Origin of the sequence: Pseudomonas botevensis, from assembly GCF_019145475.1 — a bacterium.
GTDB lineage: Bacteria > Pseudomonadota > Gammaproteobacteria > Pseudomonadales > Pseudomonadaceae > Aquipseudomonas > Aquipseudomonas botevensis.
This window is the reverse complement of record NZ_JAHTKI010000018.1, coordinates 1-57,052: the sequence shown is the minus strand read 5'-3', so window position 1 is coordinate 57,052 and position 57,052 is coordinate 1. Positions and strand designations below refer to the sequence as shown.

Below are 57,052 nucleotides of genomic sequence, written 5' to 3'. Positions count from 1 at the left end.
GCACATTTGTGCTAATCGACCACCCCGCCACGCGGCGCTATATTCCTTCGCAACCCCCGACGTTTCCCAACATTGCCGCTGTGCAATGCGCGGGATCGTTGCGTCTGGAAAAAGAACAACACCAAGGAAGAAACACCATGAAACTGCAAAGCCTCAGCACACTCACGGTCATCGGCGCCTTGCTCATCGGCGTCACCGGTTGCCAGACCGCCAAACCCACCGAAGCCAGCATGAAAGAACGCGCCCAGACCGTCATCGGCAAACCGGTCAGCAAAATCGACAACATCCGCAGCGACAGCACCCTCACCTATTACACCGCCTATACCCCTGCCGGCGAATACAACTGCGAGCTGCCCAGCGGCGCGATCATCGCGGTCGCCAGCATGGGCATCATGACGCCGCCGCTGTCCTGTCTGCCCAAAGGCGCCTCGCCCATTCCGGTTCAGTGATCCGGCGTGACGCCACACGAACTCATTTTGCTTACCCGTCAATGGACTCCGTCTGATCATGAAAACACTTATCGCCACCCTCGCCCTCGCCGCCATCGCGCTGACTGGCTGCGCCACGCCGAAACAATGGGAAGCCACCGGCGGCAGCAAGACCGACGGCATCGTGCAGGTGTCCTACGAGCTGGGCCAGTTCGAAAGCGGGCAGACCTCGGCGGCACAGGGCCTGGCCACCGCCGAGAATCGCTGCAAGACCTGGGGTTACAAGAGCGCCGAAATCACCGGTTCCGAGAAAAACATCTGCCGCACCATGGGCCAGTACAACTGCCTGCAAACCACCATCACTCAGGACTATGAGTGCCGGCGTTGAATCAAACCTGCCCGACCGGCTCCAGTGGCCGGTCGCGTAGGGCACGCAAGGTCGCGCGCAGCTCGGCCGGGCGTACCGGTTTGGACAGGATGGCAATTTGGCGGTCGTGCAAGGCCGCCTGTATTTTCTCGATGTCATGCCCGGTGATAATCATCGCCGGCACCGCCCAGCCCCGCTGCCTGCGGACTTCGTCGATGCATTCAATGCCCGTGGAATGCGGTCCCAGATCGTAGTCGGCGACAATGATGTCGCAGTCGGTGAGCAGATCCCGCCCCGTCAACTCGGCCTGCACCTCGCAGCCCCAGCGCTCAAGTAGCGCCGAGGTTGCCAGCAACACGTTGCGATCATCCTCCACCAGACACACTTTCAGCCCTGTCAGCATGCCCGCCTGACGCGGCTCATCGCGCTTGACCGACTGTGGCGGCGACGCAACCAGGGGCAAGCCATGCAGGCTGACCGTCGTACCGCGCCCGAGCCGTGAACGAAGGCTGACCTCCACCCCCATCATCTGCCCGAGGCGCTTGACGATCGACAAGCCCAGGCCCACGCCTTCGACGTCCTTGTCGCGCAACTGGCGAACCCGATAAAACTCCTCGAACACCTTGGGCAGATGCGCCTCGGCAATCCCGTTGCCCTGGTCATGAATCACGATCGCCACCCCCGCTCCGCGCTTGCGTACCCCCACTAGCACGGGCCGCTGCGCACCGTACTTGAAGCAGTTGGAGAGCACGTTCTGCACCATTGTCGCCAGCAAGGCCGGGTCGGTTCGCACCCAATGCCTGCAGGGTCGCAGCCGCAACTCCACGCCGCTCCAGCGCGCGGCTTCAGCGTTCTGACGAATCAGGTCCGCCAGCCACTCGCCCAATTCCAGGGTCTGCAACTTGGGCAGAATCCGCCCGTTGTCCAGGGTGTACAGATCCAGAATCGAACGGAACAGTTGCGACACGTTGAGCAGCGAACGGTCGATATTGTCCACCAGCCGCCGCTCCTCCTCACCCAGCCGCGACTCGCGCAGACAGGCCGTGAACAGGCCGATAGAATGGATCGGCTGGCGCAAGTCATGACTGGCCTGGGCGAGGAATCGCGACTTCTCCAGATTGGCCGCCACCGCCTCCTCCGACGCCTTGCGCGTGCGCTCCAGCAGCAGGTGCGCATACACCGGAATCACCGTGCTGGTAATCAGCAGCATCAGCACCATGAACGGCTGCGCCTGCCACACCGGCGTCAGGCGATAGACGATCACCAGCGCCAGCAGCGCCAGCCCCGTGGCAATCGCCAGATAGCGCGAGCCGTAGCGCATGCCATTACCGAGATTGACCCAGACCATCACCGCGTACAGCGGCAGCGCGGCCTCGCCACCGACCACCAGGCCGAACGAGGTGCCGGTGTAGTCATGCACCATGCCGAAGATCCGCCGCGCCGGATAATGCCCCGGCCAGCGCACGATCGCCTGGCGCAGGGCGATCGACGCCAGCAGAAATACACAGATATAAGTGATCACCGGCAGATAGGTTTCGAAGCGCTGCCCGGGCAAAAAGCCCAGTGCGCCGATGTAAACCACGGCAACGCTGGCGAGGATGATGCGCAGATTGGCCTGGTCGAGTTCGGTGTTTTTCTCGAACTTCATGGGGAACGTCCTTGTGCGGCACTCGTCATATTCAGCACGAACCAACAGGCAATGCCTTCGACCGGTGCTAAGGTGCATGCCTTGATAAATACCTGATCCAGGGAGGACTCGGCCATGGCATGTCGGATCATCATAGCCGACGATCATCCGCTGTTTCGCGAGGCGATGCGGCGCACCGTCCAGCGCCTGCTGCCTGAGGCATCCATCGATGAAGCGGGCGATCTCGACAGCGTACTGGCCCTGCTGCCTCGCGGGATCGAGCCGGACTCGCTGATTCTGGACCTGCGTTTCCCCGGCCTGACGTGCGTCAGTCAGCTCGCCGAGCTGCGTCGGCGCTTGCCGCGTACAACCCTGATCGTGGTGTCGATGGTCGATGACGAGGCGTTGATCGGCGAGGTCATGGCGGCCGGCATCGACGGCTTCATCGGCAAGAACATTGCCCCGGACGACATCGGTCAGGCGATCCTGGCGATCCGCGAAGGCGAAGTGCTGGTGAAGTTCGCGCCGTCAGGCCTGTTGCCACTGGAAACCGGCGCGGCCCTGACCCCGCGTCAGCAGGACGTCCTGCGCCTGATCGCCCAAGGCAAGACCAACAAGGAAATCGCCCGCGAACTCGATATTTCGCCGTTCACCGTGCGCATTCATGTGTCGTCGCTGCTGCGCACGTTGAACGTGCCGTCGCGGGCTGCGGCGGCGGTGAAGTATTCCGGCACGCTCTGACGGCGCTTTTTTGAGCATCCTCAGTCTCAGCTAAGTCTTGTTCCCTATCGTCTCTTCCTGCGCACTTCAGCGCTGCTCAGGAGAGGCAACCCGCCGATGAACGCCATCAAGGCCGACTGGTTCAACAAAGTACCCGAGGTGACGCTGTCCTTCTGGGTGATCAAGATTCTTTCTACCACCGTGGGTGAAACGGGTGCGGACTTTCTGGCGGTCGATGCCGGTTTTGGCGCTGGCTGGACCAGCATCGGCATGGCACTGCTGTTGGCTGTCGCGCTGTTCTGCCAGTTGCGCACCAAAGCCTATACGCCGTGGATCTACTGGCTGAGCGTGGTGCTGGTGAGCATCGTTGGCACACAGATCACTGACATCATGACCGACATGCTCGATGTCAGCCTCTACACCAGCACGGTGCTGTTCAGCGTGCTGCTGGCCATCAATTTCTTCGTCTGGTACCGGGTCGAGCGCAACCTGTCGATCCGCGAAATCGTCACGCCCCGGCGCGAATGGTTCTACTGGACGACCGTACTCTGCACCTTCGCACTGGGCACGGCGGCAGGTGACCTGGCCACCGAAGCCCTCGGCCTGGGTTTCACCCTCGGCGTCATGATCTTCGGCCTATTGATCGCCGCTACGCTGATCGCCTGGCATCTGGGCGCCAATGTGGTGCCGGGCTTCTGGATCGCCTACATCCTGACCCGCCCGTTCGGCGCCTCCCTCGGCGACTTGCTCACCCAGGCCAAGACCTATGGCGGCCTCGGCATGGGCGCAGCGTGGACCAGCGCGATTTTTCTCAGCGTCATCGTGCTGCTGGTGGGGGCCGCGCAGATCAACACCGGCAACCGCAAAACCATCACTCAATAACTGTTCAACAGCCACCAGGAAATTCTCATGCGCACACTGCAAAACATGGTTCGTCACGTTGCGATCGTCTCCGCGATTGCCTTGCTGAGCATCGCCACCGGCTGCTCGAAACCCGCCGACAAACCCAATGCCGGAACGCCATCAGCCAGCGTTGCGGCACCATCCGGCTCGAAACTCGGCGACCTGTCGGCGTTCCGCACCATCGCCGCCGATGTCAGCGCGCTCGTTGCCAAAAACGATCTGCCTGCCGCCAAGACCCGGATCAAGGATCTGGAAAGCGCCTGGGACTCCGCCGAAGCCGGGATCAAACCCCGCGCCGCCAGTGACTGGCATGTGCTGGACAAGGCGATCGACCGTTCGCTCGACGCGCTGCGCAGCAGTACGCCGAAGCAAAGCGACTGTCAGGCGGCCATGGGCGAGCTGATGGCAGCTTTCGATGCCATGCGGGTCCAGCCATGACCCGGAGCGAGTGAACGGGCGGACAAACACCGGCACAGGTGCTTGAATACAGGCGCGACGGTCACGACCGCCGCGCCTTTTTTTGCGGAGTGGAACATGCGGATATTGCTGGTCGAAGACGACCCGATGATTGGTGAGGCGATCCAGGGCGCGCTCAGCGATGCGAGCTATGCCAGCGACTGGGTGAAAAACGGCCTGACCGCGCTGTCGGCGCTGCAAACGCAACCCTATGATCTGGTGTTGCTGGACCTCGGTCTGCCCGGCAAGGACGGCCTCGATGTACTCGACAGCATACGCGCGGGCAACAACCCGGTGCCGCTGCTGATCATCACCGCCCGCGACAACCTTGATGACCGCCTGCGCGGTCTTGACGGTGGCGCGGACGACTACCTGCTCAAACCCTTCGAAATTGCCGAGTTGCTGGCGCGTATTCGTGCGGTGTTGCGGCGCAAGGGCGGCAACGCTCAGTCGCGGCTGGATAACGGCATTGTCTCGCTGGATCTGCTGTCGAAGCAGGCCTGCACTGCCGAAGCGACTGACGTGCAACTGTCGAGTCGCGAATTTGCTCTGTTGCAGGCGCTGCTGATCCGGCCGGGGGCGATTCTCTCGCGCAGCGAACTGGAAGATCGCCTGTACGGCTGGGGCAATGAAGTGGAAAGCAACGCGGTCGAGTTCCTGATCCACTCACTGCGGCGCAAACTCGGCAACCATGTGATCAAGAACGTCAGGGGTATGGGATGGATGGTTTCAAAAGGCGCCTGAGAGCCTCGGTTCAGTTTCGACTCTCCGCCACGCTGTCTCTGGCGATTTTTCTGGTGGCCGTCGCGGCTGGAGCATTCGCATTCGTTGCCGCCATCGACGAAGCCCACGAAATGCAGGACGAGACCCTGCGCCAGGTCGCCATGCTGTTCGAACGCCAGCACATGACCCTGCGTTACCCCACCATCGACCCGATTCAAGGTGATGACGAGGAGTCCCGAGTCATCGTTCAATACCTGGCCGACAGCAGCAAAGCCGTCGGCAACGACGATGCCCTGATTCCACTGCCCTTCCCCGCGACACTGGCCGATGGTCTGGCGACCGTGAACGTCACTGGCGAGGACTTCCGGGTACTGGTCAGGACTACCGCACGGGGCGAGCGGTTCGTGGTGGCCCAAGAGGCCGATGTCCGCAATCAGGAAGCCCGTGAAAGTGCCTGGCGTAGTCTGCTGCCGTTTCTGATTCTGTTTCCGGTGCTGTTGCTGGTGGTCGGCGATCTGGTACGCAAGATCTTCCAGCCGATCTCGCGCCTCGCCAGCGAGATCAACCAGCGTGACGAACAGGCCCTGCACCCGATTGATGAGCGACCGTTGCCGAATGAGATCCAGCCCTTCGTCGTCGCCATCAATCGCTTGCTGGAACGGGTCGCACAATCGATGGACAGCCAGCGCCGCTTCGTCGCTGACGCGGCCCATGAGTTGCGTTCACCGCTGACGGCGCTGTCGTTACAGGCCGAGCGCCTCGGCGCTGCGGACCTGCCGCCAGTGGCCCGCGAGCGGTTGCGACCGCTGACGCTGGGCATAGAACGCAGCCGAAAACTGATTGATCAATTGCTGACACTCGCGTGTGCACAGGCGGGTGCGGTCCGGCTTCCAGGCGCTATTTCCGTACACAGTGTTTATCGGCAGGTGCTGGAGGACTTGCTGCCACTGGCTGAGCGCAAACAGATCGATCTGGGCGTGGAAGGTGCTACAGACACACAGGTCGTCATCAGCGAGATGGATCTGTTCACCTTGATCAAGAACCTGGTGGACAACGCCATTCGCTACACGCCACCGGGTGGAACAGTCGATCTGTCGATCGGGCAACGGTGTGGTTCAGTGACGTTGCAAGTCAGCGATTCAGGGCCCGGTATTGACGAGGCCGAACAATCGCGGGTTTTCGAGCCGTTTTATCGAAGTGAACTGAGCGAAGAAACGGGTTCCGGCCTTGGCCTGTCCATCGTCAAGGCTATCGCCGAACGTGCCGGCGCGCAGGTTCTGCTCGGTTTTACCGACGAAACCCGCAAGCGCGGCTTGCGGGTTTCGGTGGTGTTCCCAACGACAGCAGGGTGAGATTTCCGGCTCAGGTGCGGCTCAAGGGTCGACGTGCGCCATCAACTCCGGCACCGATTCCGGCCGCTTTGCGTAACGCTGCGCCAGCACCGCGCAGACCATCAACTGGATCTGGTGAAACAGCATCAGCGGCAGGATCAGCACCCCGATGGTGCTGCCGGCGAACAGCACCTGGGCCATCGGCACGCCGGTCGCCAGGCTCTTTTTCGAACCACAGAACAGGATGGTGATGCGGTCTTCCTGGCTGAAGCCGAATGCCTTGCCCAATACCGTCGACGCCACCAGTACCAGCGCCAGCAGGACGCAGCAAGCCACAACCAGGCCCAGCAGGTCGATCACCGGGATCTGATGCCAGATGCCTTCATTGACCGCTTCGCTGAACGCACCGTAGACCACCAGCAGGATCGAACCCTGGTCGACGAACTTCAGCCAATTCTTGTTGCGCCCGACCCAGGCGCCGATCCAGCGCCGGGCGATCTGTCCGGCGATGAACGGCAGCAGCAGTTGCACGCTGATTTTCAGGATCGCGTCGAGGGTCGAGCCGCCGTCGCCGTGGACGTTCAGCAGCAAGGTCACCAGCAGCGGTGTGAGGAAGATCCCGAACAGGCTGGACGCCGCCGCGCTGCAGATCGCCGCCGGAATATTGCCCCGCGCCAGCGAGGTGAAGGCAATCGCCGATTGCACCGTGGCCGGCAGTGCGCAGAGGTAGAGCATGCCCATGTACAGCTGGTCGCCGACCAAGGGCGACAGCAACGGTTTCAGCGCCAGACCCAATAACGGGAACAGGACAAAAGTGAGGCCGAACACCAGCAAGTGCAGGCGCCAGTGGCCGGCGCCAGCGATGATCGACTCGCGGGAAAGTTTGGCGCCGTGCAGGAAGAACAGCAGCGCGATGGCGATGTTGGTGAGCCAGCCGAAGCCGACGGCGACCTGGCCGCTGGCGGGCAGGAAGCTGGCGAGCAACACCACGCCGATCAGGGTCAGGGTGAAGTTGTCGGGCAGGAATCTTGGGCGCGTCATGGTTTGCTCATCCGGGGGTTGCCTGTACGTGAAAGCGACTCTAACGTACCTGAGAATTACCGACTAACGCCGAAGAGCCGCCAGATGCCGCCTAAAGGACACGAAAAAAGCGTCAGACGCAGCGTCCCCGGGCTGCCGAGCCTGCCTCGTCCGCTGTACGGGCGCACCGAATCGCTGCCCAATCGCGCCCTCACCCGTCGCCACAGTCACCCGTGGGTGCAACTGTCCTACGCGATTCAGGGCGTACTCGAAGTGCAGACCAGCGCCGGACGTTTCGTCGCCCCGCCGGAACGCGCGGTGTGGATTCCGGCGGGCATGCCCCATCGGGTGTTCAGCTCGCCACAGACTGAAATGCGCAGCCTGTACATTGATTGCAGCGTGTCGGGGTGGGCAATCGAGCGTTGTCATGTGCTTGGGGTCAGCGACCTGCTGCGCGAGCTGATCCGGGCGTTCAGTCTGGTGCCGGTGGAATACGACCAGAACGGCGCCCACGGACGATTGGCCCAGGTGATCCTCGACCAACTGGCCGAAGCACCACAGATCGACTTGATGCTGCCACTGCCTCAGGACAGTCGCCTGCGGCAGATCTATCAGAGTCTGGAACAGCATCCAGAGCAGCAAACTACGCTCAACCACTGGAGCGAAAAATTCGGCGTTACCGAGAAAACCCTGAGTCGGCTGTTTTTGCGCGATACCGGCCTGACCTTTCGTGCCTGGCGTCAGCGCTTGCGCCTGCTGGGTGCGCTGACCCCGCTGGAACGGGGCGAACGCGTCACCGACGTGGCTCTGGCCTGCGGTTATGACTCGACTTCGGCCTTCATCGCCGCGTTTCGCCAGCAATTCGGAGAAACGCCCGGAGAGTTTTTCCGATAAAAATGCCGATATTTATCGAATTTGTACGAGCCAAGCGACCCACTTCAAGGTAGAGTTTCGTCCATCAAACATTTTTGACGTCTTTCGACGATAACCCTGATGACCCACCCTTTAGCGAACCAGTCGGCGGTAACAGCATGATCGAAGTCACTGAAGTCTCCATTGCCCAATTGCGCGCGGCGCTCGAATCCGGCCAGACCACTGCAGTGGAACTGGTGCAGGCCTATCTGGCGCGGATCGACGCCTATGATGGCCCGGACACCGACACGGCGCTGAATGCCGTGGTGGTGCGCAACCCCGAGGCGCTGAAAGAAGCCGAAGCTTCCGATGCCCGCCGGGCAAGAGGTGAACTGCTCGGCCCGCTCGACGGCATTCCCTACACCGCCAAGGACAGCTATCTGGTCAAGGGCCTGACTGCCGCCTCCGGCAGCCCGGCTTTCGCCGATCTGGTCGCTCATCGCGATGCGTTCACCATCGAACGCCTGCGCGCCGCCGGGGCGATCTGCCTGGGCAAGACCAACATGCCGCCGATGGCCAATGGCGGGATGCAGCGCGGGGTCTATGGCCGCGCCGAAAGCCCTTACAACGCTGACTACCTGACCGCACCGTTCGCGTCCGGCTCGTCGAACGGCGCCGGCACGGCCACTGCCGCGAGCTTCTCGGCGTTCGGTCTGGCCGAAGAAACCTGGTCCAGCGGTCGCGGCCCGGCCTCGAACAACGGCTTGTGCGCCTACACGCCGTCGCGCGGGGTGATCTCGGTGCGCGGCAACTGGCCGCTGACCCCGACGATGGACGTGGTGGTGCCGTACGCGCGCACCATGGCTGACCTGCTCGAAGTGCTCGATGTGGTGGTTGCCGAAGACAGCGACACCCGTGGCGACCTGTGGCGTCTGCAACCGTGGGTGCCGATTCCAAGCGTCGCCTCGGTGCGCCCGGCCTCGTACGCCGAACTGGCAGTCAACCGTGATGCCTTGGCCGGCAAACGCCTGGGTGTGCCGCGCATGTACATCAACGCCGACCCCGAGGCTGGCACCAGCGCCGAACCGGGTATCGGCGGCCCGACCGGCCAACGCATCAACACCCGGCCTTCGGTGATCGACCTCTGGAAAGAGGCGCGCAAAGCCCTGGAAGCCGCCGGTGCCGAAGTGATCGAAGTGGATTTCCCGCTGGTGTCCAACTGCGAAGGCGACCGCCCTGGCGCGCCAACCGTGTTCAATCGCGGTATCGTTTCCAAAGAGTTCCTGCACCACGAATTGTGGGAACTGTCGGGCTGGGCGTTCGATGATTTCCTGCGGGCCAACGGCGATCCGAAACTCAATCGCCTGGCCGACGTCGACGGGCCGAAAATCTTCCCGCACGACCCGGGCACCCTGCCCAACCGTGAAGGCGACCTGGCGGCAGGCATGGACGAGTACGTGCGCATGGCCGAGCGCGGCCTCGCCTCGTGGGATCAGATCCCGACCCTGCCGGACGGTCTTCGCGGCCTGGAACAGACCCGCAAGATCGACCTGGAAGACTGGATGGACCGCCTCGGCCTCGACGCCGTGCTGTTCCCGACCAACGCCGACGTTGGCCCGGCAGATGCCGATATCAATCCGGTTTCGGCGGACATCGCCTGGAGCAACGGCATCTGGGTCGCCAACGGCAACCTGGCAATCCGTCACCTCGGCGTGCCGACCGTGACCGTACCGATGGGCATCATGGCGGACATCGGCATGCCGGTAGGCCTGACGTTTGCCGGGCGCGCCTATGATGATTCGACGCTGCTGCGCCTGGCGGCAGCGTTTGAAGCGACCGGTTCGAAGCGCCAGATACCGCCGCGTACGCCGGCGCTTTCGGCGCGTCGATAGCAGCACAACGTTATGCCGCGACCGGTGGGCGCGGCATTCTTCCGACTTGATGATGAGTAACCGGATCACACTTATCAGTACCGGACAACTGTCAGTTCTATCAGTTGTTCGGTCGATAACGTGCGAGTAGCGTGAAAATGAGTTGATAGTCCCTATCAACGAAACACCTACTCACCATTCGGAAAGTTGCATCATGAATATTCCTGAAAACCCAATAGCAACTGTTCTTCGCGATGATTTGAATCCAGACTCACCGCGATCTAAAACGCCTTCTCCCTTCGTGTATTACCGAGCTTCTTTTCAACCACCCCTGCCCTCCGGAAAAACAGAAATTCGTGCGAAAGAGTTCTGGTTCCAGAGCTTCACCGATCAAGCCGAAAGTCTTCTTGGAAGCAGCGGCGAGGGATTCGAAATCGAGAAACTATCCCTGGTCATTCCTAAAGGATTGAAGGACGGCACCTACCCGATAACAAGCAAAGACCGTCCATTCATTCTCATTGAAGTCGATCAGGTTTCACCGGCTGCAAAGAGTGGAAATCTGACAATTACCCGCCATAACGACGGCACGATCTCAGGATTTTATAAAGTCGAGATAGTGATAGAGGACATCAAGTACACCGTTGACGGAAAGTTTCATCTTGAGCCTACGTACGACAACCAATACTAGGAGCCTGCGGTGTCGCTGGGAAAATTTCTGGCTGCGCTGAACGGATGAGCAAGCTGTTTCTCCGTTGCGTTCAGCGAGCCTGCTACACGCAACACTTCGGAAAAACCGAACCACAGTGACGAAATAAACGATTTTTCTCCCGCGTAATCCCCTCGCTAGCATGACCGCGTCTACCCAAATAATATTCAGACCGGGAGAACGCCATGCCAGCCACACACCTTAATATCGGCGAGCCGTGGATGTGGGGCGCCTTCATCGTCTTCGTTCTGGCGATGCTGGCCCTGGATCTGTTTGTCTTCGGCGGACGCAAGGCGCATCGGGTGTCGGTGCGCGAAGCCTCGGCGTGGGTGGTTGCCTGGTGCCTGTTGGCGCTGGCGTTTGCCGGTCTGCTCTGGTGGTATCTGAACGGCGCGTTCGGCGCCGAGATCGCCCAGCGCAAAACCCTGGAATTCCTCACCGGTTATCTGATCGAGCAATCGCTGTCGATCGACAACATGTTCGTCTTCGTGATGATCTTCGGCTACTTCGCAGTGCCGCCGGAGTTGCAACGGCGCGTGCTGCTGTACGGCGTGCTCGGGGCGATCGTGATGCGCGCGGCGATGATTTTTGCCGGGGTCTGGCTGGTGTCGCAGTTTGCCTGGCTGCTGTATGTGTTCGGCGTGTTCCTGATCATTACCGGGATCAAGATGCTGGTGTTCGCCGAGCAACAACCGGACCTCGACAACAACCCGCTGCTGCGCTGGGTGCGCGGGCATCTGCGCATCACCCACGGCTTTCATGGCGAGCGCTTTTTCGTGGTGCAGAACGGCGTGCGCTGGGCCACGCCGATGTTTCTGGTGCTGGTGCTGATCGAAGCCAGCGACCTGATGTTCGCGGTCGACAGCATTCCGGCGATCTTCGCCGTCACCACTGACCCGTTCATTATTTTCACCTCGAACATCTTCGCAATCATGGGCCTGCGCGCCCTGTACTTCCTGCTCGCCGACATGGCTGACCGCTTTCACCTGCTCAAGTACGGCCTGGCGCTGGTGCTGGTGTTCATCGGCGGCAAAATGACGGTCATGCCGTGGTTTCACATGCCCGTGGAGTGGTCGCTGGCGGTGGTGGGGACGGTGATTTTGCTGTCGGTGGTGTTGAGCCTGATCCTCACACGCAAAGAGGATCAGACCCAGTCTTTGTAGGAGCCGTGCTCGACGGCTCCTGCAAGGAGGTTGCGCTTACTTGTCGGACTTGATGCTGGTCCACACCCGCGTGCGCACCCGCTCCAGTTTCTGCGGCAACGGCTGCACCACGTACAGGGTTTTCAGCGCCTCGGGGGTCGGTGTCAGGTTCGGGTTGCCGGTGATTTCCTTGTTGATCAGCGGTATCGAATCCTTGTTGGCATTCGGATAACCGAGGAAATCGCTGATCCCGGCGATGACCTTCGGATCGAGCAAGTTGTTGAGGAATTCGTGCGCCTCGGTGACGTTCTTCGCGCTCTTGGGAATGGCGAAGGTGTCGAACCAGATCGGTGCGCCTTCCTTCGGCAAGCGCCAGTCGACCACCACGCCGTTGCCCGCTTCTTTGGCGCGGTTGCCGAACTGATAGAAGCTGCCGGAGTAACCGATCGCCACACAGATGTCGCCGTTGGCGATGTCGGTCATGTACTTGGCCGAGTTGAAGTAGGTCACGTAGGGGCGAACCTTGAGCATCAAATCCTTGGCCTTTTCATAATCGGCCGGGTTCTGGCTGTTCGGGTCGAGGCCCAGGTAATGCAGGGCCAGCGGCAGGATTTCCGACGGTGAATCGAGCATCGCCACGCCGCAGGATTTCAGTTTTTCCATGTTCTCGGGCTTGAATACCAGATCCCAACTGTCCACCGGGGCGTTCTCGCCGAGCGCAGCCTTGACCTTGGCCGGGTTGAAGCCGATCAGCACCGTACCGACCATGTAAGGCACGCCGTACTGGTTGCCGGGATCGTTGGCGTCGAGCAGTTTGAGCAGCTCGGGATCCTGATGCTTCCAGTTCGGCAGCTTGGATTTGTCGAGTTTCTGGAACACGCCGGCCTTGATCTGGGTATCGAGAAACTGGTTCGACGGCACGACGAGGTCGTAGCCGGAGTTGCCGGTCAGCAGCTTGGCTTCCAGGGATTCGTTGGTATCAAAGGTGTCCCAGGTGACTTTGATGCCGCTTTGCGCAGCGAAATCCTTGGGCACGGACGGCAGGATGTAGTCCGCCCAGTTGTACACCCGCAATTCGCGCTGTTCAGCCTGTGCGGCGCTGGCGAGCAGCGTCAGCCCACAGACAGTGGCGCCCAGAATGCGTTTGATCGTGACCATATTGTTTCCCCGGATGCGGCGTGAGTCGGATGGTTTTTATGTTCTGTACACGGCAGCGGCCAGACGGGTGGCCATGGGTAAGGAGCAGCGGCTGACTCTTGTAGTTTTGCAGGATGGCTCCGATTCTTGCCGAGAGCGCCGCCCGATCACAGTAGGGGGTTGGCCAAAAGGGGATCGAAATGGCCAATTTGCGTGACCGCCGCAGTCCGTAAACGACGATGCCCGGCAGGTGCCGGGCATTGTGGGTGAAACCAGTCAGGGTCAGTCGGTGTAGCCCAACCGCGCCGCCCTGCTCTGCTGCCGGGTCTGGCCACGCGTCGCGAGGCAGTAATACAACGGGCACGTGACGATCAGCCCGACCAGCCAGGACAGATCCGCACCGTCCACCAGATTGGCGTACGGGCCGACGTACAGCGAGGTGTTGGCGAACGGCAACTGGACGATGATGCCAAGGAAATAGGCAATGATCGCGTGCAGGTTGAAACGTCCGTAGATCCCGCCGTCGGCGCGGAAGATCGAGGCGATGTCGTAGCTGCCGCGCTTGATCAGGTAGAAGTCGATCAGGTTGATCGAGGCCCACGGCACCAGCACCAACAACAGCGCCAGGATCAGGCCGATGAACTCGGAAATGAAGTCTGCCGACGCGCCCAGCGCCACCACGCAGCAACCGGCCAGGATCACGCTCGACAACACCACGCGCACCTTGATGCTCGGTGTCCACTGGCTGGCGAAGGTCTGGATCGAGGTAATGATCGACAGCACCGCGCCGTACAGATTCAACGCGTTGTGGCTGATGATGTTGAGCAGGAACAGCACCATCAGAATAGGGCCCAGCCATCCGGTGGACTGCTTGACCGCCGCCATCGCTTCGGTGCCTTCCGGGGTCGCCAGCACCGCCACCGCACCGAAAGTGAACGACAGAATGGTGCCCAGCGTCGCCCCCAGGTAGGTGGCGAAAAACGGCTTGCTGATGCCAATGTCCGCCGGCAGGTAACGCGAGTAGTCGGACACGTACGGCGAGAAGCTGATCTGCCAGATAATCCCCAGCGACACCGTCGCCAGCCAGCCGGACAGGTTGAAGCTGCCACGGGTGAAGAAGTCTGCCGGCAGATCATGGCCGAAGATGTAGATGAACCCGGCGAGCAACGCGCTGCCCATCACCCAGGTGCCGATGCGGTTCAGCGTATGGATGAAGTTGTAACCGATGACGCCGATGGCCGTGGCGCTCAGCGCACCGATCAAAATGCTCAGCGGCGCCGGCACCGATGGCGCGATGCCGACGATGGACTTGCCCGCCAACACAATGTTGGAAATGAAGAAGCCGACGTAGATGATCGCCGCGAAAAACACGATCAGCAGCGCGCCGTAACGGCCGAACTGACCACGACTCTGCACCATCTGCGGAATGCCCATGCGCGGTCCCTGGGCCGACGCGAGAGCGATCACCAGGCCGCCGATCATGTGCCCCAGCGCAATCGCCAGCAGCCCCCAGAACAGGTCCAGATGAAACACCTGAACCACCATGGCGCCGGTGACGATGGGCAGTGGCGCAATGTTGGTACTGAACCAGAGCGTGAACAGATCGCGGGCCTTCCCGTGGCGTTCCGCGAGTGGGACGTAATCGACTGTGTGATTCTCGATCAACGGGTCTTGCCGGGACATCTGGGGCATGTGCATGAACTCGAGTTTGTCTGTTCTTATCTTTGTATGAAGCCAAACCAGGGGGCTTTTTCCGCCCCCTCAGGCGAACACCATATTATGGTATTCCAAACTTTGCACAAGACTGATCCGCTGTTTTCATCGACAACTGATCCGCCATCTTCCCGGAATCCGGGGCTGACAGGAGAGCAAAAAAGCCCCGTAAACCCTGAGTTTCCGACGAAACGACGCGCTTTATCGTTTCACTGAAAAAGACCTTGCAATCGATGTATTACGGTATACCATCAGACCTACAAACACATAAAAACCCGCTCCACCGCATTCGAGGATTGTCCAATGATCGATGCTGCCATCTACAAACAAGTCATGGGCTCGTTCCCGTCCGGCGTCACCGTCATCACCACCCTGGATGACGACGGCCAGATCGTCGGCCTGACCGCCAGCGCTTTCAGCTCGCTGTCGATGGACCCGGCCCTGGTGCTGTTCTGCCCCAACTACAGCTCCGACTCCTACCCGGTGCTGATCAAGAACAAGCGCTTCGCCATTCACTTCCTGTCTGGCGGCCAGCAGAGCGAAGCCTACGCCTTCGCCCGTAAAGGCAAGGACAAGGCACAAGGCATCGAATGGACATTGAGCGAGCTGGGCAACCCGATCCTGGCCAATGCGACAGCTATCATCGAATGTGAGTTGTGGCGCGAATACGAAGGCGGCGACCACGCCATCATGGTCGGCGCGGTGAAGAACCTGATCGTGCCCGAGCAGAACGCCGGCCCGCTGGTGTATTGCCACGGCAAGATGGGCGCCCTGCCCGCTTTCGCCTGAGCCTGACCACTTCCCTTTACAACAGGCCTGCAAGCGACCGGCCGCCAACAAGAGATCAGAGGTAGCGTCATGAAATTTTCCCTGTTCGTACACATGGAACGCTGGGACGAAAGCGTCAGCCACCGTCAACTGTTCGAAGACCTGACCGAACTGACGTTGATGGCCGAGGCCGGCGGTTTCAGCACCGTGTGGATCGGCGAACACCACGCCATGGAATACACCATCTCACCGAGCCCGATGCCGCTGCTGGCGTATCTTGCGGCCAAGACCACCACCATTCACCTGGGCGCCGGCACCATCATCGCGCCGTTCTGGCACCCGCTGCGGGTGGCCGGTGAATGCGCGCTGCTCGACGTGATCAGCAACGGGCGGATGGAAGTCGGCCTGGCCCGTGGTGCCTATCAGGTTGAATTCGACCGCATGGCCGGCGGCATGCCGGCTTCCTCCGGCGGCCAGGCGCTGCGGGAAATGGTTCCGGTGGTTCGCGCCCTGTGGCAAGGCGACTACGCCCACGACGGCGACATCTGGAAATTCCCCACCTCCACCAGCGTGCCGAAACCGGTGCAGAAGCCGAACCCGCCGATGTGGATCGCCGCCCGCGACCCGGACTCACACAACTTCGCCGTGGCCAATGGCTGCAACGTCATGGTCACGCCGCTGATGAAGGGCGACGAGGAAGTCCTCGACCTGAAAAACAAATTCCAGACCGCGCTGGATAACAACCCTGGCGTGCCGCGCCCGCAACTGATGGTGCTGCGCCACACCCACGTTCACGCTAAAGACGATCCGGAAGGCTGGAAGGTCGGCGCCAAAGCGATCTCGCGCTTCTATCGCACCTTCGATGCGTGGTTCGGCAACAAGGAAGTGCCGGTCAACGGCTTCCTCGCGCCAAGCCCGGAAGAAAAGTTCGCCGGCCGCCCGGAGTTCGAACTGGAAAGCCTGCACAAGACCGCGATGATCGGTACGCCGGAAGAAATCATTCCGCGCATCAAGTACTACCAGGAACTGGGCGTGGACGAGTTCAGCTTCTGGTGTGACAACAGCCTGCCCCACGCCGAGAAGAAGAAATCGCTGGAGCTGTTTATCAAGCATGTGGTGCCGGCGTTTCGCTGAGCACCGGGCTGACCGTTGACCCCATGAAAACGCCCCGAGGGGTTCGGGGCGTTTTTATCAGGCGTGGCGTCGTTCCGCCGTACCGCCCACCCGGGTCGCCACGTCCTCGGGCGCCAGCACACGGCCATCGGCCGACAACAGTTGGATTTTCCTGATCGGCTTGCGCTTCTGTGCGTCGACCATCACCGACCCCGACTCGTCCGTCTCGAACAGAAACTCCCCGCCCCACTGCGACAGCGCAACGATCACGGTCTGCAACGCGCGGCCCTTTTCCGTCAGCACGTACTCTTTATAGGCACTGCCATCGGACGCCGGCACCAGTTGCAGGATGCCCGTTTCGACCAGCCCCTTGAGGCGGGTGCTGAGCATGTTCTTGGCGATGTCCAGGCTCTTCTGAAAATCACCGAAACGGCGAACCCCGTCCAGCGCATCACGGATGATCAGCAGCGACCACCAGTCGCCGATCAGATCCAGCGTGCGGGCAACCGGGCAGATGTTGCCTTCAAAGCTTTTGCGCTTCATTTCAGGTGTCTCCAGCAAAACAGCAAAGTCGATGCGGTTGCATCTTACAACCCTTGATCGACAGCGGCTGCCTTTCCCGACCGGAAACTTAGCACTTGCGTACAAGTGGCCGGCGCACGTTGCGAGGATAGTCAACGCTGCCATCCCGGCATCCGCGATCCCTGACACAAGGAGTTCCCATGAGCACGTTCACCACCCAAGACGGCACCGAGATCTATTACAAGGACTGGGGCAGCGGCAAGCCCGTGTTGTTCAGCCATGGCTGGCCGCTGGATGCCGACATGTGGGAATACCAGATGGAGTACCTGAGCAGCCGTGGCTACCGCACCATTGCGTTCGACCGTCGGGGTTTCGGCCGTTCCGGGCAACCGTGGAACGGTTATGACTACGACACTTTCGCCGACGACATCGCACAACTGATCGAACACCTGGACCTGCGTGACGTGACCCTGGTCGGCTTCTCCATGGGTGGAGGTGATGTCAGTCGTTACATCGCCCGTCACGGCAGCGAGCGGGTTGCCGGACTGGTGTTGCTGGGCGCGGTGACGCCGTTGTTCGGGCAGAAAGCCGACTTCGCCGAGGGCGTCGACAAAGCGGTATTCGATGGCATCAAGGCTGGTCTGTTGAAGGATCGTGCGCAGTTCATCGCCGATTTCGCTGCACCGTTCTATGGCACCAACCAGGGCCAGAAAGTCTCCGATGGCGTGCTGACGCAAACCCTGAACATCGCCCTGCTGGCCTCGCTCAAGGGCACCGTGGACTGCGTGACTGCGTTCTCGGAAACCGATTTCCGCCCGGACATGGCGAAGATCGACGTGCCGACCCTGGTGATCCATGGCGACGCCGACCAGATCGTGCCGTTCGCAACCACCGGCAAGAAAGCCGCCGAGCAGATCAAGGGTGCCGAATTGAAGGTCTACAGCGGCGCGCCGCACGGTTTTGCCGTGACCCACGCACAACAGTTGAACGAAGACCTGCTGGGCTTTCTCAATCGCTGAGTTCGAAGTGAACTGAGCACCCGAAAAAAGGGACACCGGCACACTTGTCGGCGTCCCTTTTTTTGTCCGCACGCTGGGTCAAGCCATTGACCGGCGCCCCGTATTTACGGGCCTTGCAGGCCTCTGCATCACGTTTTTATCTTCACATCCCAGCTTAATAATATTTTACCGATACCCACCCCCTCCCTAGTCTGATCCCAAGCACAGAGAACAGGTCGACAGCGGCCTGAATCCAACTGCCTCGTGAGAAAGGATTAGAGATGACCACTGAAATAATAAAAACAGACACGCTTGTTGTCGGTGCCGGTCAAGCGGGTGTGGCCATGAGTGAACACCTGAGCAAACTGGGCGTGCCGCACCTGGTTCTGGAGCGCAACCGCATCGCCGAACGCTGGCGCACCGGGCGCTGGGATTCGTTGGTCGCCAACGGCCCGGCGTGGCACGACCGCTTTCCGGGGATGGAATTCGATGACGTCGATCCGGACGGTTTCGCCCACAAGGAGCGCGTCGCCGATTACTTCGAAGCCTATGCGAAGAAATTCAACGCGCCAGTCCGTACCGGCGTCGAAGTGAAGAGTGTGCAGCGTAATGTCGGCCGTCCGGGCTTCACCGTCGAAACGTCCGACGGCGTGATCGAAGCCGCGCGCGTCGTCGCGGCCACCGGCCCGTTCCAGCGTCCGGTGATCCCGGCGATCGCGCCAAAGGACGAGCACCTGTTGCAGATTCACTCGGCCGATTACCGCAACCCGCAGCAACTGCCTCAGGGCGCGGTACTGGTAGTCGGTGCCGGTTCTTCAGGCGTGCAGATCGCCGACGAACTGCAGCGTTCGGGCAAGCAGGTCTACCTCTCGGTCGGCGCCCATGACCGCCCTCCCCGTGCCTACCGCAACCGCGATTTCTGCTGGTGGCTCGGCGTGCTTGGCGAGTGGGATCAGGCCGCGATGAAACCTGGCCGCGAGCACGTGACCATCGCCGTCAGCGGTGCCCACGGCGGTCGCACCATCGACTTCCGGGGCCTGGCCCATCGCGGCATGACCCTGGTCGGCGTGACCGAATCGTTCAACGACGGCGTGGTGACGTTCAAGCAGGATCTGCTCGACAACCTCAAGCGCGGCGACGAGAACTACCTGGCGCTGCTCGATGCCGCCGACGCCTACATCGAACGCAACGGCCTGGACCTGCCGCCGGAGCCTGAGGCGCGGGAAACCTATCCCGATCCTGACTGTGTGAAGCATCCCCTCGCCAGTCTGGATCTGGCCGAGGCCGGCATCACGTCGATCATCTGGGCCACCGGGTTCGCCGTGGATTACGCCTGGCTGAAGGTCGCGGCGTTCGATGCCAACGGCAAGCCGCAACATCAGCGCGGGGTGTCCAGCGAGTCGGGCGTGTACTTCCTCGGGTTGCCTTGGCAGTCGCGGCGCGGCTCGTCGTTCATCTGGGGCGTGTGGCACGACGCAAAGCACGTCGCCGACCACATCGCCACCCAGCGCAAGTACCTGGACTATCGCGATGCCGGTCAGCGCGAGGCCGCGCACAGCAAGACGGCCGACACCGTCGACGCTTGATCACCCCATTCCGTACCGGCGCCGGTTGCGCCGGGCCAGATTTCGTCAGGAGCTTCACATGAGCCAGCCAACCCACACCCGTATTCGCATGTTCAACACCAAGGACACCTACCCGAACCAGACCCTCGATAACGATTTGTGCCAGGCCGTGCGCGCCGGCAACACCGTGTACGTGCGCGGTCAGGTCGGCACCGATTTCGACGGGCAACTGGTGGGCCTCGGCGACCCGCGCGCGCAGACCGAACAGGCCATGCGCAACGTCAAGCAACTGCTGGAAGAGGCCGGCAGCGACCTGAGCCACATCGTCAAGACCACCACCTACCTGATCGACCCGCGCTACCGCGAGCCGGTGTATCAGGAAGTCGGCAAATGGCTCAAAGGGGTGTTCCCGATTTCCACCGGGCTGGTGGTGTCGGCGCTCGGTCAGCCGCAGTGGCTGATGGAGATCGATGTGGTAGCCGTGATTCCCGAGTAAGCAGGCGCACCGGGTCGAGCCCTTCGCGGGCTTGCCTGCGAAGAGGCCGGTCCAGGCCTCTCGCTCTCAAGTCGAACAGGAGTAAAGACATGACATTTTCCATCGCCGCCCGCTGCCCCGAAACCGGTCAGTTCGGCATCGCCATCAGTTCGTCGAGCATCGCCGTCGGCGCCCGTTGCCCGTGGCTGCTGCCGGGTGTCGGCGCGGTCTCGAGCCAGAACATCACCCTGCCGTCCCTCGGCCCGGAAGTCCTCGCGCTGATGGAGCAAGGCCTCGCGCCCGACGCCGCGCTGGACAAGGTGCTGGCCCGCAACGGCTACAGCCAGTACCGGCAGATCATCGCGATCAATCACCTCGGCCAGACGGCGCACTTCAGCGGCGGGCAAACCCTCGGCGTACACAACGCCGTGTCCGGCGATCAGTGCGTGGCCGCTGGCAACATGCTCGCCGGACGCGCGGTGATCGAAGCCATGGTCAGCGCATTCGAGGACGGCGAAGGTCAGTTGGCCGATCGTCTGATCAGAGCCCTGCAGGCCGGTCAGGCCCGCGGTGGCGAAGCCGGTCCGGTGCATTCGGCGGCGGTCGTGGTGGTCGGCGAACTGACCTGGCCAATCGTCAACCTGCGGGTGGACTGGGCCGATGAAGACCCGATCGGTCAGTTACAACGCCTGTGGGATGCCTACCGTCCGCAATTGCAGGACTACATCGACCGCGCCCTCGACCCGGCCAAGGCGCCGGGTTATGGGGTTGCCGGAGACGATCGATGAGCTCCAGCGTCGAACTGCTCAGAACGCTGGTGGGCTTCGACACCACCAGTCGCGAGTCCAACCTGCACCTGATCGAGTTCGTCCGCGACTACCTCGCCGGGTTCGATGTGCCGTGCGAGTTGATCTACAACACCGAGCGCAGCAAGGCCAATCTGTTCGCGACCCTCGGCCCGGCCCATCTGCCGGGCATCGTGCTGTCCGGGCACACCGACGTGGTGCCGGTCGACGGCCAGCCCTGGACGCTGCCGCCGTTCGAACTCAGCGAGCGCGACGGCAAGCTGTACGGGCGCGGCACCGCGGACATGAAGGGCTACATTGCCTGCGTGCTGGCGTTGGTGCCTTCGCTGGTCGCGACGTCGTTGCGCCTGCCCGTTCACATCGCCCTGTCCTATGACGAAGAGGTCGGCTGCCTCGGCGTGCGTTCGCTGCTGGCGGTGCTGGAACAACGTCCGGTCAAGCCGCTGCTGTGCATCATCGGCGAACCGACGCAGCTCAAACCGGTGCTCGGCCACAAGGGCAAACTGGCGATGCGCTGCGATGTCCACGGCCATGCCTGCCATTCGGCCTACGCCCCGAGCGGGGTGAATGCCATCGAGTACGCCGCCGAGCTGATCGGCGAGCTGGGACGCCTTGGCCAACAGCTCAGGGCCGGGCCTCACGACCCGCGCTTCGACCCGCCCTACACCACGGTGCAGACCGGCGTGATCAGCGGCGGCAAGGCGCTGAACATCGTGCCTGCCGATTGCCGTTTCGACTTCGAAGTCCGCGCCCTGCCCTCACAGGATCCGGCGCAGGTCGCGCAACAACTCAAGGCGTACGCCGAGCAGCAAGTGCTGCCGCGCATGCGTGCGGTCAGCGAGCAAAGCGAGATCCGCTTCAGCGAGTTGTCGGCGTATCCGGGCCTGGTGACCGATGCACAGAGCCAGGCGGCCGAGCTGATCGCGGCCTTCTGTGGTTCGAAGGATTTCGGCACCGTGGCGTTCGGCACCGAGGGCGGATTGTTTGATGCGGTGGGCATTCCCACGGTGGTCTGCGGGCCGGGCAGCATGGATCAGGGACACAAGCCCGACGAGTTCGTCAGCCTCGCCCAACTGCATGCCTGCGACGGGATGCTGCAGCGGATGCTGGCGTTCATTCGCGCCTGAAATCCACGAGCGGGCCGTCCCCGAAAATCAGCCAGTCGCCGCCTTCGGCAGCTCGTTTTTCAGGGCTGGCGAAGGCGGCTGTCCGAGTGAAATCCAGCGATCCGGGGGCTTACTTTTTTTAGGGCTTGAAGCAACAAAACTACTAATTTATCTCTCCCGATGCATTGCACATGATCGGCTCCAACAAGAAATGCGTCGCCCCGCGCGGCGCTCACTGAAGTACGTCCACGTACTCGTCCTTGCCTTGGAGTTCTCATGTCCAGCTCTGCAACAACCAGCGCACCACTCATTGAAAAACACACGATCGGCTATGTGCCTCCCGAGGATCGTCATGGAAAAGTCCGGGATCTGTTCACCCTCTGGTTCGGTGGCAACATCGCGCCGCTGCCCATCGTCACCGGCGCCCTCGGCGTTCAGTTGTTCCACCTGAATCTGGTGTGGGGCATCGTCGCCATTCTCGTCGGTCACCTGGTCGGCGGCGTGCTGATGGCGCTGCATTCGGCCCAAGGCCCACAGATGGGCATTCCGCAGATGATCCAGAGCCGTGCGCAATTCGGCTCCCTCGGTGCGCTGCTGGTGGTGCTGATTGCCGGCGTCATGTACATCGGTTTCTTCGCGTCCAACATCGTTCTGGCCGGCAAGTCGCTGCATGGCGTGGTCGACAGCGTTCCAGTGCCGGTCGGCATCGTCATCGGCGCCCTCGGTTCGGGGATCATCGGCATCATCGGCTACCGCTTCATCCATGTGCTCAACCGCATCGGCACCTGGGTGCTGGGGATCGGCATCGTGATCGGCTTCGGCTACATCCTGACCCACATCCAGACCGACGACTTCCTCACTCGTGGCAGCTTCAATCTCTCTGGCTGGCTCGCCACGGTGTCGCTGGCGGCGTTGTGGCAAATCGCGTTCGCACCATACGTTTCCGACTACTCGCGCTACCTGCCGGCCAACGTGCCCGTGGCGGCGACGTTCTGGACCACGTATCTGGGTTCGGCGCTGGGTTCGAGCCTGTCGTTCGTGTTCGGCGCCGTCGCGGTGCTGGCGACGCCGGTGGGCATGGACACCATGGACGCGGTGAAACTCGCCACCGGCGCCATCGGCCCGCTGATGCTGGTGCTGTTTCTGCTCAGCGTCATCAGCCACAACGCCCTCAACCTGTACGGCGCGGTGTTGTCGCTGATTACGCTGGTACAGACTTTCGCCTACCGCTGGATCCCCACCGCGAAAAGCCGCGCGGTGATATCGATCATCGTCCTCGCCGCCTGCTGTTTCGCCGCCGTCGGCGCCTCGGCGGACTTCATCGGTCACTTCGTCGACATGGTGCTGGTGCTGCTCGTGGTGTTGGTGCCGTGGACTGCGATCAACCTGATCGACTTCTACGCCATCCACAAAGGCCGGTACGACATCGGTTCGATCTTCCAGGTCGACGGCGGTATCTACGGGCGCTACAACCCGCAGGCGTTGCTGGCCTATGCAATCGGCATCGCCGTGCAGATTCCGTTCATGAACACGCCGCTGTACGTTGGCCCGGTGTCGGCACACATCAACGGCGCCGACCTGTCGTGGCTGGTGGGCTTGCTGGTGACGTCGCCGCTGTATTTCTGGCTGGCCAATCGTGACAGCGCCTACCGTCGGCGGTTGTCGAGCGGGAAACTGGCGAGCAGCCTGTAACCGTGCCGCGAAAAAGCCGAAGGCCCTTCATGTGAGGGCCTTCGGCTTTTGTGCGTCTGTGACCATTGATCGGTTAATCGGTGGCGGACCAATAAAAACATATTTTGATGCTTAAATTACTCTTGTTGAACATCTCACCTTCGAGGGTGCTGTCATGAACATCAAGATCGCGACATTGCTGTTGATTGCCCTGCTCGCTCAACCGGCCTGGAGCCAGACCGCCCCGCCTGCTTCCCCCACCACGGACTCCGCCGCCCTGACCACGCGCCTCGCCTTGCGCGACCTATGGGGCGAACACATCTTCTGGATCCGCAATTACGCCGTCGCCAATCAGGCCGGCAACCACAAGGCCGCCGACCTTGCGACCAAAGAAGTGGTGAGCAACGCCACTGCCATCGCCAACAGCATCGCCCCGCTCTACGGCCAGCCGGCGGCCGATCAGTTGCTCAAACTGCTGGCCGGTCACTGGGGCGCGGTCAAGCATTACAGCGATGCGACGGTCGCCAGGGACTCCGCTGGCAAACAGGCGGCGGTCAACGATCTGACCTCGAACGCCAAGGCGATTGCCGCGTTTCTGGCCAAGGCCAATCCCTACTTGCCCGAGCCGACCCTGAACGCCTTGCTCAGCGCCCACGGCGGGCATCATGTGGCGCAAATCGATCAATTGGCCTCAGGTGACTACACCGGCGAGGCGCAGACCTGGCAGATGATGCGCACGCATATACTCAACCTCGCCGATGCCTTGACCGGGGCATTGGTCAAGCAGTTTCCGGACAAGTTCCGCTAGCCCACGGGAGGCATGCCGATGCTCGAAGGACTGGGTCGCACCCAACAGGATCTGCTGCACGCCTTGCTCTACGAACCGGCGGGCATGAGCATCGATGATCTGGCCCACAGCCTGGCGATCACACGCACGGCTGTGCGCCAGCATCTGGCAGCCCTGGAGCGCGACGGTCTGGTGATGCGCGGCGGCACGCGCCCCACCGGGCGCCGTCCCGAGCAGCTGCATCAGCTGACGGAACAGGCCAAGGAAGCGTTTCCCCGGCAATATCCGCTGCTGGCGAACCTGCTGATCGAAGAGGTCGCAGGCCTGATGGGCGCAGATGCGCTCAAGGATCTGATGCGCAATCTGGGGCGCAAAATGGCGGGTGATCTTGAACATCACGTTGTCGATGAGGCACGGATCGTCGAGCACATGAATCGCGCGGGCTATCAGGCCGAGGTGTTTTTCCGCTCGGCAGACGAGCCGCAGATCGTCGCGCACAACTGCGTGTTCCATCACCTGGCCAAAGTGCATCCGGTGGTGTGCGAACTCGACCTGGCGTTGATCGGCACATTGGGGGGTGGCGAAACCGAACACCTGGAATGCATGCTGCGCGGGGGGAATGTCTGTCGCTTTGCGCTCAAGGCCGAGACGCCCCACTCACACGATCAATAGGGCAAGGATATGCTGCAGATACTCGGCAAGGCTTCATCGATCAACGTGCGCAAAGTGCTGTGGACCTGCGCCGAACTGGATATTCCCTTCGAACGTGAAGACTGGGGCTCGGGTTTCAAGTCAACCCACACGCCGGAGTTTCTCGCCCTCAATCCCTGCGCCATGGTGCCAGTGATCAAGGACGGCGATTTCACGCTGTGGGAATCCAATTCGATCATTCGTTATCTGGTGGCACGCTACGACGGCGCACACATCTACCCGACCGAAGCGCAGGCACGGGCGCGCGTCGATCAGTGGATCGACTGGCAGGCTTCGGAGCTGAACCGCTCGTGGTCATACGCGTTTCTGTCGCTGGTACGCAAGTCGCCGGATCATCAGGACAGCGGCGCATTGGTGGCGGGCCGTGAAGCCTGGTCACGGAACATGGCAATCCTCGACCGGCAATTGGAGAAAACTGGCGCCTACGTCAGCGGCGAGCAGTTTTCCCTCGCCGACATTCCCATCGGGTTGTCGGTCAATCGCTGGTTCGAGACACCGTTCGAGCATCCACACCTGCCGGCGGTGAGTGCTTATTACGAGCGCTTGAACCAGCGCCCCGGTTATCGTCGGTATGGGCGCAACGGCACGCCTTGAGGGGTTCCATAAAAAATGCCGGGATCTGTGAAAGATCCCGGCATTGTCGTAAATCCGCTGCTTGTCAGGCCGGCACACCCAGGATGATATGGGACGCCTTGATCACCGCCGTCGCGCTGACACCCGCCGCCAGGCCCAGCTCGGTCACCGCATCGCGGGTCACGATCGAATAGACCTTCGAGCCACCGGCCAGCTCGATCACCACTTCGGCGTTGACCGCGCCATCGGTGACGCTCAGCACCTTGCCTTGCAGGCAGTTGCGGGCAGACAGACGGATGTCGCTGGCTTCGGTCATCAGCATCACCCAGGGCGCCTTGACCAGCGCGACCGCCTCTTTGCCAACCGCAATGCCCAGGCTCTTGAGACTGGCCAGGGTCACCACCGCAACCAGTTTCTCGCCACCCGCCAGGGTCAACACAACTTCGGCGTTGACCGAGCCTTCCTGAACCTGGCTGACCTGGCCTTTGAATACGTTACGGGCACTGACTTTCATGACGGGCGTCCTCTTTTTTTGACTTTCGAGTTAGGAAACGGCCTGTATCATCCGGCAAGCGCCCTGTAGATTCAACTACGGCGCGTGCTTCATGCCTGGCACCAGGACCCAAGACATCTGACTCTAGCAGTCAGATCAGCAGGTCTTCATAAAAGGCGCCATACGGAAGCTCGGGATGAGCAATCTGGATTTCCAGAATCCACACGCCTGCGTTCGGTCGGCCCTCGAAATCGCCGAGGTCGCCGCCACGATAGATCGCGTGAGGAAAATCGCTGACCCGATGGCCCTTGATGTCCAGATTCAATTTCCAGCCCATTGCCTGCGCCTGCTCGGCGGCGTAGCGGTAGAGCTCGGTGCCGGAGACGCCCTCGCGCCACAACGCCTCGACACGCACGAATAGTTCTTTGGCCGCCGCAGCACAGGCGATCATTTGTGGATCGGCGCCGGTGGTGAAGGTGGCCCCGGCGTCCCCTTCATGCCCCTGCCAGACCACCCCCATGTCGATAAAGAAGATGTCCTCTTCACCCAGCACCGGGTCGCCATCGGAGCGCTGTTTGAAGGTCTTGAGCGTATTGGCGCCGAAGCGGATCAGCAGCGGATGCCAGATCCGGTCCATGCCCAGTTGCGCAAGAATCTGTTTGCCCTGGGCCTGCGCTTCGGACTCGAGCATGCCGGGTTTGATCACCCTGGCAATTTCGTCGACGGCTTTCCAGGTCAATTGCTGGGCATGACGCATGCTCTCCAGCACAAAACGTTCGCCTACCGCTTCTTTGCCGCTCAGGGCCGTGCTCATCGCTTTTTCCTTGTACTGATCTGCAGGGATGAAACGCTATATAGATTTGTATATTGCGATACTAACCGAGCGATGACACAAGGTGTCAATCAACTCTGTTCCCGCACCACTCCCCGCGCCTCCAACAACTGCACGAAACTGCTCAGACTGCGCGACACCATCCCCCGCCGCCACACCAGCCAGGTGGTCAGGAAACGAAAATCCGCCGCCAGCGGCCAGACGCTGACGGTCGCGCACCCCGGCATGCTCTGCAGCATTTTGCGCGGCATCAAGGCCAGGCCCGCGCCGGCGCTGACGCAGGCGAGCATGCCGTGGTAGGACTCCATTTCGAAGATCTTGCCGGGCACCGCGGCGTCGGTGCTGAACCACTTTTCGAAATGGTGACGGTAGGAGCAGTTGGAGCGGAACGCATAGATGCTCGTACCGTTCACATCCGCCGCGCGCTGGATCGGCGGGTGATTGAGCGGCGCGATGATGACCATTTCCTCCTCGAACGCCGGCACGCCCTCCAGCGACGGGTGCAGCACCGGGCCGTCGACGAAGGCTGCCGCCAGTCGGCCGGACAGCACGCCGTCGATCATCGTCCCGGACGGGCCGGTGGACAGGTCCAGATCGACTTTCGGGTGCTTCTGGTTGTACGCCGCCAGTAATTCGGGGATACGCACCGCCGCTGTGCTTTCCAGCGAGCCGAGGGCAAACGCGCCTTGCGGTTCTTCGCCAGCCACGGTGGCCCGGGCTTCCTGCACCAGATCAAGAATCCGTCGCGCGTATTCGAGAAAGCTCCAGCCGGCCGGCGACAAGCGCAAGCGGCTCTTCTCGCGAATGAACAGATCGACGCCCAGGTCCTGTTCAAGCTGTTTGATCCGCGTGGTCAGGTTCGACGGTACGCGGTGGATCTGCGCCGCCGCCGCGCTGATGCTGCCGTGCTCGGCAACGGCCTTGAAGATTTCCAGCTGCACCAGATCCACAGTCATTCTCCAATCGTGAAAGAAACGATCTTTATTATTCAGTTTCCAGAAAACAAACACCACCCTACTCTAGGCTCATCCACTGAACACGCAGGACGACGCCATGAGCCAGATTTCCAGCCAGACCCACGCCATCTCGATCAACCCGACTACCGGTGAACAGATCGGCCACTATGCGTTCGAGTCCGCCGAAGCCCTCGATGCCGCGCTGACCCGTGCCTCTTTTGCTTTCAACAAGTGGAAACGCAAACCGCTGCAGGATCGCTCCCGCGCCCTAAGCGCCCTCGCCAGTGCCCTGCGTGAAGGCGCCGAAGCCATGGCCACCATGATTACCCTGGAAATGGGCAAGCCGATCGCCCAGGCCCGTGGCGAAATCGAGAAATGCGCCAAACTCTGCGAATGGTACGCCGAACACGGCCCGGCCATGCTCGACGCCGAATCGACCCAGGTCGAAGACGGCAAGGCCCGCATCGAATACCGTCCGCTCGGCCCGATCCTCGCGGTGATGCCGTGGAACTTCCCGATCTGGCAAGTGCTGCGCGGCGCCGTGCCGACACTGATCGCCGGCAACACCTACGTGCTCAAGCATGCGCCGAACGTGATGGGCAGCGCTTACCTGCTGCGCGACGCCTTCACCCGTGCCGGTTTCGCTGAAGGCGTGTTCGAAGTGATCAACGTCACCCCGGAAGGCGTTTCCACCGCGATCGCCGATCCACGCATCGCCGCCGTGACCCTGACCGGCAGCGTGCGCGCCGGCATGGCGATCGGCGCCCAGGCAGGCGCCGCGCTGAAAAAATGCGTGCTGGAACTCGGTGGTTCCGACCCGTTCATCGTGCTCAACGACGCCGATCTGGACGCCGCCGTACAAGCGGCGGTGATCGGTCGTTACCAGAACTCCGGTCAGGTCTGCGCCGCCGCCAAGCGCCTGATCGTCGAAGAAGGCGTGGTCGAGGAATTCACCCGCAAATTCGTCGAAGCCACACGCCAACTGAAAATGGGCGATCCGTTGTCCGCCGATACCTACATCGGCCCGATGGCCCGCTTCGATCTGCGCGACGAACTGGACCAACAGGTGCGCGATACCCTTGAAGAAGGCGCAACCCTGCTGCTCGGCGGCGGCAAGGCTGAAGGTGCCGGCAACTACTACGAGCCGACCGTACTGGCCAACGTCACCGACCGCATGACCTCGTTCAAACAGGAACTGTTCGGCCCGGTCGCCTCGATCATCACCGCCCGCGATTGCGCCCATGCCGTGGCCCTGGCCAACGACAGCGAATTCGGCCTGACCGCGACGATCTACACCGCCAACGTCGAGTTGGCGCAGCAACTGACCAGCGAGCTGGAAACCGGCGGCGTGTTCATCAACGGTTACTCCGCCAGCGACCCGCGCGTGACCTTCGGCGGCGTGAAGAAAAGCGGTTTCGGCCGCGAGCTGTCGCACTTCGGTGTGCGCGAGTTCTGCAACGCGCAAACCGTGTGGCTGGATCGTCACTGATCCCCTGAAAATGAAAAGCCCGGAGGCATCATGCCCCCGGGCTTTTTTCATTCTCGATGCCTGACTTATGCCGCCGCCTCCTGCGGTTCCGTAACGGCCCGTTTGCCACTCAACAGCCCCAGCACCACAGCCGCCGACACCAGCGTGATGATCGTCAGGATGTGCAGCAGATACTGAAACGCCGAGGCATACCCCTGCACCAGCCGCTCATTGGCCAGACCCGGAACACGGTTGATGGCGTGGGCCATATCGCCGGTGGTGACCCGGTGCGCCGTCTCGGCAATCAGCGCCGCGTCAGCACTGCCAGCCACCGCCTGCACGGCACTCGACAGATCGCTGTGCAACAGCGAAGCCAGAATCGCCGCAACACTCGCCAGTGCAATCCCCTCACCCGCCACCCGCACCGTGCCGAAGATCCCGGCGGCCATGCCCGCGCGCTCTTTCGGCACCACGCTGATCGACAAACCGTCCATCAAACCCCACGGCAAACCGCTGCCGATCCCGATCAACACCATCGGCACAACAAGGGCAAATTTCGGCTCACCGACGTTGTACAGGCTCAGCCAGTGCAGGCCCACGGCGGCAATCAGAAAACCGCCGCCCGATAACAGGCCCGCCGATACATAACGCGTCAGCGAGGCAGCAAGCATCGGCACCACCAGCATCGGCGCGGACAACGCCAGCAACAGCAGGCCGGCCTCGATTTCACTCAAACCTTCCACGCCGATAAAGCGCAGCGGCAGCATGACCACCAGCACGATGTAGCAATAGCACGTGCCGATCGGCAGCATCTGTACGCCGATAAATCGCGGGAAGCGGAACAGGGTCAGGTCCAGCATCGGCCGTTCGACGCGCATTTCGATGATGACGAACAGCGCCAGCAACAACGCCGAAGCCGCCAGCAACCCCACCACCAACAGGCTGCCCCAGCCACTTTCCGGGGCTTGAATGATGCCGAACGTGAACAACGCCAGCATCGTGCTGAACGTGACGGTGCCCGGCCAATCGAGACCCGAGGCCTGCGGATCGCGGGTTTCCCGCATGCGCGGCAGACCGAACACCATGGCGATCACGCCAATCAACGCGGTGAAGACGAAGATCGCCCGCCAGTTGAACGCTTCGATCAGCGCCCCGGCCAGCAACGGCCCGAACGCCAGGCCGATGCCGAACGTGGTGCCGAGCATGCTGTACGCCCGCGTCCGCGCATGACCCTCAAACTCCTGTGCCAGCGCCGCCGAACCACTGGCAAGCGCCGCAGCACCGGCCACCCCTTGAATCGCTCGCAGCGCATCCAGCCAGAACACCGAAGGCGCCAGGCTCTGGGCAATCGACGCGCCAGTAAACAGCAGCATGCCGAAAGCGAACAGGCGCTTGCGCCCGTAGACGTCGGCCAGCGCCCCCGCCGCCATCAGCAGACTGCCGAACGACAGCATGAACGCATTGGTGATCCAGGTCAGCGCCACGGGACTGCCGCCCAGGTCTCGACCAATGGCCGGCGTCGCCACCGCGCCACCGGTAAAACTCAAGGGAAGGACCAGTGCCGACAGGCAGATGGCCGCGAGGATCAGCAGCTTGTCGCGCTCGATCCGGTGTTGAGAGACAGTTGTCATGAATTCGTCCGATGAAGAAAAAATAATGTCAGGCAGGCTGCGATCGGTTGATCGCGCAAAGCACTCAGCCTGTGGCAACGCCTGCGGAGTCAAGTATTACTCCTTGAAATCGGTAGACAGCGCCAACGCCTGCCACTCGGCCAACTCCTGCGCCACCAGCCGGTTCTTCGCTTCGATCCGCGCGATGGTGTCGCTGCCCAGCGCCAGGCGCTGCGGCGGATTCGACGCGTTGACCAGCGCCAGCATGGCTTCGGCGAACTTCACCGGATCACCGGGTTGCGCATGGTTGGCGGCCTCGGCGAACTGACGCATTTTGCCGACCGTTTCGTCGTAGTCCGGCAACACCAGGGCCGTCTTGATCAGCGATTGTTCGTCGAGGAAGTCGGTGCGGAAGAAGCCCGGTTCGACCACCGTGGCATGAATGCCCAACGGTGCCAGTTCCTGATGCAGCGCTTCAGTGATGCCTTCCACCGCAAACTTGGTCGAACCGTAGACGCCCCACCCCATGTAGGCCTGATAGCCGCCAATCGACGAAATATTGATCACCCGACCACTGCGCTGGGCACGCATGTGCGGCAGCACCGCGCGGGTCACGTTGAGGACCCCGAACACGTTGGTGGCGAACAAGCGCTCGGTTTCGCTGGCACTGGTTTCCTCCACCGCGCCCAGCACGCCAAAACCGGCATTGTTGATCAGCACATCGATGCGGCCGAAACGCTTGATGCCCTCCGCCACCGCTTGATGCGCCTGGTCTTCGCGGGTCACGTCCAGGCGCACCGCCAACAGGTTCGGGTGATTGCCCAGGCGGGCGGTAATGTCTTCAGGTTTGCGAGCAGTGGCGATGACAGCGTCGCCAGCACGCAGGGCGTGTTCTGCGATGAGGGTGCCAAAACCACGGGAAGCTCCGGTAATCAGCCAAGTACGCATTTCAACTCCTCCTGTCTGCGACCCTTGGCGTGGTTGCCGGGCCTTCTCGATCAGTTGAAGCGACTGTAAAGCCGTGTTACTGATGTGATAATCCCAACAAAATTACATGGCTTTGTGAAACCTGCTCACAAATGAGACATTCGAATGAAGAACCCTTCGGCCGCTGACCTGTCGATCTTCCTGTGCATCGCCCAGCATCTGAACTTCAGCCGTGCGGCGGTTGAACTGGGCCTGACGCCCTCGGCCCTCAGCCATTCGTTGCGCGCTCTGGAAAATCGCCTTGGCGTGCGCCTGTTCAACCGCACCACCCGCAGCGTGGCCCTGACCGAGGCCGGCGAGCGTCTGTACGCGCGATTGAAACCGGCGTTCCGCGATATCGATGACGCTCTGGAAGACCTCAACCATTTTCGCGACAAGCCCTCGGGCAATCTGCGCATCACCTGCGGGCGTCAGGCTTGCGAACTGGTGTTGCTGCCGATTGCCAGCGAGTTCTTGCAGGTATTTACCGATATCCGCCTGGAAGTGGTCGAAAGCGACGCCCTGCTGGACATCGTCGCCACAGGTTTCGATGCCGGGGTGCGCTTCGGTGATCGGCTGGAAGCCGACATGGTGTCGCTGCCGATCGGCCCGCCCTTGCGCTCGGTGGTGGTGGGTTCACCGGCGTTTTTCGAGCGGCATGCAACGCCGCACAAGCCTGAGGACCTGCATGGCATTCCGTGCATCCGCCATCGTTTCCCCAGCGGTTCGCTGTACCGCTGGGAATTCGAACGTGGCGGCATCGAACAGGACATCGAAGTGAACGGTCCGCTGACCCTGGGCGACGTCAGCCTGATGGTCGGCCCGGCGCTGCAAGGCCTCGGATTGGCCTACGTGTTCGAGGACATGGTCAAGGAACACCTGAACACCGGACGCCTGGTGCAGGTGCTGGCCCACTGGTGCCCGTACTACCCCGGCCTGCATCTGTATTACCCGAGTCGGCGCCATGTCCCGGCACCGCTCAAGGCCTTCATCGACTTCGCCCGGGAACGCCGAAACGGATAACCGCGCTTACAGATACTTCAACCAGGCAAGGTCACGACGCCGCGCCTTCAACGCCGAAAACCAGCGCACCGCCGGAAACAGCACGACCGCCAGCACGACCGCCGCCAGCCAAACCGCCGCCACCGACGAGAAGCCGAAGTAGCTGCCCTGATTGAGCCCGAACAAGGCCACGCCAAGCAGATACAAGACCTTGAGCGCATACAGGTGCAGCAGATAGAAAAACATCGGCGCCGAGCCGAACACCGTCAGCCAGCGGATCCAGCGACGATCCTGCGCACGCTCGAACACCAGCAACAGCAGCAGGCCGACACTCACGGTCAGGGCGATGAACAGCAACGACGGCGGGTATTTGGTGATGTTGAAAAAACTCATCAGGGTCTGCAGAGCGCTTTCGCCCACCGCCCACGGCTTCTCGCCATACCCATTGAGCAAACGCAGCGCCACGAACCCGCCAAGCCCGGCGATGCCACACAACAGCAGGCGTCGCTGACGTACAGCGGCATCGGCCGCACGGGCAAACCACGGCCCCAGCGCGTAACCGAGACCGATCACGCCGATCCAGGGCAGCAGCGGATACGAGGTGCGTAGACGCAGTTGTTCGCTGACCTCGATCCAGCCGCGATCATGCAGAATCGCCCAAGGCAGGTGCAGCGCCGAATCTGGCGAGAAATGCACGGCGTCGAGCAGGTTGTGCCCGGCGATGATCGTCAGGCTCAACGCCAGCAACCATCCGCGCGGCAGCCAGACCAGCAGCGACAAGGCGATCATGCTCAGGCCGATGGCCCAGATCACTTGCAGGTAGATCACGCTCGGTGGCAACTGGAAGGTCCAGGCGAAGTTCACCAAGGTGAATTCGAGCAGCACCAGAAACAATCCACGCTTGAACAGGAATGCGCTGACGTCTGTTTTGCCGGCGTACTTCTCACCGAACAGCCAGGCCGACAAACCGGTCAGCAGCACGAACACCGGCGCGCACAAGTGCGCCAGGGTCCGGCTGAAAAACAGCGCCGGTTCGGTGCTGGCGATGTCCATGGGATCAGACACCTGACGATGCAGCAGGAAGGTTTCGCGCACGTGGTCGAGCAGCATGAACAGGATGACCAGGCCCCTGAGGGCATCGATCGACAGCAGCCGGCCGGTCGCCGGGGGAACGGTAGGGGAAACAGCGAGGGTCATGGCAATTTCGCAAGCGAGTCAGGAACGACAGGGCCGCACGAATGCGGCCCGATTTTCGTTACCTTATAACATGAAAAGCCGATCCAATTGCTAGCAATTCTCAAGCAGAGCGCAGTTGCGCCAGCAGCACTTGCAATGGATGGCGCAATTGCTGGTTGGCTTCACGCTTGACCTGACTGCGGCACGAATAACCGGTAGCCAGCGCTTCGCCCTGCTCTTTCGGTGCCTCGACCTGCCTGGCCCAGGACTGTTCGAAGATCACCGCAGAGGTCGCCCGGTTGCGCGCTTCGTGGCCGTAAGTGCCGGACATGCCGCAGCAACCGGTGGCCTGGGTCGCCAGTTTCAGCCCGGCCCGTTCGAACACCTGCTCCCATTGCTGGGTCGCGGCCGGCGCGTTGGTTTTCTCGGTGCAATGGGCCAACAGACGGAAGCGTTCGTCACGGCGCACTGCGGTGTTTTCCGGCATTGCCTTGAGCAACCACTCCTGCACCAACGCCACCTCGGGGCATTCCTCCATTCCCGGCACCTTGAGGTACTCCTGGCGATAGACCAGGGTCATGGCCGGGTCCAGTCCCACCAGCGGCACACCGATCCGCGCTAGTTCACCCAACTGCCGGGCGTTGCGCAACGCGGCGCGATTGAACGCCGAGAGAAAGCCCTGGACATGCAGCGGCTTGCCGTTGGCGCTGAACGGCGCCAGATAAACCTGATAGCCGAGGCGCGTGATCAGCTCGATCAGATCCGCCAGCAGCGGCGCTTCGAAGTAGCGGGTAAACGCATCCTGCACCAGCACCACGCTGCGTTCGCGTTGCGCCGGGGTCAGTGCGGACAGCACGTCCACCGTCGCCGCCTGCACCTGCCACTTACCCAGCGACCGGTGAAAATCGAACCGGCTGAGCAACGGCACATCGACCATCCCGCCGAGTCGCTCCAGCACACGGCGGCTGAGCGCGTTGCCCATCAGGCCGTTGTACAGCAGCGGCACCCGCGCCATGTACGGAATGCTGTATTCCAGCGAGGCAATCAGGTAATCGCGCAGCGGACGCAGATAACGGGTGTGGTACAGCTCCAGAAAACGCGAGCGGAAATCCGGCACGTTGACCTTCACCGGGCATTGCCCCGCGCAGGACTTGCACGCCAGGCACCCGGCCATGGCGTCGTACACCTCATGGGAGAAGTCCGCGCCCTGCCCCCGACTGTTGCGCCAGCGCTGCAGCAGCGTGGTGAAAAACGGCGGCCGGCGGCTGGCATCGGACAACACATCGACGCCCGCCAGCCCCTGCAAACGCAGCCATTCACGGATCAACGACGCACGGCCCTTGGGCGATTGCGCGCGCTGGCGGGTGGCTTTCCACGACGGGCACATGGCGTCGTCCGGATCGAAGTTGTAGCAGGCGCCATTGCCATTGCAGTGCATGGCCGCGCCGTAGTCCTGCCAGACCTTTTCGTCGATCTGCCGGTCGAGTTCGCCACGCAGGGTGACTTCGTCAATTTTCGACAGCGTTGCGTTGACCGTCGCCGGGGTGGCGATCTTGCCGGGGTTGAACTGGTTGAACGGATCGAACGCCGCCTTCAAGGCCTGCAACGCCGGATACAGCTCACCGAAAAACGCCGGGGCGTATTCCGAACGCAGGCCCTTGCCGTGCTCGCCCCACAACAGCCCGCCGTAGCGCTGGGTCAGCGCCGCCACGCCATCGGACACCGGCCGCACCAGCGCCGCCTGCTGCGGGTCCTTCATGTCGAGAATCGGCCGAACGTGCAGCACGCCGGCATCGACGTGACCGAACATGCCGTACTGCAAGCCATGGCTGTCGAGCAGCTCACGCAGTTCCGCGATGTACTCGGCCAGATGCTGTGGCGGCACGGCGGTGTCTTCGACGAACGGCTGCGGCCGCGCTTCCCCGGCGACGTTGCCGAGCAATCCCACCGCGCGCTTGCGCATGCCGTAGACCTTGTTCACCGCCGCCTGACCGACCGCCAGCGTATGCCCCAGTCGCTCGACGGTGCGGTCGCTGTTCAAGTGTTCGAGGAAAGCCTCGACCCTGCGTTGCAGGTCATCGGGATCGTCGCCGCAGAACTCCACCAGATTGATGCCCAGCGTCGGGCGCTCGGCGCTTGCCGGGAAATACTCGGCAACGCCGTGCCAGACGATGTCCTGCATCGCCAGCAGCAGCACTTTGGAATCGACGGTTTCGATCGACAGCGGTTTGAGCGCCATCAACGCCCGGGCATCGCGCAAGGCATCCATGAACCCGGCGTAGCGGATGTTCACCAGCATGGTGTGCCGGGGGATCGGCAACACATTCAATTTGGCCTCGACCACAAACCCCAGCGAACCTTCGGCGCCGCACAGCACGCTGTTGAGGTTGAAGCGCCGGTCAGCCTCGCGCAGGTGTGCCAGGTCATAGCCGGTGAGGCAACGGTTGAGGTCGGGAAAGCGCTGCTCAATCAGTTCGCCCTGCTCATCGATGATCTGCCGCGCGCAGCGGTACACCTCACCAACCCGATCCTCGCGCGCACATGCCTGCTCCAGCTCGGTCTCTTCCAGCGCCCGTCCGTGCAGCTTCTCGCCGCCACGCAGAATCATCTGCAGTTCGAGCACATGGTCGCGGGTCTTGCCGTAGGTGCAACTGCCCTGGCCGCTCGCATCGGTGTTGATCATGCCGCCGACGGTGGCACGGTTGGATGTCGACAGTTCCGGGGCGAAAAACAGCCCGGCGGCTTTCAGCGCGGCGTTGAGCTGATCCTTGACCACCCCGGCCTGCACCCGCACCCAGCGTTGCTCGACGTTGATTTCCAGAATGCGGTTCATGTGCCGCGACAGGTCGACGACGATGCCGTCGGTCAGCGACTGGCCGTTGGTGCCGGTGCCGCCGCCCCGAGGCGTGATCACCACCTGGCGATAGGCCGGTTCGGCGATCAGCCGCGCCAGCAGCGCCACGTCCTCGGCGTCCATCGGGAACACCGCCGCCCGGGGCAGGCGCTGATAGATCGAGTTGTCCGTCGCCAGCACCACACGGCTGGCGTAGTCGGCGCTGATTTCACCTTTGAAACCGCCGCTCTTGAGCGCCTGCAAAAACTGGCTGTAATCGGAAGTCAGGGGCGTAGCGGGAGAGAGCTGGGCGATCATCGGCAAAGGCGTCTCAGGTCAAAATCGGGCTGATGTGGCCGGAACTCTTGTACGCAACGAATGATTGCGTCAGGCTCCTTGGCCATTGGATACCTATGTTCATTGCAGAAAGACTCTGCGACAAACGTAAATTCGACCCGACTTTAATGACTAAAACGAATGAATCCGCGAACCCTCACTCCCTCGATGTCGTTGCTGCTGGCGTTTGAAGCCGCCGCACGCCATGAAAGCTACACCCGTGCCGCCCACGAACTGTCGTTGACCCAGAGTGCGGTCAGCCGCCAGGTGCAGATTCTGGAAAAGCTGCTCGGCATGCGCCTGTTCAGCCGCGAAGGCCGGCGGGTGATCCTGACTGACGTCGGGCGCATGTATCAGCGCGAACTTGCCGAAGCGCTCGGGCAGATTCGCAGCGCGACCCTGCAGGCCATGGCCTTCGGCTCGGGCATCCATAGCCTGCGCCTGGCGACACTGCCGACCTTCGGCTCGAAATGGTTGCTGCCGCGGCTCAAGGATTTCTACACCGCGCATCCCGGCATGACCGTTCACCTGCACTCGCGAATCGAGGCCATCGATTTCGACACCAGCGAAATCGACGCGGCAATCTGCGTCGGCGGTGGCGACTGGCCGGGGCTGACCGCGCATCGCCTGCACACCGAAGAACTGGTGGTGATCGCCAGCGCTCAGCTGTCCGAAACCGAGCGGCGCAGCGCCGGCGAGCATATCGCCGGGCAACTGCTGCTCAACGTCAGCAGCAACGCCCAGGCCTGGGCTGAATGGTTCAGCCATCACGCCCTGCCCCATCGCAGCATGCGTATCGGCCCGAGTTTCGAAATGACCTCGCACCTGATTCAGGCGGTGCGCGCCAACATCGGCATCGGCCTGGTGCCACGGATTCTGGTCGAGGACGAGCTGAACAACGGCGAGCTGTTGCAACTGGGCGAGCCGATCAGCAGTCGTCGCAGCTATTACCTGGTGTACCCGGCACGCAATGAATCGCTGCCGTCGCTGAAGGCGTTTCGGGATTGGCTGGTGCAGACACTCTGAGCCTTTGTATTGCCAGGACCGGCGCCTTCGTGGGCAAGCCCGCGAAGACCTCCGGCCAGACACCTCAGAATCGCGGCTTGAGCGCCTTCCAGTCCGCCTTGTATCGCTGCATCTGGCGCACATCGTCGCGCTGACGAATCCCGCACGTCAGGTACTGGTCATGCAGCTTGCCCAGTTGGTCGTGATCCAGTTCCAGGCCCAGTCCCGGCGCACGGGTGATTTTCACGCAGCCATCGACAATCGGCAGCTTACCGCCCTTGATCACTTCCTCGTCCGGCTCCTGCCACGGGTAATGGGTGTCACAGGCGTAATCCAGATTCGGCACCGCCGCCGCCACATGGGCCATCGCCATCAGACTGATGCCCAGGTGCGAGTTGGAATGCATCGATACGCCCAGACCAAAGGTGTCGCACATCTTCGCCAGGATCTGGGTATCGCGCAGGCCGCCCCAGTAATGGTGGTCGGCGAGGACGATCTGCACGCTGTTCTGCGCCACGCTGCGGCGGAATTCGTCGAAGTCGGTGACCACCATGTTGGTCGCCAGTGGCAGCCCCGTGCGTCTGTGCAACTCGGCCATACCGTCCAGCCCAGGGGTCGGGTCCTCGTAATACTGCAAATCGTCACCGAGCAATTCGGCCATGCGAATGGACGTTTCCAGCGACCAGTTGCCGTTCGGATCGATCCGCAACGGATAGCCGGGGAAAGCCTTTTTCAGGGCCTTGATGCACGCCACTTCATGCTCTGGCGGCAAGGTGCCGGCCTTGAGCTTGATGCTCTTGAAGCCATAGGCCTCGATCATCCGCGCGGCCTGGGCAACGATCTGCTGCTCGCTCAGCGCCTCGCCCCAGTTGTCCGGTTTGTAGGGCGAATCGATGTGTTGCGCGTACTTGAAAAACAGATAGGCGCTGAACGGCACCTCATCGCGCAGTGCACCGCCGAGCAGATCCACCAGCGGCACGTTCAGGTAATGCGCCTGCAAATCGAGAAACGCCACTTCGAACGCAGAATAGGCGTTGCTCACCGCTTTGCTCGCATGGGAGCCAGGCGCCAGTTCCGCGCCCGTCACGCTGGCCGGTTTGTTCGCCGCCACCGTCGCCTGGACGATGCGACGCAACTGGTTGAGGTTGAATGGATCGAGCCCGATCAGTTGTGACTGCAATTGCTGCTGGATCGCCAGCGCCGGGGCGTCGCCATAGCTTTCGCCGAGGCCGATGTAGCCGTTGTCGCTTTCGATCTCGATGATCGAACGCAGGGCGAAGGGCTCATGAATGCCGCTGGCGTTGAGCAACGGCGGATCACGAAAGGCAATCGGAGTGACGGTTACGCGGATGATTTTCAAGATGATGCTCCTGATGGATCGGAATCAGTGGCTCGCCGCCGTACTGGCCGTCGACGCGACGGCGGTTTCGGGTTCAGGCTTTGCCGGGGAATTGCCCTTGGCGCCAGGCGCCATGCGAGCGAAGAAGATCGCGACCGCCGCCACCAGCGAGGTCGCCGCGAGGCCGTACAGGCCGCCCTCGATCGAGCCGGTGGACTGCTCAAGGAAACCGAACGCGGTCGGCGCGACAAAACCGCCGAGGTTGCCGATCGAGTTGATCAAGGCGATCACCGCCGCCGCGATGCGTGCATCCAGATAGCTTTGCGGGATCGGCCAGAACAGTGCCGAGGCCGCCTTGAAACCAATGGCCGCAAAGCAGATGGCGACGAAGGCGAACACCGGCCCGCCAGTGGTCGACATGAACATGCCAAACGCGGCGATCACCAGCGTCAGCGCCACCCAGGCCTGCTGGAATTTCCATTTGCCGGCCAGGGCCGCGAAACCGTACATCGCGATGATCGAAATGATCCACGGCACCGAGTTGAGCAAACCGACTTCGAAGTCACCCAGGCTGCCCATCTTCTTGATCATGCTCGGCAGCCAGAACGTCGCGCCGTAAATGGTCAGGGCGATGGAGAAATAGATGAAGCAGAACAGCGCGATCTGCCGATCCGCCAACAGCTTGAACATCGATGGCCTGGCGACATGGGTCGCTTCCCGGGTGCGCTGTTCTTCGGCAATGGCTGTCACCAACGCTTCGCGCTCTTCCTCGCTCAGCCACTTGGCCTGACGCGGATGGGATTGCAGCCAGAACCAGACAAACCCGCAGAGCACCACCGACGCAGCGCCTTCAATCAGGAACATCCATTGCCAGCCGTGCAGCCCCATGCCGCTGATGTGCAACAAGGCACCGGACACCGGGCCGGAAATCACCGACGCAATCGCCGAACCGCTGAGAAACACCGCCATCGTCTTGCCGCGCTCGGAGGCCGGCAACCATTGAGTAAAGTAGTAAATGATCCCCGGGAAGAATCCGGCCTCGGCCGCCCCGAGAATAAAGCGCAGGACATAGAAACTGGTTTCGCCCCGAACGAAGGCCATGGCCATCGCGGCCGCGCCCCAGGTAAACATGATCCGCGTCAGCCAGGCCCTCGCGCCATAGCGTTGCAGGAGCATGTTGGACGGCACTTCGAACAGCGCGTAACCGACGAAAAACAGACCGGCGCCGAGACCGTACGCAGCCGCGCCGATACCCAGATCGGTTTCCAGATGACTGCGCACGAAACCGATGTTGACCCGGTCGATGTAGTTGACGATGAACATCACCACGAACAGCGGCAACACATGACGCTTGACCTTGGCGGCCGCACGGGCGAGCACCGTGACGTCCGGCGAACTGTGGAGGGTTTTCAAGGGGCGACTCCCGATCATTGTTTTTTTAGGGATGCCTTTTAGGCGTAGACCGATCATGGACGGGCCAATTGATCCCGTCTAATCTAACTTGGTATTCGATTGATACCCGGATTAGATCAATGTTCGAACTGACCCAACTGCGCTGCTTCACCACCGTCGCCACCGAACTCAACTTCCGTCGCGCCGCCGAACGCCTGAACATGACCCAGCCACCGCTGAGCCGGCAGATCCAGTTGCTGGAGCATCACCTGGGCGTCGAATTGTTCACCCGCAGCACGCGCAGCGTGGCCTTGACCGCAGCAGGTCGGGCATTTTTCATCGAGGCGCAGAACCTGCTGGAACGCGCCCAGCAAGCGGCCGTCACCGCGCGGCGCTTCGCCGAGGGCGATATCGGTTCGGTGAACATCAGTTTCGTCGGCAGTGCGGTGTATGAATTTTTGCCCAAGGTCATCGCGGAGGCTCGCCTGCGTCAGCCGCAGGTGAAAATCGATCTGAGCGAAATGAACACCTACCAGCAACACGAAGCGTTGCGCGCCCGCCGCATCGATCTGGGCATCGCCCGCGCGCCGTTACTGGAGCCGGGCTACGCCACCGAGTGCCTGGTGCGCGAACCTTTCGTACTGGCCGTGCCCAGCGGCCATCGCCTGGCGAACGCCGCCGAAGTCTCGGTGAATGATCTGGATGGGCAACCGTTCCTGATGTACTCCCACGCGGCCTATCCACCGTTCAACGAACTGCTGACCGGCACGCTGCGCTCGGCTCGCGTCGCCCCCGACTATGTGCAGTGGCTGGGGTCGTCACTGACGATTCTGGCACTGGTCAACGCCGGCATGGGCGTCGCCCTGGTGCCGCGCTGCGCCACCAGTGTGGTATTCAGGAGTGTGGTGTTTCGCGATATCGATCTGGGTGAAGGCGTTCAGAGCGAACTGCACCTGATCTGGCGCGAGAATAACGACAACCCGGCGTTTGCCATGTTGCTGGAGGGCATTCGCCGGGCGGTCAGGGAAGGTTGGGGGTGATGCTACCGCTTTACTTGCGCATTGGAGGCGGTGGAGCCGTAGGCCCTCTGCCGGTCTGCGGCGCATTGCTTTCATTCGAACCAAGGTAACGGGCTACCTCTGGAGGCATGGGTTTCGGTGCTTCGGCAGTCATAGCTGATCCTCTTTCAGGTTGGTGAACTCCACCCACTGAATCTTCGACGAATCTATCACCAACATCTCAGCGCCAAAAGACCGGAGAACCCCATCGTCACTTAACCACTTGGGGTTGTGTATTACAAACTGGCCTTGCTGGGGCTCGGGTGGCCATTCGCTAGGCCAACCGAACAGACGCCTTTCATCGTTCAAATGCAGCGTTATAAGTCGATCATGTCGGGCAAATGTGCTGTACCACTGATTGGGATGCGAGGTTTTCCTCGTAACATTTCGAAACCGTAACCATGCATGCAGTTTGTCGTTCGATGCCAGAAAGCAGGACAACAAGCCAAGGACCACCGACACAACGAATGCCCAGAATCCCTGCGCGCCGGCGCTCCATATTCCTACGGAAAAGCCCTTCACGCCGATCCACAAACAAACCGCACCAATCCCCAGCACCACTCCATGAATCACAAACGTGAAAATCAACGCCTGCACAATCTGCCCAAATGTGTCAGGCCGTTTGAACGCGGTAAGCGTGTAGAAAATCCAGGTCGAGACAAACCCCGGAATCAGATACTGCAACAGCGGAATAACCTCTTTCACCAGATCATCCATGATCAGTGGCTCCTCAAAACCGAAACGCATCCTCCATAAATAGCGATGCCGGCCCTGTCCGGGGGCCGGCACTCAAAAGCCTAGCGCAGGCTGCGAAAACGCCCTGCACCAAGTGTCACAGTTCATTGCGCCAAAGCAGTCATCACGCGTCCTGCAAGATCAGATCCGCGCCCTTCTCCGCCACCATCAGCACCGCCGCGTGGGTGTTGCCCGATGTCACGTTGGGAAAGATCGACGCATCGACAATCCGCAAACCTTGCAGGCCGTGCACCTTGAGGCGTTTGTCGACCACCGAGGTCTGCTCGTCCGCGCCCATCGCGCAGGACCCGCACAGGTGATAGATCGAGCCGCAGTTGTCGCGGAAGTACTGGAGCATCTGCTCGTCGCTTTCGACCACCGGCCCCGGCAGCACTTCGTCGACGGTGATGTCCTTGAGCGCCGGTGCGCCCATGATCTTGCGCATCAGGCGACTGCCCTGGATCACCTCGTCGATGTCCTTTTGCGTACTCAGGTAATTGGGGTCGATCCGCGCCGCGTCCCGAGGATTTTTCGAGGCGATTTCGATATGCCCGCGACTGGTCGGCCGGCACGGGTTGAAGCACAACAGGAAACCTGAGTACGGTTCGGGTTTGAGACTGGCCTTGTTGTTTTTCGGAATCTGGTACGACAACGGGTTGAAGTACAGCTGCAGGTTCGGATGACTCTGCTGCGCATCACCCCGGAAGAAACCGCCGGCCTGATTCACGCTCATCGCCAGCGCGCCCTTGCGGGTCAGCAGGTATTTCACGCCGAGCTTGAACTGGCCGAACAACGAGCTGAGCTCATCGTTGAGGGTCGGGATATTGGCCTTGTAGTAGTAGCTGACGCAGAGGTGATCCTGAAGATTCTGCCCCACCGCCGGCAGGTGCTTGACCACCGGAATCTGGTGCTTGCTCAGCAGCTCACGATTGGCCACGCCGGACAGTTGCAGGATTTTCGGGGTGTCGACAGCACCGGCACAGAGGATCACTTCCTTGCGCGCGGTAAAGGTGCGGACCACGCCATGCTGGGTGATCGAGATCCCCGTGGCGCGTTGCTGCGACTCATCGAACAACACGCGATCGACCAGCGCGTAATGCTCGACGGTCAGATTCGGCCGGCTCAGTGCCGGGTGCAAATGGGCGAAGCTGCTGGAGCTGCGCTGACCGTTTTTGGTGTTGACGTCATAGATCCCGGCGCCCTCGAATTTCGGCCCGTTGAAGTCGTCGCTGCGCGGGTAGCCCAGCTCGTCACACCCCTTGAGAAATACGTCGCAGATCGGATGCGTCTGGCCGGCCATCGGGGTGATGCTGATCGGGCCGCTGCCGCCGTGATATTCGCTGTCGCCCAGCGGGTGGTTTTCCAGTTTGCGGAAGTACGGCAGCACGTCCTTGAAACCCCAGCCATCGTTGCCGTTGGCAGCCCAGTCGTCGAAGTCATGGGCCTGGCCACGCACGTAGATCATCGCGTTGATCGAGCCCGAACCGCCCTGCACCTTGCCGCGTGGGGCGTAGATTTCACGGTTGCCCAACTGCTTCTGCGGCTGGCTGTAGTACATCCAGTTGAAGGTCGGGTTGTAATACATTTTGGCGAAGCCGACCGGGATCCTGAACCACAGCGAGCTGTCCTTGCCACCCGCTTCCAGCAGCAGCACCGAATGTTTGCCCGACGCCGAGAGCCGGTTGGCCAGCACGCAGCCGGCAGCGCCTGCGCCAGCGATGATGTAGTCGTATGTCATGCACGGTTACCGCGTAAGTCGTTATACAAAAATCGCGAATCTGCAGGTGGGAGCGGTGGGCTCCCACAAGGACTGCGTCAGCCTTTGGCCGGCGAGGTGTCTTTGACGTCAGCCGGCGTCGGCGCCATTTGCAGGTGCAAACGCGAGCCGGTGTACGGCGAATGCTTGCGCACCACGTCCATGTTCAGCTCGACCCCAAGGCCCGGCTCGGTGGACGGAATGATGTAGCCGTCTTCCCACTGCAACGGCTTTTTCAGGATTTCGGCATGGAAGCCGCCCCAGGTCTCGATGCTTTCCTGGATCAGGAAGTTCGGCGTGCAGGTCGCCAGCTGGAAACTCGCCGCCGCACCAATCGGCCCGTTGTACAGATGGGGGGCGATTTGCGCGTAGTACGCCTCGGCCATGCTGGCGATCTTCTTCGCTTCCAGCAGGCCGCCACAGCGCGCCACGTTCATTTGCAGAATCGACGCACCTCCGGCCTGCAACAGCTTGAAGAATTCGTACTTGGTGGTCAGGCGCTCGCCGGTGGCGATCGGGATGCTGGTCTTGGCGGCGACTTGCGCCATGGCCTCTTCCTGTCCCGGCGGCACCGGTTCTTCGAACCACAGCGGGTCGTATTTCTCCAGACGCCTGGCCAGGCGAATCGCCGACGACGGCACCATTTGCCCGTGGGTGCCGAACAGCAGGTCGCACTTGTCGCCCACCGCTTCGCGGATCTTGCGGCAGAAGGTTTCGCAGCGTTCCAGCACCTCCAGCGAAATCTGGTGCCCGGAGTACGCGGTGTACGGGCCGGCCGGGTCGAACTTCACGGCAGTGAAGCCTTTGTTCATGTTCTCCACCGCACATTCGGCGGCCAGGTCCGGATCGTCGTAGTCGTACTCGCCACGGCTGTTGACCGGATACAGGTAGGTGTAGGAACGCAGGCGCTCGTTGACCTTGCCGCCGAGCAGCTCGTAGACCGGCTTGTTCGCGGCCTTGCCGATGATGTCCCAACAGGCCATTTCCAGGCCACTGACCACGCCCATCATGGTCAGGTCGGGGCGTTGGGTGAACCCGCTCGAATAAGCCTGGCGGAAGAAGCGCTCGATGTGGTGCGGGTCCTGATCGAGCAGGTAGCGCTCGAACACGTCTTCGATGATCGGCAGCATGGCTTTCGGGCCGAAGGTCGCGGCGTAGATCTCGCCCACGCCTTCGATGCCGCAGTCGGTCCTGAGCTTGACGAACAGCCAGTACATGCCGCCGACGTGGGGTGGCGGGACGGCGACGATATGGGTTTCAAGGGCGACGATTTTCATCTCAGGCACCTGTCTTGTTCAAGAATTTGCGATTGATCCGGGCACGCAGGGTCAGCGCGGCAAAGGTGCCGATCAGGCCAACGGCGGCGATGTAGCCGAAATAGAGCTTGTAGCCGAGCGCACCGGGGTAATGCTCGGTGAGGTAGCCGTTGATCAACGGAATAAAGGCGTCAGGCATGTAGCCGACCACCGAGACGATGCCGATCGCCAGGCCGGTGATGCGCAGCGGGATGTTGCAATTGTCGAGAATCGCCCAGTACAGACCGCGAATCGCATAGGTCATCAGGCCGATGAAAATCACCGTGCCGATCAACAGGCCCATGCTGTTGAGCGCCGGGAATACGATCAGTCCGATCATCGCCAGCGAAGCCAGCAACAGCGCCACGATCAGCACCGAAATATTCGAGAACTTGTCCCCGAGCCAGCCGCCGCCAATGCCACCCACCGGGCGCATCCACAACTTGATGGTGGTAATGGTGCCGGCCATGACCGCGGTCATGCCGCCACCTTGCAGGTAATCCGAAAAGCTGTAGGTTGCCCAGAAGATGTGATAGCCGCAGAACACAATGGCGGTCACCAGCCACAGCTCGGGGATCTTCACCAGGGTCGTCAGGTCGGCCAGCAGGTTGAACTTGCCCTTCTCCACCGCCGGCGTGTCCTCCATCGACTTCGGATCCTTGATCAGCACCAGCACGCAGCCGATGACAATGCAGGTGAAGGCATAGAGGTAGACGACGTGACGGAAACCCTCGGCGGTGGACTCGCCACGGGTTTCGGTGGCGTAGGCAAACAGCCCCAGCGCGACCGTCGCCAGCAACGCTTCGACCAGCCCGCGACCCCCGTCGAGGATGCCGAAGAACCGGCCCTGTTCGGAGTGATGGGCAATCATCTTTACCCGCTTGAGCACCGACGCCCAGAACGTCAGGCCGGTGGTCAAACCCCAGCACCCGAAGATGATCATCAACCCGGTCATCGACGGCGCGGTCGAGTACCACAGACCCAGTGCGCCGGTCGCCACCAGCGAGAAGAAAATCAGGAAACGCGGCGCGATGCGGTCAGCCAGCCAACCGCTGGGCAGATAGCTGAGCAGGAATATCGTCCCGAGCATCGAGTACAGATAACCCAGCTCGCTGTGGTTGATCTGGAACACCTCGAGCATGGTCGTCTGATAGACCTGGCGCAGGTACAGAATCGGATAGATCGCGCCGGCGGCCAGCACCAGCAACATGAGTTGGAGATAGCGACTTCCCTTGTCGCCGTGGCTTTTCACAGCCGAATCGGAACCCTGAACAGCGGCAGCAGACGATGCATGCTTGGACATTGATGTGACCTCGGGCGACCCGGTGCTCCGGGCGACCCTGATAATTGTTTTTATAGGTGTAGCGTGAGGCGTGGTGCGGTGGATCAGTACTTCATGACCACGAGTCGGGTCTGGGTGAATTCGAGCATCCCGTGCTTGCCGTCATCGCCGCCCAGGCCCGAGCGTTTCCAGCCAGCGTGGTAACCCTGATACGGATCGGCCGGGGTGCGATTGACGTACAACTCGCCGGCCTCGATGGCGTTGGCGACTTTCTGCGCGGTGCGGTAGTTCTCGGTGTACAGCACCGACGACAAGCCGAACTGGTGATCGTTGGCCATGGCCAGCGCTTCGTTGATGTCGCGGTACTTGAGCACCGGCAACACCGGGCCGAAGATTTCCTCCTGGACGATTTCCATGTCCTGACGGCAGTTGCTGAGCAGGGTCGGCGGGTAGAAATGACCTGGGCCTTCGGGCAGCACGCCGCCGTTTTCGAGCACCGCGCCGTCAGCGATGGCGCGCTCGACCATGGCGTGAATGTTCTGCTGCGAACTGGCGTTGACCAGCGGCCCCATCAGGCTGGCGTCGGTGGCGCGGTCGCCGAATTTCACCGCCGCGATTTTCGCCTTGAGCAACGCGAGGAAGCGGTCATGCACGCTTTCCTGCACGTAGACCCGCTCCACCGCCGTACACAACTGGCCGCAGTGGGTGGTCTTGGAACCGATGATCGCGCTGGCGGCGGCTTCCAGATCGGCGTCGGCCTCGATGATTGCCGGGGTCTTGCCGCCGAGCTCCAGCGACGGCTTGGCGATATTGGCCTTGCAGTAATCGAGGACGATACGCCCGGCGTTGACGCTGCCGGTCAGGGTGATCAGGCCCACGGCTTTGTGCGTGCAAACCGCAGCGGCGGTGGCGTGATCCATGGTCAGGATGTTGATGACCCCGGCCGGCATGCCCGATTGCTGTACGGCTTTGGCGATCTCGAACGCCGACGTCGGGGTGTTGTTGCTCGGGCGCACCACCACGGTATTGCCGGCAATCAGCGCCGGGGCGATTTTGCGCAGCAGGGTGTAGACCGGATAGTTGAACGGAATCAGGCAGGCGACCACGCCGATCGGCTCGCGGTGCAGGAACAGGTTTTCGTCGGGGCTGTCGCTGGGAATGATCTCGCCTTCGATGCGCCGTGCCCATTCGGCGTGATAGCGGGTGATCTGCGCGGCGTAACGGGCTTCGTTGCTGGCGTCGTTGAGGCTCTTGCCGGACTCGGCGGCCAGCGCGGTGCCAATGGCTTCGGCGCGATCTTCCAGAGCAGTGGCGAAGGCTCGCAGATGGTCGGCGCGTTCGATACTGGTGAGCTTGCCCCAGACCTTTTGCGCGGCGGCTGCCGCATCCACCGCAGCGGTGGCTTCTTCGGCGGTGGCGGCCGAGACCTGGCCGATCAGTGCTTCCGTCGCCGGGTTATGGACCGCAATCAGCGCGGCGCTGGCCGGCTCGATGAAGTGGCCGTTGACAAAATTTCGCTCGACTCGCATGTGCATCGCCCATCGTTTGTTTTTATCGATGGCGCCAGTCTTGTCATCGCCGGGGCCTTGAACAAACGATTTATCGGGCGGACAAACATTCGAAAAATGCACGTTACCCCTGAAAACCCTCAAGACCCGCTTTTGTGGGAGCGGGCAAAGGGATCAAACAGTGGCTCAGGTGGCTGCGGTTGATGGCTGCAGTTGGCGCTGCGCCAGCCAGATTTCCTCCTGCAACCACTGGCTGAACACCTGCAACTGCGGCATCTGCGCCTGTTCCGGCCGGGTCACCAGCCAGTACGACTGATGCCCGTCCACATGCACATTGAGCACCTGGGTCAACTGCCCGCTCGCCAGTTCCTGGGCGACCATGTGCCAGTCGGCAATGGTGATGCCCAGACCGTCGGTCGCCGCCTGGATCGCCAGATCCAGCAGATCGAACTCGTAACCGCCCTGGGTATCGACGCCATGGATGCGCGCGGCGTCGAGCCAGTGCTTCCAGGTCAGGTAGCGCTGGTCTTCCTTCGCCAGCACATGCAGCAGGGTCAGGCGATTGAGGTCGATGCCCTGCTCGCCGCTCTCCCGGGCGTACAGCGACGGCGCGCACACCGCGATGTGCCGTTCCTGAATCAGCAACGAACTGTCGAGCCCGTCCCACTCGCCATTGCCGAAACGGATCGCACAATCGAGGGTGTTGGTTTCCGCCAGGCTGTCCTGCAAACGGGTGGTGATGCTCAGCTCCAGTTCCGGATGCTGCTCGCGCAGACGTCCCAGACGCGGCATCAGCCAGCGACTGGTGAAGGTCGGCGGCGCATTGATGTGCAAGCGGTTGGAATGGGTTTTCTGCTGGATGCTGCGCACTGTCAGCTCGATCTTGTCGAACGACTGATGCAGTGCCCGCAGCAGAATCTTCCCGGCCCCGGTCAGTTCCAGATGATGGTGCCGGCGCTCCAGCAGACTCTCGCCGAGCTGCTCTTCGAGCTGCCGGACCTGACGACTGACCGCACTCTGGGTCACGTTGAGCAGCTCGGCGGCGCGGGTGAAGCTGCCGGTACTGCCGGCCACTTCGAACGCTTTGAGCGCATTCAGGCCGGGCATTTTGCGTTTCATGAAAGGCACTCGAAAACCACTGACAAGGCGTCAAGCATCCCACGACTGTGCCGGACTGTCCTACAGGATTTTCCGAGTAACATGCATTCGACGCAGGTTTGCCCGCCGTTTTTATCGTTTGTTCAACACCCGGAGGATGGCAAGACTGCGCGGCATCTCTAATAAAAACAATCGAGAGCCGCTCCATGCCCTTCCCTGCTTCCCTGTGCCTGCGCACGACCTCCATTGTCCTGTTTTGCAGCGTTGCTGCTCCGGCGATGGCCGTACAAGTCACTGACAACCTCGACCTCGGCGGTGCCATCCGCGCACGCTGGGACGTGGACCCGGATCGCGACATTCAGAAATTCGGTCTGGACACTGTTTTTCTCAGCGCCAAGTACAACTCCGACACCTGGATCGGCGAGGCCCAATACCGTTTCTACGGTCGCTCCTACCCCTACCAGTACACGAAAAACTACGGCGACATCCGCTTCGCCAAGTTCGCCTGGGCCGGCTACAAGTTCAATCCCGACCAGCAGGTGCAAGTGGGTCTGAACACCGTGCCGTTCGGCTTGCAGCCGTACTTCGGCAGCACGTTCTACGAAACCCTGGGCAACGTCATTGGCCTGGAAGATGTGCAACAGGTCGGCGCCAAATACATCCAGCAAAGTGGCGACTGGAACCTCCAGGCCGGCTACTACCTGCGTCCGGCCTGGCAAGGCAAAGGCACGAGCAAGGGCGTGACCTACTCCAGCGTGGTGTCCGGCGCCGACAGTTACGTGGCCGACGGCAGCGACAACCAGGAGCGCAACACCGTGGTGCTGCGTGTGGCAAAGGCGTTCGATCTGGGTGCGTGGAAATCCGAAGTCGGCGTCTCCGGGCTGACCTCGACTCTGGAGAACAAGGACACCGACAACGACGGCCGACGCAACGCGGTCGCCGTGCACTACCTGGGCAAGAACGGCCCATGGGGCGTGCAACTGCAAGCCGCGCGGCAGCAGATGTCGCCACGCAACGCCGGCACCGATGAAGTGGTCACCCTGGGCGGTTACGACGGCACCTACAACGTCGCCAGTCGCGGCAATCTGTATGTCGCCGACCTGAGCTATGACGTCGACGGCAAATACCTGTTCGACCAGATCAGCGGGATCAAGCTCTACGCCAACTACAGCGCCTTCGACAAATCCGCCAGCGACTTCAAGACCTCCCAGCGAATGATCCTCGGCAGTTCGTTTTCGGTAAGCAAACTGTGGGTCGCGGCCGAATGGCTGATCGGCAAGAACGACCCGTACATTGGCGGCAGCAGTTACACCCAGAGCCTGGGGGCCGGCGGGTCGGATCAGTGGGAAAACCAGGTGTACGTGAACGTCGGGTATTACTTCTGATCCTGCTCTTCAGCGCCTGAACGTCAGTCTTCGCGGGCCAGTCTGCTCCCCCATCGGAATGCGTTGTCCAGTGGGAGCGGGCTTGCTCGCGAAGGCTTCAGCACAAACACCACTTGCCTCCAGCCCCCATCAATAGTCAGATATTCCCCTCAGCCATTTCCCACAATAAAACCGGTCACCAAACCGGCCAGGGAGTTCTGCCTTCATGCGTCAACTGCCCTCGCTCAACACCCTGCGCGTGTTCGAAGAAGTCGCGCGGCATCGCAGCTTCAGTCAGGCAGCCATCGGACTGAACGTCACCCAGGGCGCGGTCAGCCGCCAGATCAAACAACTCGAAGACTATCTCGGCGTGGCGCTGTTCGTGCGCACGCCGCAAGGGCTGTCACTGACCGAAGCCGGGAGCAATCTGTCGCCCCATCTGGCCGAAGCGTTCGACCACATTGAACGCGCCCTGCAAGCGGTGCGCGTGCCCAATCTGCGCCAGCGCCTGCGGGTCCTGGCACCGCCGACCTGGGCCACCCGCTGGTTGTCGCCGCACCTGCGCGCATTCTGTCAGCGCTACCCGGACATCAGCCTCAGCGTCACCAACCACGCCAGCCACGAAAGTCTTGCGGAGATCGACTGCCACATTCGATTCGGCCTGGCAGCGGCGCCCCATTGTGTGAGCCGCTTGCTGGTAATGGAGCGGCACATGGCGGTCGCCAGCCCGGAACTGTTCGCGGGCGATCAGGCACCGGATCTGCGGCAGTTTCCGCTGCTGCATATCCTGCATGACGGCAAGCGCCTCAAGGTCTGGGAAAACTGGCTGGCAGCCATGGGCCGGGAGGATGTGGATGCCGGGCAAGGTCTGGAATTCAGTACGCTGGATCAGGTGATCCACACGGCACTGGCCGGTGGCGGACTGGCGGTGATCGACCGGCAGATGATCGAGAAGGAACTGGCCAACGGCAGCCTGGTGCCGATCACGCCGATTGAAGTGATCGGACCTTACGGCTATTGGCTGGACGTGGCGAATGACAGGCAGGGGTTGTCGAAAGTGAAGTTGTTCACTGAGTGGCTGAGCCTCGTCAGCAATCCCTGAGTTGAACTTGAAAAGTCCCTCACCCTCCGGGCGGTCCGACGTTTCGGGAGGGCTGGAGTGAGGGTTATCGTCGGCACAGGCAACCCACATCTTCTAGGCTGAACCGGACACCCCAAGCTCCGGAGAAGACCATGCACCTCGAAGGCTCCTGCCACTGCGGCGCGGTTTCGTTCAGCCTCACCAGCGCCCACCCCTACCCTTACCAACGCTGCTATTGCTCGATCTGCCGCAAGACCCAGGGCGGAGGCGGCTATGCGATCAACCTCGGCGGCGACGCCAGCAGCCTCAAGGTTCGCGGGCGCAAACACATCAGCATCTACCACGCGAAAATGAAAAACCCCGGCGACCAACGCGCCCACCGCAGCAGCGCCGAACGGCATTTCTGCTCACTGTGCGGCAGCGGCCTGTGGCTGTTCAGCCCCGAGTGGCCTGAGCTGATTCACCCCTTCGCCTCGGCCATCGACACGCCACTGCCGGTTCCGCCGGAACACACCCACCTGATGCTCGGCTCAAAAGCGCCGTGGGTGGAAGTCCAGGCCAGACCCGCAGATCAACAGTTCGAGGTCTACCCCGAAGAATCCATCGCCCAATGGCATGAGCGGCTGGGCGTGAGCTGTTGAGAATACATTTCATTTAATTGAGGCATGGCAGTTCCCCTTCGCGTTTTTCGTTCGGTTAACCCCTCAGCAGCACTTCAACTACCGATCGATTCGATGCAAAGGGATCTCCATGTCGCACGTCCGTTTCCATTTTGCCCTGCGCCCGCTGGCGCTGGCCTTGCCGGCCGCCCTGCTGAGTCTGGCCGCCAACGCCGCTGAAACCGCCGCCAAACCAGAGCAGCCGCTGCAACTGGGCGCCACCAACATTTCCGCCCAAGGCCTCGGCGCTACCACCGAGGGCACCCGCTCCTACACCACGGGCTCGACCTCGTCCGCTACCGGCCTGCCGCTGTCGCTCCGCGAAACCCCGCAGTCGGTGACGGTGATCACCCGCCAGCAAATGGACGACCGCGGCGTGCAAGGCATCGGCGATGCGCTGCGCAATACGCCGGGCATTTCGACCCAGAAGTACGACAGCGATCGCACCGAGTTTTCCGCCCGGGGGTTCGCCATCACCAACTTCCAGTACGACGGCATCAACATTCCGTACGACGGCGTGTACGGGGAAAACCCGAACAACGGCGATGACGCCGCCAGCATCGACCGGGTGGAAATCATCAAGGGCGCAACCGGATTGATGACCGGCTCGGGCGACCCATCGGCCACGGTCAATCTGATCCGCAAGAAACCGACCAAAGAATTCAAGGCCTCGATCAGCGGCACCGTCGGCTCGTGGGATGCCTACCGCACGGTGGGCGACATTTCCGGCTCGCTGACCGACTCCGGCAATGTGCGTGGCCGCTTCGTCGGCGCCTATTCGGACAAGAATTCCTACCTTGATCACTACAGCCAGAAGAAAGACCTGTTCTACGGCATCCTCGAAGCCGACCTCAGCGACGACACCCTGCTGACCTTCGGCATCGACAAATCGAGCACCACGCCGCGCGGCACGTCCTGGACCGGCAACCCGGTGTATTTCGCCGATGGCGGTCGCACCGATTTCCCGCGCCACTTCAACTCCGGCGCAGACTGGAGCCGTCGCGACTTCGACAACATCACCTACTTCGCCTCGCTGGAGCAGGCGCTGGCCAATGACTGGAAGTTCAAGGTCAGCCTCGACCAGAAAACCACCGACCACGACACCCGCCTGGCGTCGGCCAGCGGCGGCAATCCGGATCGCGCCACCGGCCAAGGCATGTTTCTGTACTGGGGTCGCTGGGAAGGTCATCGCGTGCAGAACACCGCCGACGTCAACGTCTCCGGCCCGTTCACCCTCGGCGGTCGCGAGCATGAACTGGTGGCCGGCGTCATGACCTCGCACTCGCGCCAGACCGGCGCAACCTACGACACCAGCGCCTTCGAACTGGTCCCCGGCAGCATCTACGACTGGAACGGCGACCTGCCGAAACAGAACTTCCCGAAAAACGGCAAATACGAACGCATCCAGAGCCAGAACGGCATCTACCTCGCCACCCGCCTGCACCCGACCGACGACCTGTCGGTGATCCTCGGCAGCCGCCTGAGCACCTTCAAGTACAACGAAGACTATCGCTACAACGCCGGTGCCGGCCTGGACGACACCCACGCCAGCTACAAGGAACATGGCGTGGTCACACCCTACGCGGGCCTGGTCTACGACCTCGACGACACCTACTCGCTATACACCAGTTACACCAGCATCTACCAGCCGCAGACCTACAAGGACGCCAACGGCTCGACCCTCGCCCCGGTCGAGGGCGACAGCTACGAAGCCGGCCTGAAAGCGGCGTACTTCGACGGCCGCCTCAACGCCAGCCTGGCGTTCTTCCGCATCGAACAGGACAACGTCGCCGAATCGATCGGCACTAACCCTGTGACCAACGAAGGCATCTACAAAGCCATCGACGGCGCCACCACCAAAGGTATGGAACTGGAACTGGCCGGCGAACTGGCCGACGGCTGGAACGTCTCCGCCGGCTACACCTACGCCCGCACCCGCGACGCCGACGAACAACGGATCTACGGCTACCCGCTGTCGACCACCAAACCGGAACACGTGGTGCGCACCTTCACCACCTACCGCCTGCCCGGCGCCCTCGACAAATTCACCGTTGGCGGCGGCGTGAGCTGGCAGAGCGCGTTCTACGGCAAAATCTACAGCGCCCCGGCTGGCGACTACACGCGGATCAAACAGGGCGGCTACACCCTGGTCGACCTGATGACCCGCTACCAGTACGACGAACACCTGAGTTTCACCGTCAATGCCAACAACGTGTTCGACAAGAAGTACCTGACCGGTCTGGGCAACTTCGACACCACGTTCTACGGCGAGCCGCGCAACCTGATGCTGACCACAAAATGGGATTTCTGACCTCGGGAGCACGCTGAATCCGGCTTAACAGTCTTTGACAGTTTCCCGACAAAGCTGTCAAAGATTGCCGCTCGTCACCCACCTAGCATGGGCACCCTCACATTCCCTTTGGGTGCCTCATGCCGGTTTCATTTCGCACGTTCTCACTGTCTCTGACCTCCCTCTGCCTGCTGCTGCCCACCGATGCCCTGCGCGCCGAAGACTGGCAGGCCTCCCTGCGCGCCGGCGCCGCCAGCGTGCCCCGTTACAGCGGCAGCGACGAGCAAGTGCTGACACCATTGGCGGGCGTCGAAATCGTCAGTCCCTACGGCGTATTCCTCGATAGCCAGCGCGGCCTGGGCTGGGGCTTCGACGAAGACGACTTCGGCCTCAGCGTGTACATCGGCGCCAGCGACGTGCGCAAGGACCGCCGCTCGAAATACAAGGGCTCGGACCGCCTGGAGGGCATGGGCTCCATCAAATCCCGCCCGGTCATCGGCCTCGACGGCACCTACCACATGGGCCCCCTGATCCTCGGCGCCACCTTCGAACACGCGCTGGAAAAAGACGACGATGACCACGACACCGGCTCCTCCTGGAACCGCCTCAAACTGAGCATCAGCGCGCCGCTGTACGAAGGACACTTCGGCAAAGTCACGGGCAGCCTGAACAGCCAGTTCGGCGATGGCGACTACATGCGAACCTGGTACGGCGTCAGCACCGGACAGGCCTCACGCAGCCGGTTTCGTGCGTATGACGCCAGTGGCGGACTGATCAGCCGTGGGGCGGACCTGACCTGGTCGTTGCCGATTGATGAGCACTGGAGCGTGTCGTCCATGCTGTCGATGCAGTACCTGAGCCACGAAGCGGCGGACAGCCCGATTGTCGAACGGCGGATGCAGACATCGCTGGTTGGGCAGGTGATCTACACCTTTTGAGGGATACGGAGGGAGAGGGAACCGACCGGTGTGGCCAAAAGAACACGTACACCCACCAGAACCAGGCCAGCCCCAAGGCCGCCTTCGTGGGCAAGCCCACTCCCACAGAAAAGCAAAAACAAAAGCCGTCCACATCCGCTTCTCACCACTCAACAGGATGAGCGTTAGCTCGGCTGCAGCTCTTGATCTTGATCCACCCGCCCCTTCGGAAGGCTGAGTGGAGGTGTTCATCCGGGGATGGGCGCGCAGCGCCGTTTGGCGAAGCCGAACTCATCGACGAAGTCGATGCCCCCGGATGGACGCCGGAGCGAAGGAACCCGAGCCTGCGAGGGCCGAACGCCGGGGCGAGCGTTTTTGGTTACTTTTGAGGCGTTTGTCAAAAGTGACCCGCTGTAAGAGCGGAACCGCCAGCAGCAACACCCGAAGCAACGGATATTAACCCAAAAACCCCAGAGCCTGGTCGGCCCAGAGGCCGCCAAGGCCAAAGCC

Annotated in this window: 51 protein-coding genes; 31 read left to right on the top strand and 20 right to left on the bottom strand. The window is 61.8% G+C overall.

Annotated features, from left to right (window positions below; all coding sequences use genetic code 11):
- The first annotated feature begins 137 nt into the window (after positions 1–137).
- On the top strand, positions 138–449 hold the full coding sequence (locus KVQ74_RS21235; RefSeq protein ID WP_217833160.1) for a hypothetical protein: 312 nt from the start codon (positions 138–140) through the stop codon (positions 447–449).
- Between the two features lie 58 nt (positions 450–507).
- Positions 508–816, top strand: a complete 309-nt coding sequence (gene yecR, locus KVQ74_RS21230; protein WP_217833158.1) for a YecR family lipoprotein — start codon at positions 508–510, stop codon at positions 814–816.
- A gap of 1 nt (position 817) precedes the next feature.
- On the opposite strand, the gene KVQ74_RS21225 is transcribed toward yecR, so the two are convergent.
- The gene (locus KVQ74_RS21225; RefSeq protein ID WP_217833155.1) at positions 818–2,443 is read right to left on the bottom strand and encodes an ATP-binding response regulator; all 1,626 of its coding nucleotides are present in this window, start codon (positions 2,441–2,443) and stop codon (positions 818–820) included.
- 114 nt (positions 2,444–2,557) lie between these two features.
- Between KVQ74_RS21225 and KVQ74_RS21220 the strand changes: the two genes are divergently transcribed.
- The 5 genes from KVQ74_RS21220 (at position 2,558) to KVQ74_RS21200 (ending at position 6,576) form a co-directional block, all read left to right on the top strand.
- Entirely contained in the window at positions 2,558–3,163 is a 606-nt protein-coding gene (locus KVQ74_RS21220; RefSeq protein WP_217833152.1) for a LuxR C-terminal-related transcriptional regulator, read from the top strand.
- A 96-nt stretch (positions 3,164–3,259) separates the two neighbouring features.
- Complete coding sequence (locus KVQ74_RS21215; RefSeq protein WP_217833149.1) at positions 3,260–4,024, top strand: COG4705 family protein; 765 nt, start codon at positions 3,260–3,262, stop codon at positions 4,022–4,024.
- Between the two features lie 27 nt (positions 4,025–4,051).
- Positions 4,052–4,483, top strand: coding sequence for a hypothetical protein (locus KVQ74_RS21210; RefSeq protein ID WP_217833146.1), 432 nt, complete (start codon positions 4,052–4,054; stop codon positions 4,481–4,483).
- 96 nt (positions 4,484–4,579) lie between these two features.
- A complete protein-coding gene (locus KVQ74_RS21205) occupies positions 4,580–5,245 on the top strand; it encodes a response regulator (protein WP_217833144.1) in 666 nt (221 codons plus the stop codon).
- Complete coding sequence (locus KVQ74_RS21200; protein WP_217833142.1) at positions 5,221–6,576, top strand: ATP-binding protein; 1,356 nt, start codon at positions 5,221–5,223, stop codon at positions 6,574–6,576. The genes KVQ74_RS21205 and KVQ74_RS21200 overlap by 25 nt, the downstream gene beginning before the upstream one ends.
- A gap of 21 nt (positions 6,577–6,597) precedes the next feature.
- Here KVQ74_RS21200 and KVQ74_RS21195 read toward each other — a convergent pair whose 3' ends face one another.
- Positions 6,598–7,596 carry a bile acid:sodium symporter family protein gene (locus KVQ74_RS21195; RefSeq protein ID WP_217833141.1) on the bottom strand — a complete coding sequence of 333 codons (999 nt, stop codon included), beginning with the start codon at positions 7,594–7,596 and terminating at the stop codon, positions 6,598–6,600.
- Between the two features lie 84 nt (positions 7,597–7,680).
- Between KVQ74_RS21195 and KVQ74_RS21190 the strand changes: the two genes are divergently transcribed.
- The 4 genes from KVQ74_RS21190 (at position 7,681) to KVQ74_RS21175 (ending at position 12,167) form a co-directional block, all read left to right on the top strand.
- The gene (locus tag KVQ74_RS21190; RefSeq protein ID WP_217833138.1) at positions 7,681–8,469 is read left to right on the top strand and encodes an AraC family transcriptional regulator; all 789 of its coding nucleotides are present in this window, start codon (positions 7,681–7,683) and stop codon (positions 8,467–8,469) included.
- A 137-nt stretch (positions 8,470–8,606) separates the two neighbouring features.
- Positions 8,607–10,319 carry an amidase gene (locus KVQ74_RS21185; protein ID WP_217833136.1) on the top strand — a complete coding sequence of 571 codons (1,713 nt, stop codon included), beginning with the start codon at positions 8,607–8,609 and terminating at the stop codon, positions 10,317–10,319.
- A 193-nt stretch (positions 10,320–10,512) separates the two neighbouring features.
- Positions 10,513–10,986, top strand: coding sequence for a sortase family protein (locus KVQ74_RS21180; protein WP_217833134.1), 474 nt, complete (start codon positions 10,513–10,515; stop codon positions 10,984–10,986).
- A 203-nt stretch (positions 10,987–11,189) separates the two neighbouring features.
- Entirely contained in the window at positions 11,190–12,167 is a 978-nt protein-coding gene (locus KVQ74_RS21175; RefSeq protein ID WP_217833132.1) for a TerC family protein, read from the top strand.
- 36 nt (positions 12,168–12,203) lie between these two features.
- Here the strand turns inward: KVQ74_RS21175 and KVQ74_RS21170 are convergent, their stop codons facing one another.
- Both KVQ74_RS21170 and KVQ74_RS21165 read right to left on the bottom strand, forming a co-directional pair.
- Positions 12,204–13,304: a polyamine ABC transporter substrate-binding protein gene (locus tag KVQ74_RS21170; protein WP_217833131.1), complete on the bottom strand. Its 1,101-nt coding sequence runs from the start codon at positions 13,302–13,304 to the stop codon at positions 12,204–12,206.
- Between the two features lie 261 nt (positions 13,305–13,565).
- The gene (locus KVQ74_RS21165; protein ID WP_217833129.1) at positions 13,566–14,975 is read right to left on the bottom strand and encodes a purine-cytosine permease family protein; all 1,410 of its coding nucleotides are present in this window, start codon (positions 14,973–14,975) and stop codon (positions 13,566–13,568) included.
- 324 nt (positions 14,976–15,299) lie between these two features.
- On the opposite strand from KVQ74_RS21165, the gene KVQ74_RS21160 reads away from it, so the two are divergent.
- Entirely contained in the window at positions 15,300–15,785 is a 486-nt protein-coding gene (locus tag KVQ74_RS21160; protein WP_217833127.1) for a flavin reductase family protein, read from the top strand.
- A gap of 69 nt (positions 15,786–15,854) precedes the next feature.
- Positions 15,855–16,898, top strand: a complete 1,044-nt coding sequence (locus KVQ74_RS21155; protein ID WP_217833125.1) for an LLM class flavin-dependent oxidoreductase — start codon at positions 15,855–15,857, stop codon at positions 16,896–16,898.
- Between the two features lie 57 nt (positions 16,899–16,955).
- Here KVQ74_RS21155 and KVQ74_RS21150 read toward each other — a convergent pair whose 3' ends face one another.
- Positions 16,956–17,420, bottom strand: coding sequence for a winged helix-turn-helix transcriptional regulator (locus tag KVQ74_RS21150; RefSeq protein ID WP_217833123.1), 465 nt, complete (start codon positions 17,418–17,420; stop codon positions 16,956–16,958).
- A 179-nt stretch (positions 17,421–17,599) separates the two neighbouring features.
- Between KVQ74_RS21150 and KVQ74_RS21145 the strand changes: the two genes are divergently transcribed.
- The 9 genes from KVQ74_RS21145 to KVQ74_RS21105 all read left to right on the top strand — a co-directional run bounded on the left by KVQ74_RS21145 (position 17,600) and on the right by KVQ74_RS21105 (position 26,112).
- On the top strand, positions 17,600–18,418 hold the full coding sequence (locus tag KVQ74_RS21145; RefSeq protein ID WP_217833121.1) for an alpha/beta fold hydrolase: 819 nt from the start codon (positions 17,600–17,602) through the stop codon (positions 18,416–18,418).
- A 260-nt stretch (positions 18,419–18,678) separates the two neighbouring features.
- Positions 18,679–19,983, top strand: a complete 1,305-nt coding sequence (locus KVQ74_RS21140; RefSeq protein ID WP_217833120.1) for a flavin-containing monooxygenase — start codon at positions 18,679–18,681, stop codon at positions 19,981–19,983.
- 58 nt (positions 19,984–20,041) lie between these two features.
- Positions 20,042–20,458, top strand: a complete 417-nt coding sequence (locus tag KVQ74_RS21135) for a RidA family protein (protein ID WP_217833118.1) — start codon at positions 20,042–20,044, stop codon at positions 20,456–20,458.
- An 89-nt stretch (positions 20,459–20,547) separates the two neighbouring features.
- Positions 20,548–21,225, top strand: a complete 678-nt coding sequence (locus KVQ74_RS21130; protein WP_217833116.1) for a DUF1028 domain-containing protein — start codon at positions 20,548–20,550, stop codon at positions 21,223–21,225.
- Positions 21,222–22,370, top strand: coding sequence for an acetylornithine deacetylase (argE, locus tag KVQ74_RS21125; protein WP_217833115.1), 1,149 nt, complete (start codon positions 21,222–21,224; stop codon positions 22,368–22,370). Before KVQ74_RS21130 ends, argE begins: the two co-directional genes overlap by 4 nt.
- 255 nt (positions 22,371–22,625) lie before the next feature.
- Positions 22,626–24,041: a purine-cytosine permease family protein gene (locus tag KVQ74_RS21120; protein ID WP_217833113.1), complete on the top strand. Its 1,416-nt coding sequence runs from the start codon at positions 22,626–22,628 to the stop codon at positions 24,039–24,041.
- 154 nt (positions 24,042–24,195) lie between these two features.
- Positions 24,196–24,828: a hypothetical protein gene (locus tag KVQ74_RS21115; RefSeq protein ID WP_217833112.1), complete on the top strand. Its 633-nt coding sequence runs from the start codon at positions 24,196–24,198 to the stop codon at positions 24,826–24,828.
- Between the two features lie 18 nt (positions 24,829–24,846).
- Complete coding sequence (locus tag KVQ74_RS21110) at positions 24,847–25,479, top strand: helix-turn-helix transcriptional regulator (RefSeq protein ID WP_217833110.1); 633 nt, start codon at positions 24,847–24,849, stop codon at positions 25,477–25,479.
- Positions 25,480–25,488: 9 nt separating this feature from the next.
- The gene (locus tag KVQ74_RS21105) at positions 25,489–26,112 is read left to right on the top strand and encodes a glutathione S-transferase family protein (protein WP_217833108.1); all 624 of its coding nucleotides are present in this window, start codon (positions 25,489–25,491) and stop codon (positions 26,110–26,112) included.
- A 64-nt stretch (positions 26,113–26,176) separates the two neighbouring features.
- On the opposite strand, the gene KVQ74_RS21100 is transcribed toward KVQ74_RS21105, so the two are convergent.
- The 3 genes from KVQ74_RS21100 to ptrR all read right to left on the bottom strand — a co-directional run bounded on the left by KVQ74_RS21100 (position 26,177) and on the right by ptrR (position 28,366).
- Positions 26,177–26,605 carry a TOBE domain-containing protein gene (locus KVQ74_RS21100; RefSeq protein ID WP_217833107.1) on the bottom strand — a complete coding sequence of 143 codons (429 nt, stop codon included), beginning with the start codon at positions 26,603–26,605 and terminating at the stop codon, positions 26,177–26,179.
- 130 nt (positions 26,606–26,735) lie between these two features.
- Complete coding sequence (locus tag KVQ74_RS21095; protein WP_217833106.1) at positions 26,736–27,398, bottom strand: M24 family metallopeptidase; 663 nt, start codon at positions 27,396–27,398, stop codon at positions 26,736–26,738.
- An 89-nt stretch (positions 27,399–27,487) separates the two neighbouring features.
- Positions 27,488–28,366 carry a putrescine utilization regulator PtrR gene (gene ptrR, locus KVQ74_RS21090; protein WP_217833292.1) on the bottom strand — a complete coding sequence of 293 codons (879 nt, stop codon included), beginning with the start codon at positions 28,364–28,366 and terminating at the stop codon, positions 27,488–27,490.
- Between the two features lie 103 nt (positions 28,367–28,469).
- Between ptrR and KVQ74_RS21085 the strand changes: the two genes are divergently transcribed.
- A complete protein-coding gene (locus KVQ74_RS21085; protein ID WP_217833105.1) occupies positions 28,470–29,861 on the top strand; it encodes an aldehyde dehydrogenase family protein in 1,392 nt (463 codons plus the stop codon).
- Between the two features lie 65 nt (positions 29,862–29,926).
- Here the strand turns inward: KVQ74_RS21085 and KVQ74_RS21080 are convergent, their stop codons facing one another.
- Together KVQ74_RS21080 and KVQ74_RS21075 are read right to left on the bottom strand one after the other, a co-directional pair.
- Positions 29,927–31,471, bottom strand: coding sequence for an MFS transporter (locus tag KVQ74_RS21080; RefSeq protein WP_217833104.1), 1,545 nt, complete (start codon positions 31,469–31,471; stop codon positions 29,927–29,929).
- Positions 31,472–31,567: 96 nt separating this feature from the next.
- On the bottom strand, positions 31,568–32,398 hold the full coding sequence (locus KVQ74_RS21075; RefSeq protein WP_217833102.1) for an oxidoreductase: 831 nt from the start codon (positions 32,396–32,398) through the stop codon (positions 31,568–31,570).
- Positions 32,399–32,542: 144 nt separating this feature from the next.
- On the opposite strand from KVQ74_RS21075, the gene KVQ74_RS21070 reads away from it, so the two are divergent.
- Positions 32,543–33,439, top strand: a complete 897-nt coding sequence (locus KVQ74_RS21070) for a LysR family transcriptional regulator (protein ID WP_217833100.1) — start codon at positions 32,543–32,545, stop codon at positions 33,437–33,439.
- Between the two features lie 6 nt (positions 33,440–33,445).
- Here the strand turns inward: KVQ74_RS21070 and KVQ74_RS21065 are convergent, their stop codons facing one another.
- The gene (locus KVQ74_RS21065; protein WP_217833099.1) at positions 33,446–34,615 is read right to left on the bottom strand and encodes a DUF1624 domain-containing protein; all 1,170 of its coding nucleotides are present in this window, start codon (positions 34,613–34,615) and stop codon (positions 33,446–33,448) included.
- Positions 34,616–34,715: 100 nt separating this feature from the next.
- A complete protein-coding gene (gene ydiJ, locus KVQ74_RS21060) occupies positions 34,716–37,745 on the bottom strand; it encodes a D-2-hydroxyglutarate dehydrogenase YdiJ (protein ID WP_217833290.1) in 3,030 nt (1,009 codons plus the stop codon).
- Positions 37,746–37,904: 159 nt separating this feature from the next.
- On the opposite strand from ydiJ, the gene KVQ74_RS21055 reads away from it, so the two are divergent.
- The gene (locus KVQ74_RS21055) at positions 37,905–38,789 is read left to right on the top strand and encodes a LysR substrate-binding domain-containing protein (RefSeq protein ID WP_217833097.1); all 885 of its coding nucleotides are present in this window, start codon (positions 37,905–37,907) and stop codon (positions 38,787–38,789) included.
- Between the two features lie 64 nt (positions 38,790–38,853).
- Here KVQ74_RS21055 and KVQ74_RS21050 read toward each other — a convergent pair whose 3' ends face one another.
- Together KVQ74_RS21050 and KVQ74_RS21045 are read right to left on the bottom strand one after the other, a co-directional pair.
- Positions 38,854–40,128 carry a glucarate dehydratase family protein gene (locus KVQ74_RS21050; RefSeq protein WP_217833095.1) on the bottom strand — a complete coding sequence of 425 codons (1,275 nt, stop codon included), beginning with the start codon at positions 40,126–40,128 and terminating at the stop codon, positions 38,854–38,856.
- Between the two features lie 24 nt (positions 40,129–40,152).
- Positions 40,153–41,520, bottom strand: a complete 1,368-nt coding sequence (locus tag KVQ74_RS21045; protein WP_217833093.1) for an MFS transporter — start codon at positions 41,518–41,520, stop codon at positions 40,153–40,155.
- Between the two features lie 119 nt (positions 41,521–41,639).
- Between KVQ74_RS21045 and KVQ74_RS21040 the strand changes: the two genes are divergently transcribed.
- Complete coding sequence (locus tag KVQ74_RS21040) at positions 41,640–42,539, top strand: LysR family transcriptional regulator (RefSeq protein ID WP_217833092.1); 900 nt, start codon at positions 41,640–41,642, stop codon at positions 42,537–42,539.
- A 129-nt stretch (positions 42,540–42,668) separates the two neighbouring features.
- Here the strand turns inward: KVQ74_RS21040 and KVQ74_RS21035 are convergent, their stop codons facing one another.
- The 6 genes from KVQ74_RS21035 to KVQ74_RS21010 form a co-directional block, all read right to left on the bottom strand.
- Positions 42,669–43,274 carry a DUF6338 family protein gene (locus tag KVQ74_RS21035; RefSeq protein WP_217833090.1) on the bottom strand — a complete coding sequence of 202 codons (606 nt, stop codon included), beginning with the start codon at positions 43,272–43,274 and terminating at the stop codon, positions 42,669–42,671.
- Between the two features lie 142 nt (positions 43,275–43,416).
- Positions 43,417–45,030: a GMC family oxidoreductase gene (locus KVQ74_RS21030; RefSeq protein WP_217833089.1), complete on the bottom strand. Its 1,614-nt coding sequence runs from the start codon at positions 45,028–45,030 to the stop codon at positions 43,417–43,419.
- Positions 45,031–45,107: 77 nt separating this feature from the next.
- The gene (locus tag KVQ74_RS21025; protein ID WP_217833087.1) at positions 45,108–46,325 is read right to left on the bottom strand and encodes a mandelate racemase/muconate lactonizing enzyme family protein; all 1,218 of its coding nucleotides are present in this window, start codon (positions 46,323–46,325) and stop codon (positions 45,108–45,110) included.
- Between the two features lies 1 nt (position 46,326).
- Positions 46,327–47,646, bottom strand: coding sequence for an MFS transporter (locus KVQ74_RS21020; RefSeq protein WP_217833086.1), 1,320 nt, complete (start codon positions 47,644–47,646; stop codon positions 46,327–46,329).
- Between the two features lie 83 nt (positions 47,647–47,729).
- Positions 47,730–49,154: an aldehyde dehydrogenase gene (gene aldA, locus KVQ74_RS21015; protein ID WP_217833288.1), complete on the bottom strand. Its 1,425-nt coding sequence runs from the start codon at positions 49,152–49,154 to the stop codon at positions 47,730–47,732.
- Positions 49,155–49,319: 165 nt separating this feature from the next.
- Positions 49,320–50,252 (bottom strand): LysR substrate-binding domain-containing protein, encoded by a 933-nt coding sequence (locus KVQ74_RS21010; RefSeq protein WP_217833084.1) that lies wholly within the window; start codon positions 50,250–50,252, stop codon positions 49,320–49,322.
- A gap of 185 nt (positions 50,253–50,437) precedes the next feature.
- Here KVQ74_RS21010 and KVQ74_RS21005 point away from each other — a divergent pair, with 185 nt between their 5' ends.
- The 5 genes from KVQ74_RS21005 (at position 50,438) to KVQ74_RS20985 (ending at position 56,563) form a co-directional block, all read left to right on the top strand.
- On the top strand, positions 50,438–51,616 hold the full coding sequence (locus KVQ74_RS21005) for a hypothetical protein (RefSeq protein ID WP_217833083.1): 1,179 nt from the start codon (positions 50,438–50,440) through the stop codon (positions 51,614–51,616).
- Between the two features lie 205 nt (positions 51,617–51,821).
- Entirely contained in the window at positions 51,822–52,697 is an 876-nt protein-coding gene (locus tag KVQ74_RS21000; protein ID WP_217833082.1) for a LysR substrate-binding domain-containing protein, read from the top strand.
- Between the two features lie 131 nt (positions 52,698–52,828).
- A complete protein-coding gene (locus KVQ74_RS20995) occupies positions 52,829–53,317 on the top strand; it encodes a GFA family protein (protein WP_217833081.1) in 489 nt (162 codons plus the stop codon).
- Between the two features lie 109 nt (positions 53,318–53,426).
- The gene (locus tag KVQ74_RS20990) at positions 53,427–55,646 is read left to right on the top strand and encodes a TonB-dependent siderophore receptor (protein WP_217833079.1); all 2,220 of its coding nucleotides are present in this window, start codon (positions 53,427–53,429) and stop codon (positions 55,644–55,646) included.
- 119 nt (positions 55,647–55,765) lie between these two features.
- Entirely contained in the window at positions 55,766–56,563 is a 798-nt protein-coding gene (locus tag KVQ74_RS20985) for a MipA/OmpV family protein (protein WP_217833077.1), read from the top strand.
- Positions 56,564–57,052 lie beyond the last annotated feature (489 nt).

What these genes read in the sequence shown, in the direction of transcription:
- KVQ74_RS21070 (WP_217833100.1), top strand. Translation starts at nt 32,543, where the DNA reads ATGAAGAACCCTTCGGCCGCTGACCTGTCGATCTTCCTGTGCATCGCC.
- KVQ74_RS21130 (WP_217833116.1), top strand. Translation starts at nt 20,548, where the DNA reads ATGACATTTTCCATCGCCGCCCGCTGCCCCGAAACCGGTCAGTTCGGC.
- KVQ74_RS21025 (WP_217833087.1), bottom strand. Translation starts at nt 46,325, where the DNA reads ATGAAAATCGTCGCCCTTGAAACCCATATCGTCGCCGTCCCGCCACCC.
- KVQ74_RS20995 (WP_217833081.1), top strand. Translation starts at nt 52,829, where the DNA reads ATGCACCTCGAAGGCTCCTGCCACTGCGGCGCGGTTTCGTTCAGCCTC.
- KVQ74_RS21085 (WP_217833105.1), top strand. Translation starts at nt 28,470, where the DNA reads ATGAGCCAGATTTCCAGCCAGACCCACGCCATCTCGATCAACCCGACT.
- KVQ74_RS21175 (WP_217833132.1), top strand. Translation starts at nt 11,190, where the DNA reads ATGCCAGCCACACACCTTAATATCGGCGAGCCGTGGATGTGGGGCGCC.
- KVQ74_RS21095 (WP_217833106.1), bottom strand. Translation starts at nt 27,398, where the DNA reads ATGAGCACGGCCCTGAGCGGCAAAGAAGCGGTAGGCGAACGTTTTGTG.
- KVQ74_RS21185 (WP_217833136.1), top strand. Translation starts at nt 8,607, where the DNA reads ATGATCGAAGTCACTGAAGTCTCCATTGCCCAATTGCGCGCGGCGCTC.
- KVQ74_RS21180 (WP_217833134.1), top strand. Translation starts at nt 10,513, where the DNA reads ATGAATATTCCTGAAAACCCAATAGCAACTGTTCTTCGCGATGATTTG.
- KVQ74_RS21170 (WP_217833131.1), bottom strand. Translation starts at nt 13,304, where the DNA reads ATGGTCACGATCAAACGCATTCTGGGCGCCACTGTCTGTGGGCTGACG.
- KVQ74_RS21165 (WP_217833129.1), bottom strand. Translation starts at nt 14,975, where the DNA reads ATGCCCCAGATGTCCCGGCAAGACCCGTTGATCGAGAATCACACAGTC.
- KVQ74_RS21020 (WP_217833086.1), bottom strand. Translation starts at nt 47,646, where the DNA reads ATGTCCAAGCATGCATCGTCTGCTGCCGCTGTTCAGGGTTCCGATTCG.
- KVQ74_RS21140 (WP_217833120.1), top strand. Translation starts at nt 18,679, where the DNA reads ATGACCACTGAAATAATAAAAACAGACACGCTTGTTGTCGGTGCCGGT.
- KVQ74_RS21010 (WP_217833084.1), bottom strand. Translation starts at nt 50,252, where the DNA reads ATGAAACGCAAAATGCCCGGCCTGAATGCGCTCAAAGCGTTCGAAGTG.
- KVQ74_RS21205 (WP_217833144.1), top strand. Translation starts at nt 4,580, where the DNA reads ATGCGGATATTGCTGGTCGAAGACGACCCGATGATTGGTGAGGCGATC.
- KVQ74_RS21120 (WP_217833113.1), top strand. Translation starts at nt 22,626, where the DNA reads ATGTCCAGCTCTGCAACAACCAGCGCACCACTCATTGAAAAACACACG.
- KVQ74_RS21155 (WP_217833125.1), top strand. Translation starts at nt 15,855, where the DNA reads ATGAAATTTTCCCTGTTCGTACACATGGAACGCTGGGACGAAAGCGTC.
- KVQ74_RS20985 (WP_217833077.1), top strand. Translation starts at nt 55,766, where the DNA reads ATGCCGGTTTCATTTCGCACGTTCTCACTGTCTCTGACCTCCCTCTGC.
- KVQ74_RS21000 (WP_217833082.1), top strand. Translation starts at nt 51,822, where the DNA reads ATGCGTCAACTGCCCTCGCTCAACACCCTGCGCGTGTTCGAAGAAGTC.
- KVQ74_RS21035 (WP_217833090.1), bottom strand. Translation starts at nt 43,274, where the DNA reads ATGGATGATCTGGTGAAAGAGGTTATTCCGCTGTTGCAGTATCTGATT.
- KVQ74_RS21195 (WP_217833141.1), bottom strand. Translation starts at nt 7,596, where the DNA reads ATGACGCGCCCAAGATTCCTGCCCGACAACTTCACCCTGACCCTGATC.
- KVQ74_RS21100 (WP_217833107.1), bottom strand. Translation starts at nt 26,605, where the DNA reads ATGAAAGTCAGTGCCCGTAACGTATTCAAAGGCCAGGTCAGCCAGGTT.
- KVQ74_RS21235 (WP_217833160.1), top strand. Translation starts at nt 138, where the DNA reads ATGAAACTGCAAAGCCTCAGCACACTCACGGTCATCGGCGCCTTGCTC.
- KVQ74_RS20990 (WP_217833079.1), top strand. Translation starts at nt 53,427, where the DNA reads ATGTCGCACGTCCGTTTCCATTTTGCCCTGCGCCCGCTGGCGCTGGCC.
- KVQ74_RS21160 (WP_217833127.1), top strand. Translation starts at nt 15,300, where the DNA reads ATGATCGATGCTGCCATCTACAAACAAGTCATGGGCTCGTTCCCGTCC.
- KVQ74_RS21135 (WP_217833118.1), top strand. Translation starts at nt 20,042, where the DNA reads ATGAGCCAGCCAACCCACACCCGTATTCGCATGTTCAACACCAAGGAC.
- argE (WP_217833115.1), top strand. Translation starts at nt 21,222, where the DNA reads ATGAGCTCCAGCGTCGAACTGCTCAGAACGCTGGTGGGCTTCGACACC.
- KVQ74_RS21215 (WP_217833149.1), top strand. Translation starts at nt 3,260, where the DNA reads ATGAACGCCATCAAGGCCGACTGGTTCAACAAAGTACCCGAGGTGACG.
- KVQ74_RS21055 (WP_217833097.1), top strand. Translation starts at nt 37,905, where the DNA reads ATGAATCCGCGAACCCTCACTCCCTCGATGTCGTTGCTGCTGGCGTTT.
- KVQ74_RS21190 (WP_217833138.1), top strand. Translation starts at nt 7,681, where the DNA reads ATGCCGCCTAAAGGACACGAAAAAAGCGTCAGACGCAGCGTCCCCGGG.
- KVQ74_RS21005 (WP_217833083.1), top strand. Translation starts at nt 50,438, where the DNA reads ATGCCCTTCCCTGCTTCCCTGTGCCTGCGCACGACCTCCATTGTCCTG.
- KVQ74_RS21115 (WP_217833112.1), top strand. Translation starts at nt 24,196, where the DNA reads ATGAACATCAAGATCGCGACATTGCTGTTGATTGCCCTGCTCGCTCAA.
- KVQ74_RS21040 (WP_217833092.1), top strand. Translation starts at nt 41,640, where the DNA reads ATGTTCGAACTGACCCAACTGCGCTGCTTCACCACCGTCGCCACCGAA.
- KVQ74_RS21105 (WP_217833108.1), top strand. Translation starts at nt 25,489, where the DNA reads ATGCTGCAGATACTCGGCAAGGCTTCATCGATCAACGTGCGCAAAGTG.
- KVQ74_RS21200 (WP_217833142.1), top strand. Translation starts at nt 5,221, where the DNA reads ATGGATGGTTTCAAAAGGCGCCTGAGAGCCTCGGTTCAGTTTCGACTC.
- KVQ74_RS21065 (WP_217833099.1), bottom strand. Translation starts at nt 34,615, where the DNA reads ATGACCCTCGCTGTTTCCCCTACCGTTCCCCCGGCGACCGGCCGGCTG.
- KVQ74_RS21150 (WP_217833123.1), bottom strand. Translation starts at nt 17,420, where the DNA reads ATGAAGCGCAAAAGCTTTGAAGGCAACATCTGCCCGGTTGCCCGCACG.
- ydiJ (WP_217833290.1), bottom strand. Translation starts at nt 37,745, where the DNA reads ATGATCGCCCAGCTCTCTCCCGCTACGCCCCTGACTTCCGATTACAGC.
- KVQ74_RS21075 (WP_217833102.1), bottom strand. Translation starts at nt 32,398, where the DNA reads ATGCGTACTTGGCTGATTACCGGAGCTTCCCGTGGTTTTGGCACCCTC.
- KVQ74_RS21145 (WP_217833121.1), top strand. Translation starts at nt 17,600, where the DNA reads ATGAGCACGTTCACCACCCAAGACGGCACCGAGATCTATTACAAGGAC.
- KVQ74_RS21210 (WP_217833146.1), top strand. Translation starts at nt 4,052, where the DNA reads ATGCGCACACTGCAAAACATGGTTCGTCACGTTGCGATCGTCTCCGCG.
- yecR (WP_217833158.1), top strand. Translation starts at nt 508, where the DNA reads ATGAAAACACTTATCGCCACCCTCGCCCTCGCCGCCATCGCGCTGACT.
- KVQ74_RS21080 (WP_217833104.1), bottom strand. Translation starts at nt 31,471, where the DNA reads ATGACAACTGTCTCTCAACACCGGATCGAGCGCGACAAGCTGCTGATC.
- aldA (WP_217833288.1), bottom strand. Translation starts at nt 49,154, where the DNA reads ATGCGAGTCGAGCGAAATTTTGTCAACGGCCACTTCATCGAGCCGGCC.
- KVQ74_RS21030 (WP_217833089.1), bottom strand. Translation starts at nt 45,030, where the DNA reads ATGACATACGACTACATCATCGCTGGCGCAGGCGCTGCCGGCTGCGTG.
- KVQ74_RS21225 (WP_217833155.1), bottom strand. Translation starts at nt 2,443, where the DNA reads ATGAAGTTCGAGAAAAACACCGAACTCGACCAGGCCAATCTGCGCATC.
- KVQ74_RS21110 (WP_217833110.1), top strand. Translation starts at nt 24,847, where the DNA reads ATGCTCGAAGGACTGGGTCGCACCCAACAGGATCTGCTGCACGCCTTG.
- KVQ74_RS21220 (WP_217833152.1), top strand. Translation starts at nt 2,558, where the DNA reads ATGGCATGTCGGATCATCATAGCCGACGATCATCCGCTGTTTCGCGAG.